At 74.3% G+C, this 56,083-nt stretch carries 50 protein-coding genes and 2 pseudogenes (2 of these 52 only partly in view); 18 read left to right on the top strand and 34 right to left on the bottom strand.

Going from position 1 to position 56,083, the window contains the following annotated elements; genetic code table 11:
• Window positions 1–584, bottom strand: the start of a protein-coding gene (locus tag ACIQD7_RS08605) for an NADH:flavin oxidoreductase/NADH oxidase family protein (protein ID WP_402440718.1). The gene continues 661 nt to the left of window position 1, outside the view; the window shows 584 of its 1,245 coding nt (coding positions 1–584); the start codon lies at window positions 582–584; its stop codon lies off the left edge, out of view.
• Between the two features lie 208 nt (window positions 585–792).
• On the opposite strand from ACIQD7_RS08605, the gene ACIQD7_RS08600 reads away from it, so the two are divergent.
• Window positions 793–1,845: a DUF3533 domain-containing protein gene (locus ACIQD7_RS08600; protein ID WP_402440716.1), complete on the top strand. Its 1,053-nt coding sequence runs from the start codon at window positions 793–795 to the stop codon at window positions 1,843–1,845.
• A 20-nt stretch (window positions 1,846–1,865) separates the two neighbouring features.
• Here ACIQD7_RS08600 and ACIQD7_RS08595 read toward each other — a convergent pair whose 3' ends face one another.
• Complete coding sequence (locus tag ACIQD7_RS08595; protein WP_402440714.1) at window positions 1,866–2,270, bottom strand: hypothetical protein; 405 nt, start codon at window positions 2,268–2,270, stop codon at window positions 1,866–1,868.
• Between the two features lie 139 nt (window positions 2,271–2,409).
• On the opposite strand from ACIQD7_RS08595, the gene ACIQD7_RS08590 reads away from it, so the two are divergent.
• The 3 genes and pseudogenes from ACIQD7_RS08590 to ACIQD7_RS08580 form a co-directional block, all read left to right on the top strand.
• A complete protein-coding gene (locus tag ACIQD7_RS08590; RefSeq protein WP_402440712.1) occupies window positions 2,410–3,126 on the top strand; it encodes a type 1 glutamine amidotransferase domain-containing protein in 717 nt (238 codons plus the stop codon).
• Between the two features lie 341 nt (window positions 3,127–3,467).
• Window positions 3,468–3,635, top strand: coding sequence for a hypothetical protein (locus ACIQD7_RS08585; protein ID WP_402440710.1), 168 nt, complete (start codon window positions 3,468–3,470; stop codon window positions 3,633–3,635).
• A pseudogene (locus ACIQD7_RS08580) lies at window positions 3,632–3,847 on the top strand (hypothetical protein); the annotation flags it as partial. The gene ACIQD7_RS08585 and the pseudogene ACIQD7_RS08580, both read left to right, overlap by 4 nt.
• A 59-nt stretch (window positions 3,848–3,906) precedes the next feature.
• On the opposite strand, the gene ACIQD7_RS08575 reads toward ACIQD7_RS08580, so the two are convergent.
• Window positions 3,907–5,289: a D-arabinono-1,4-lactone oxidase gene (locus ACIQD7_RS08575; protein WP_402440707.1), complete on the bottom strand. Its 1,383-nt coding sequence runs from the start codon at window positions 5,287–5,289 to the stop codon at window positions 3,907–3,909.
• A 156-nt stretch (window positions 5,290–5,445) separates the two neighbouring features.
• Between ACIQD7_RS08575 and ACIQD7_RS08570 the strand changes: the two genes are divergently transcribed.
• Both ACIQD7_RS08570 and ACIQD7_RS08565 read left to right on the top strand, forming a co-directional pair.
• Window positions 5,446–6,372: a LysR family transcriptional regulator gene (locus tag ACIQD7_RS08570; RefSeq protein WP_402440705.1), complete on the top strand. Its 927-nt coding sequence runs from the start codon at window positions 5,446–5,448 to the stop codon at window positions 6,370–6,372.
• A 154-nt stretch (window positions 6,373–6,526) separates the two neighbouring features.
• A complete protein-coding gene (locus ACIQD7_RS08565) occupies window positions 6,527–7,495 on the top strand; it encodes an NAD(P)H-quinone oxidoreductase (RefSeq protein ID WP_402440703.1) in 969 nt (322 codons plus the stop codon).
• Between the two features lie 133 nt (window positions 7,496–7,628).
• Here the strand turns inward: ACIQD7_RS08565 and ACIQD7_RS08560 are convergent, their stop codons facing one another.
• Window positions 7,629–8,822: a PucR family transcriptional regulator gene (locus ACIQD7_RS08560; protein WP_402440701.1), complete on the bottom strand. Its 1,194-nt coding sequence runs from the start codon at window positions 8,820–8,822 to the stop codon at window positions 7,629–7,631.
• Between the two features lie 145 nt (window positions 8,823–8,967).
• Here ACIQD7_RS08560 and ACIQD7_RS08555 point away from each other — a divergent pair, with 145 nt between their 5' ends.
• From ACIQD7_RS08555 to ACIQD7_RS08540, 4 genes are all read left to right on the top strand, one after another.
• On the top strand, window positions 8,968–10,455 hold the full coding sequence (locus ACIQD7_RS08555; protein WP_402440699.1) for a long-chain fatty acid--CoA ligase: 1,488 nt from the start codon (window positions 8,968–8,970) through the stop codon (window positions 10,453–10,455).
• A 679-nt stretch (window positions 10,456–11,134) separates the two neighbouring features.
• Window positions 11,135–12,109, top strand: coding sequence for an alpha/beta hydrolase (locus ACIQD7_RS08550; RefSeq protein ID WP_402440697.1), 975 nt, complete (start codon window positions 11,135–11,137; stop codon window positions 12,107–12,109).
• A 105-nt stretch (window positions 12,110–12,214) separates the two neighbouring features.
• On the top strand, window positions 12,215–13,516 hold the full coding sequence (locus tag ACIQD7_RS08545) for a hypothetical protein (RefSeq protein ID WP_402440695.1): 1,302 nt from the start codon (window positions 12,215–12,217) through the stop codon (window positions 13,514–13,516).
• Between the two features lie 93 nt (window positions 13,517–13,609).
• The gene (locus ACIQD7_RS08540; RefSeq protein WP_402441379.1) at window positions 13,610–14,791 is read left to right on the top strand and encodes a cation:proton antiporter; all 1,182 of its coding nucleotides are present in this window, start codon (window positions 13,610–13,612) and stop codon (window positions 14,789–14,791) included.
• Window positions 14,792–14,833: 42 nt separating this feature from the next.
• On the opposite strand, the gene ACIQD7_RS08535 is transcribed toward ACIQD7_RS08540, so the two are convergent.
• Together ACIQD7_RS08535 and ACIQD7_RS08530 are read right to left on the bottom strand one after the other, a co-directional pair.
• Window positions 14,834–16,903 carry a hypothetical protein gene (locus ACIQD7_RS08535; protein WP_402440693.1) on the bottom strand — a complete coding sequence of 690 codons (2,070 nt, stop codon included), beginning with the start codon at window positions 16,901–16,903 and terminating at the stop codon, window positions 14,834–14,836.
• A 117-nt stretch (window positions 16,904–17,020) separates the two neighbouring features.
• Entirely contained in the window at window positions 17,021–20,110 is a 3,090-nt protein-coding gene (locus tag ACIQD7_RS08530; RefSeq protein WP_402440691.1) for an ATP-binding protein, read from the bottom strand.
• A gap of 546 nt (window positions 20,111–20,656) precedes the next feature.
• On the opposite strand from ACIQD7_RS08530, the gene ACIQD7_RS08525 reads away from it, so the two are divergent.
• Both ACIQD7_RS08525 and ACIQD7_RS08520 read left to right on the top strand, forming a co-directional pair.
• On the top strand, window positions 20,657–22,264 hold the full coding sequence (locus ACIQD7_RS08525) for a S8 family peptidase (protein ID WP_402440689.1): 1,608 nt from the start codon (window positions 20,657–20,659) through the stop codon (window positions 22,262–22,264).
• Window positions 22,265–22,393: 129 nt separating this feature from the next.
• The gene (locus ACIQD7_RS08520) at window positions 22,394–22,741 is read left to right on the top strand and encodes an STAS domain-containing protein (RefSeq protein ID WP_202528171.1); all 348 of its coding nucleotides are present in this window, start codon (window positions 22,394–22,396) and stop codon (window positions 22,739–22,741) included.
• Here the strand turns inward: ACIQD7_RS08520 and ACIQD7_RS08515 are convergent.
• From ACIQD7_RS08515 to ACIQD7_RS08475, 9 genes and pseudogenes are all read right to left on the bottom strand, one after another.
• Window positions 22,713–23,108, bottom strand: coding sequence for an STAS domain-containing protein (locus ACIQD7_RS08515; protein WP_402440687.1), 396 nt, complete (start codon window positions 23,106–23,108; stop codon window positions 22,713–22,715). The two genes, ACIQD7_RS08520 and ACIQD7_RS08515, sit on opposite strands and share 29 nt — an antisense overlap.
• On the bottom strand, window positions 23,105–24,154 hold the full coding sequence (locus tag ACIQD7_RS08510; RefSeq protein ID WP_402441378.1) for a B12-binding domain-containing protein: 1,050 nt from the start codon (window positions 24,152–24,154) through the stop codon (window positions 23,105–23,107). The genes ACIQD7_RS08515 and ACIQD7_RS08510 overlap by 4 nt, the downstream gene beginning before the upstream one ends.
• Before the next feature lie 26 nt (window positions 24,155–24,180).
• Window positions 24,181–25,875 (bottom strand): annotated as a pseudogene (locus ACIQD7_RS08505) (PP2C family protein-serine/threonine phosphatase).
• A gap of 90 nt (window positions 25,876–25,965) precedes the next feature.
• Window positions 25,966–27,606, bottom strand: a complete 1,641-nt coding sequence (locus ACIQD7_RS08500; RefSeq protein ID WP_402440685.1) for a SpoIIE family protein phosphatase — start codon at window positions 27,604–27,606, stop codon at window positions 25,966–25,968.
• Window positions 27,603–29,435 (bottom strand): ATP-binding protein, encoded by a 1,833-nt coding sequence (locus tag ACIQD7_RS08495; RefSeq protein ID WP_402440683.1) that lies wholly within the window; start codon window positions 29,433–29,435, stop codon window positions 27,603–27,605. The genes ACIQD7_RS08500 and ACIQD7_RS08495 overlap by 4 nt, the downstream gene beginning before the upstream one ends.
• Window positions 29,432–30,487: an ATP-binding protein gene (locus tag ACIQD7_RS08490; protein ID WP_402441377.1), complete on the bottom strand. Its 1,056-nt coding sequence runs from the start codon at window positions 30,485–30,487 to the stop codon at window positions 29,432–29,434. Before ACIQD7_RS08490 ends, ACIQD7_RS08495 begins: the two co-directional genes overlap by 4 nt.
• On the bottom strand, window positions 30,484–30,906 hold the full coding sequence (locus ACIQD7_RS08485) for an anti-sigma regulatory factor (RefSeq protein WP_121832680.1): 423 nt from the start codon (window positions 30,904–30,906) through the stop codon (window positions 30,484–30,486). The genes ACIQD7_RS08490 and ACIQD7_RS08485 overlap by 4 nt, the downstream gene beginning before the upstream one ends.
• On the bottom strand, window positions 30,903–31,280 hold the full coding sequence (locus ACIQD7_RS08480; RefSeq protein ID WP_030213278.1) for an STAS domain-containing protein: 378 nt from the start codon (window positions 31,278–31,280) through the stop codon (window positions 30,903–30,905). Before ACIQD7_RS08480 ends, ACIQD7_RS08485 begins: the two co-directional genes overlap by 4 nt.
• A complete protein-coding gene (locus ACIQD7_RS08475; protein ID WP_402440680.1) occupies window positions 31,277–32,122 on the bottom strand; it encodes an STAS domain-containing protein in 846 nt (281 codons plus the stop codon). The genes ACIQD7_RS08480 and ACIQD7_RS08475 overlap by 4 nt, the downstream gene beginning before the upstream one ends.
• A 359-nt stretch (window positions 32,123–32,481) precedes the next feature.
• On the opposite strand from ACIQD7_RS08475, the gene ACIQD7_RS08470 reads away from it, so the two are divergent.
• From ACIQD7_RS08470 to ACIQD7_RS08460, 3 genes are all read left to right on the top strand, one after another.
• The gene (locus ACIQD7_RS08470) at window positions 32,482–33,372 is read left to right on the top strand and encodes an SDR family oxidoreductase (protein WP_121832678.1); all 891 of its coding nucleotides are present in this window, start codon (window positions 32,482–32,484) and stop codon (window positions 33,370–33,372) included.
• An 88-nt stretch (window positions 33,373–33,460) separates the two neighbouring features.
• Window positions 33,461–33,910, top strand: coding sequence for a hypothetical protein (locus ACIQD7_RS08465; protein WP_402440678.1), 450 nt, complete (start codon window positions 33,461–33,463; stop codon window positions 33,908–33,910).
• 100 nt (window positions 33,911–34,010) lie between these two features.
• Entirely contained in the window at window positions 34,011–34,217 is a 207-nt protein-coding gene (locus tag ACIQD7_RS08460) for a hypothetical protein (RefSeq protein WP_121832677.1), read from the top strand.
• A gap of 61 nt (window positions 34,218–34,278) precedes the next feature.
• On the opposite strand, the gene ACIQD7_RS08455 is transcribed toward ACIQD7_RS08460, so the two are convergent.
• The 5 genes from ACIQD7_RS08455 to ACIQD7_RS08435 form a co-directional block, all read right to left on the bottom strand.
• Window positions 34,279–34,695, bottom strand: coding sequence for an ATP-binding protein (locus ACIQD7_RS08455; protein ID WP_121832676.1), 417 nt, complete (start codon window positions 34,693–34,695; stop codon window positions 34,279–34,281).
• Window positions 34,696–34,845: 150 nt separating this feature from the next.
• Window positions 34,846–37,035 carry a catalase/peroxidase HPI gene (gene katG / locus ACIQD7_RS08450; RefSeq protein ID WP_402440675.1) on the bottom strand — a complete coding sequence of 730 codons (2,190 nt, stop codon included), beginning with the start codon at window positions 37,033–37,035 and terminating at the stop codon, window positions 34,846–34,848.
• A gap of 195 nt (window positions 37,036–37,230) precedes the next feature.
• Window positions 37,231–37,596, bottom strand: coding sequence for a DUF952 domain-containing protein (locus ACIQD7_RS08445; RefSeq protein ID WP_402440673.1), 366 nt, complete (start codon window positions 37,594–37,596; stop codon window positions 37,231–37,233).
• 57 nt (window positions 37,597–37,653) lie between these two features.
• Entirely contained in the window at window positions 37,654–38,595 is a 942-nt protein-coding gene (locus tag ACIQD7_RS08440; RefSeq protein WP_402440671.1) for a LysR family transcriptional regulator, read from the bottom strand.
• Between the two features lie 36 nt (window positions 38,596–38,631).
• Window positions 38,632–39,327: a type 1 glutamine amidotransferase domain-containing protein gene (locus tag ACIQD7_RS08435; protein ID WP_401419882.1), complete on the bottom strand. Its 696-nt coding sequence runs from the start codon at window positions 39,325–39,327 to the stop codon at window positions 38,632–38,634.
• Between the two features lie 222 nt (window positions 39,328–39,549).
• Here ACIQD7_RS08435 and ACIQD7_RS08430 point away from each other — a divergent pair, with 222 nt between their 5' ends.
• Window positions 39,550–39,849: a DUF1876 domain-containing protein gene (locus ACIQD7_RS08430; RefSeq protein WP_121832702.1), complete on the top strand. Its 300-nt coding sequence runs from the start codon at window positions 39,550–39,552 to the stop codon at window positions 39,847–39,849.
• Between the two features lie 107 nt (window positions 39,850–39,956).
• Here ACIQD7_RS08430 and ACIQD7_RS08425 read toward each other — a convergent pair whose 3' ends face one another.
• The 11 genes from ACIQD7_RS08425 to ACIQD7_RS08375 all read right to left on the bottom strand — a co-directional run bounded on the left by ACIQD7_RS08425 (window position 39,957) and on the right by ACIQD7_RS08375 (window position 50,508).
• Complete coding sequence (locus ACIQD7_RS08425) at window positions 39,957–40,556, bottom strand: CBS domain-containing protein (RefSeq protein ID WP_121832703.1); 600 nt, start codon at window positions 40,554–40,556, stop codon at window positions 39,957–39,959.
• Between the two features lie 133 nt (window positions 40,557–40,689).
• Window positions 40,690–42,753, bottom strand: a complete 2,064-nt coding sequence (locus ACIQD7_RS08420) for a discoidin domain-containing protein (RefSeq protein WP_402440668.1) — start codon at window positions 42,751–42,753, stop codon at window positions 40,690–40,692.
• Between the two features lie 120 nt (window positions 42,754–42,873).
• Complete coding sequence (locus ACIQD7_RS08415; RefSeq protein ID WP_161374135.1) at window positions 42,874–43,467, bottom strand: TetR/AcrR family transcriptional regulator; 594 nt, start codon at window positions 43,465–43,467, stop codon at window positions 42,874–42,876.
• An 81-nt stretch (window positions 43,468–43,548) separates the two neighbouring features.
• Window positions 43,549–44,355, bottom strand: a complete 807-nt coding sequence (locus ACIQD7_RS08410; protein WP_402440666.1) for an ABC transporter ATP-binding protein — start codon at window positions 44,353–44,355, stop codon at window positions 43,549–43,551.
• Window positions 44,342–45,385 (bottom strand): glycine betaine ABC transporter substrate-binding protein, encoded by a 1,044-nt coding sequence (locus ACIQD7_RS08405; RefSeq protein ID WP_402440664.1) that lies wholly within the window; start codon window positions 45,383–45,385, stop codon window positions 44,342–44,344. Before ACIQD7_RS08405 ends, ACIQD7_RS08410 begins: the two co-directional genes overlap by 14 nt.
• A gap of 67 nt (window positions 45,386–45,452) precedes the next feature.
• A complete protein-coding gene (locus ACIQD7_RS08400) occupies window positions 45,453–46,331 on the bottom strand; it encodes an ABC transporter permease (RefSeq protein WP_402440662.1) in 879 nt (292 codons plus the stop codon).
• Window positions 46,328–47,524: an LLM class flavin-dependent oxidoreductase gene (locus tag ACIQD7_RS08395; RefSeq protein WP_402440660.1), complete on the bottom strand. Its 1,197-nt coding sequence runs from the start codon at window positions 47,522–47,524 to the stop codon at window positions 46,328–46,330. The genes ACIQD7_RS08400 and ACIQD7_RS08395 overlap by 4 nt, the downstream gene beginning before the upstream one ends.
• A 175-nt stretch (window positions 47,525–47,699) precedes the next feature.
• The gene (locus ACIQD7_RS08390) at window positions 47,700–47,798 is read right to left on the bottom strand and encodes a hypothetical protein (protein ID WP_402440658.1); all 99 of its coding nucleotides are present in this window, start codon (window positions 47,796–47,798) and stop codon (window positions 47,700–47,702) included.
• Between the two features lie 65 nt (window positions 47,799–47,863).
• Window positions 47,864–48,439 (bottom strand): exonuclease domain-containing protein, encoded by a 576-nt coding sequence (locus ACIQD7_RS08385; protein ID WP_402440656.1) that lies wholly within the window; start codon window positions 48,437–48,439, stop codon window positions 47,864–47,866.
• An 83-nt stretch (window positions 48,440–48,522) separates the two neighbouring features.
• Window positions 48,523–49,194, bottom strand: a complete 672-nt coding sequence (locus ACIQD7_RS08380) for a GntR family transcriptional regulator (protein ID WP_121832711.1) — start codon at window positions 49,192–49,194, stop codon at window positions 48,523–48,525.
• A 108-nt stretch (window positions 49,195–49,302) separates the two neighbouring features.
• Entirely contained in the window at window positions 49,303–50,508 is a 1,206-nt protein-coding gene (locus tag ACIQD7_RS08375) for a CaiB/BaiF CoA transferase family protein (protein ID WP_402440654.1), read from the bottom strand.
• A 248-nt stretch (window positions 50,509–50,756) separates the two neighbouring features.
• Between ACIQD7_RS08375 and ACIQD7_RS08370 the strand changes: the two genes are divergently transcribed.
• Window positions 50,757–51,938, top strand: coding sequence for an acyl-CoA dehydrogenase family protein (locus ACIQD7_RS08370; RefSeq protein WP_402440652.1), 1,182 nt, complete (start codon window positions 50,757–50,759; stop codon window positions 51,936–51,938).
• Between the two features lie 45 nt (window positions 51,939–51,983).
• Here the strand turns inward: ACIQD7_RS08370 and ACIQD7_RS08365 are convergent, their stop codons facing one another.
• Both ACIQD7_RS08365 and ACIQD7_RS08360 read right to left on the bottom strand, forming a co-directional pair.
• Entirely contained in the window at window positions 51,984–52,487 is a 504-nt protein-coding gene (locus tag ACIQD7_RS08365) for an FBP domain-containing protein (protein WP_389667768.1), read from the bottom strand.
• A 90-nt stretch (window positions 52,488–52,577) separates the two neighbouring features.
• Window positions 52,578–53,999: a DUF6777 domain-containing protein gene (locus ACIQD7_RS08360; protein ID WP_402440650.1), complete on the bottom strand. Its 1,422-nt coding sequence runs from the start codon at window positions 53,997–53,999 to the stop codon at window positions 52,578–52,580.
• A 109-nt stretch (window positions 54,000–54,108) separates the two neighbouring features.
• On the opposite strand from ACIQD7_RS08360, the gene ACIQD7_RS08355 reads away from it, so the two are divergent.
• Complete coding sequence (locus tag ACIQD7_RS08355; RefSeq protein WP_402440648.1) at window positions 54,109–55,458, top strand: streptophobe family protein; 1,350 nt, start codon at window positions 54,109–54,111, stop codon at window positions 55,456–55,458.
• A 34-nt stretch (window positions 55,459–55,492) separates the two neighbouring features.
• On the opposite strand, the gene ACIQD7_RS08350 is transcribed toward ACIQD7_RS08355, so the two are convergent.
• Window positions 55,493–56,083, bottom strand: partial view of a protein kinase domain-containing protein gene (locus ACIQD7_RS08350; protein ID WP_391166877.1) — the 3' portion only. Its footprint extends 402 nt past the window's final position; the window shows 591 of its 993 coding nt (coding positions 403–993); its start codon lies off the right edge, out of view — the gene reads right to left on this strand; it ends in the stop codon at window positions 55,493–55,495.

The raw sequence follows: 56,083 nt of genomic DNA, 5'->3' as shown, positions 1-56,083 counted from the left end.
CCGCCCCACTGGTCGGTGCGCTTGTTGACCAGGGGGGAGAGGAACTGCGAGAGCAGGTAGCCGTGGGCGGCGTGGACCTCGACGCCGTCGAAGCCGGCCTCCTCGGCGCGGCGCGCGGTCACCGCGTACCGCGCCACGGTCTCCTCGATCTGTCGCGGGGTCATGGCGGTGGGGCGGCCGAAGCGGCCGCTGTGCCTGCCCAGACTGACGCCGATGTCGGTCGGGCCCCACGCCACGCCGGGCATGTCGGAGGCGACCTGGCGGCCGGGGTGGTTGATCTGCATCCATATCGCGCCGCCGCCGGACTTGCCGGCCTTCGCCCAGGCGGTGAACGGCTCCAGGGGAGCGTGCTCGTCGAGCACGACGCCTCCGGGGCCGGTCAGGGCCTCGGCGTGGACCATGACGTTGCCGGTGATCAGCAGCCCCGTGCCGCCGGCGGCCCAGCGCCGGTACAGCGTGAACAACCGCTCGTCGGGGACCTGGCCGCCACCGGCCATGTTCTCCTCCATGGCCGCCTTCGCGATTCGGTTCTTCAGCTCCTGACCGGAGCGCAGGGGCAGGGGCGAGAACAGCTCGCTGGTCATGTGGATTCTCTCTTCCGTCGTGATCGCCTACGATGTGTGCACCACTCACATTAGCGCGGCGATGTAATCAACGTAAACATCGAGGGGTGTGGGCTGCGTCGCAGGCGGGCGGTCCCGCGTCCGGCCGCCGGGGCGCCCCGGGCGCGCCGACAGCCATTCGGGCGTCTCCCGCCTGCGCGGGAACCCGGCGTCCCGGACCGTGGAGGCCATGAAACAGAGCACCCTGTCCGAGGTGAAGGACGCCGTCACCCCGAGGGCGACGTTGCTGGTGATCGGAGTGATCGCCCTCCAGCTGCTTTTCGTCGCCTCCTACGTGGGCGCGCTGCACGAGCCCCGGCTCAAGGACGTGGCCCTCGGCGTGGTGGCGCCGCAGGCCGTGGCCGGGCAGACGGTGGCCCGCCTGGACGGGCTGCCCGGCTCGCCGCTGGACCCGCGCGCGCTGCCCGACGAGCGGACGGCGCGCGACCAGATCATCAACCGGGACATCTACGGCGCGCTGGTGGTGAACCCGGCCGGGACCACCGACACGCTGCTGGTGGCCTCGGGCGGCGGCAGGGCCCTCTCCCTCGCCCTCGGCACCCTGATCGCCACCGTGGACAAGAGCCAGGGGCGCACCGTGCGCACGGTGGACGTGGCCCCGGCCTCCCCGCACGACTTCAACGGCCTGTCCTCGTTCTACCTGGTCATCGGCTGGTGCGTCGGCGCCTATCTGTGCGCGTCGATCCTGGCGATCAGCGCCGGAGCCCGCCCGGCCAATCCGACCCGCGCGGCGACCCGTCTGGGCACGATGACCCTGGTCGCGCTCGCCGGAGGCCTCGGCGGCGCGGTCATCGTCGGACCGATCCTGGGCGCCCTGCCGGGCAGCGTGTGGGCGCTGTGGGGGCTGGGCACGCTGCTGATCTTCGCCGTGGGCGCCGCCACGCTCGCCCTCCAGGGGCTCTTCGGCGTCATCGGGATCGGCCTGGCGATCCTGCTCGTCGTCATCGCGGGCAATCCGAGCGCGGGCGGCGCCTTCCCCGCGCCGATGCTGCCGCCGTTCTGGGAGGCGATCGGCCCCGCCCTGCCACCGGGCGCGGGCACCTGGGCGGCCCGCTCCCTCTCGTACTTCCACGGCAACGGCATGACCTCCGCCCTGCTGGTCCTCTCGGCCTGGGCAGTCGTCGGCGTCCTGGTCACCATGCTCGCGGCGGTACTGCGGCAGCGGCGCGGCACGGAGGCGGGCGGTGACGCGGAGCGGTCGGGAGCGGCGGCGGGGGCGTAGGGCCCGGGCGGCCCACCCGGTCAGGCGCGGGGGATCCGCACGAACCCGAACACGTCGTCCACGAGGGAGACGAGGGACCGGTCCGCTTCGCCGTCGGCCCGCCGCGTGACGGCGACGTCGAAGCGGCTCGGCGCGGTGTTGACCATCGTCTGCGCCTTCAGGCCGCCGTCGGGGCCGCCGGGGCCGCCAGGATCGATCCGGGTCGCGATCTCGGGTACGAGGGCGCCGGTCCAGGCCGGATGCTTCCCGAGGTAGCGCGCTCGCAGGGCGTCCCGCGCGGGGCTTCCGGCGAGGTGCGTGAGCAGTTCCTCCAGGACCTCTTCGGCGGTCGGGACGCGGTCGCCGAAGACGACGTCCTCCTTGCCGCCGAAGCGGCGGAAGAAGCTGCGCTGGGAGAGGCCCGCCGTCGCCACGATGTCGGCCACGGTGACCTGAGGGCCCGACCGTGACCGGTCGCCCGTGCCCGGTCCGGGGCGGATGATGGGGAGAGCCCTTTGCGCCCCTATCGGTTGATGCGCCCATCGGAACGTCGATGAATCCGTTGCGGCAGGAGGAGGGTCCGTGGTGACCAGGGTGTTGTTCGTCGTGTCCGCGGCCGACCGGTGGACCTTGCGGGACGGGGAGGTCCATCCGTCGGGATTCTGGGGCGAGGAACTGGCCGTGCCCCACAAGGTCTTCTCGGCGGCGGAGTGGGAGATCACCCTCGCGACGCCGGGCGGGAAGGTCCCGACGCTGGACCGGCTGAGCATGTCGAAGACGGCCGGGTGGCCGTCGAAGCTGCGCGAGGTGGCCGCGTATCTGGAGTCGATCCGGGACGAGCTGAACAGCCCCCGGCCGCTGGAGGAGATCGATCCGGACGACTTCGACGTGGTGTTCTACCCCGGCGGGCACGGTCCGATGGAGGACCTGGCGGTCGACCCGGTCTCCGGCGCGCTGCTGACCCGGTTCCTGGCCTCGGGCAAGCCGCTGGCGCTGCTGTGCCACGCGCCGGCGGCGGCGTTCGCAGCGACGGACGAGGACGGGTCCTGGCCGTTCACCGGCTACCGGATGACGGGCCTCTCCAACCTGGAGGAGAAGCTCAACAGCTTCGGCCGCAAGGCGATCTGGCTCCTTGAGGACCGGTTGCGGGAGAGCGGCGCGGAGTACTCCAAGGCCCGTCTGCCCCTGCGGCCGTACGTGGTCGTCGACCGGAACCTCTACACCGGGCAGAACCCGCCGTCCTCCGGACCCCTCGCCGAACGCCTCGTCGCCGACGTCACCGCGACGGCGAAGGCCCACTGAAGCCCGTCCGCCGGCCGGCCCCCGGCCGCGCCCCGTACGAGAAGCCCCCGTACGAGCAGCCCTCCTACGAAAAACAGCCCCCTGCCCGGAAGGCCCCGCACACCTCCCGCTCCTTCGCCCTCGTCGCCAGGGCCGTGTCCCGCACCCACCCGCTCCTGGGAAGGAAGCGATGACCGGCCGCACCTCGCCGGCCCGCCGGGCGGCCCCGACGCCGGGTTGCACCCGTACGGCGGGCGGGGACCATGGGGAGGAGAACGAAGAGCGGTACGCACGGGGACGGCCGCCCCGCGGTCCGCCGCCGGCGGACGGGCGGACGGCCCCGGCCCACCGGGAGGCCCCCCATGAACGACCCCGGCGACCCCCTCGACCCCTGGACGGACCGGCTGCTCCGGCTCGGCCCCGGCATCTCTCCCGAGGACGCCCGCGGGTTCGTGCGCGAGCTGTACGCCCGGGCCCAGGCCGAACGCGACGAAGAACGGGCGGAAGCCGACTTCGTGCGAGAGGAATGACCCCGTGGACGAGCTGTCACCGGGCTTCCACGGCAAGGTCCGCGACGGCTGCTGCCGGGGCGGTACCCGACGGATTCGTTCCCCGAACGCGAGGGTTTGGTAGCGAGGGAGCGCGCGAGGCGGGCCGGGCGGTCGGCACCATGTGCACGGGCGTCTCGCAGTGGTACCGCGCCGGGGGCGCGTACTCTCCGCAGGAGCTCGCGGAGCGGTACCGCGCCATGACGCGCATGACGGTAGGCGCACCGGCGGCCCCCGGCCCTGACGGCGACCCCTACCGCTCCTCCGGAGCCCGGCCGCCGGTGCCGGTGCCGGCGGGCGACGACGCGGTGTCCGGGTCCCCGACGGGGCCGAGCACGCGGCGCAGGTGGGCGTTGGTGAAGGTGCCCCGGGGGTCGAGCCGCGCGCGGACCGTCTGGAACCGGTCCCACGCGGGGTAGCGGGCGGCGAGCCCCTCCGCCTCCATCAGGTGCCGCTTGCCCCAGTGCGGCCGGCCCCCGAAGGCGAGGGCGATGTCCTGGACGGCGCGGAAGTACGGCTCCCAGGGCATCCCCCGGTACATGTGGACGGCGAGGTACGCGGTCTCGCGCCCGTAGGCCGGACTGAGGTGGGACAGCTCGTCGGGGGCCACGAACCGCACCTCGATCGGGAAGCCCACGGCCGGCCGGTCGCGGTCGATCGCCCGCCGGATCTCCCGGACGACCTCGGCGCAGGCGGCGCGCGGCACGGCCCACTCCATCTCGGTGAACCGGACCGAACGCCTGCTGGCGAAGACCCGGTGGCTCTGGTCGACGTACCGCGAGGGGGTCATGAGCCGGGTGACGGCCCGGTTCAGGGCCGGGATCCGGGACGGGAAGCGGCGGCCCGCCCGGCAGGCGGCTTCGAAGACGCCGTTCTCGGCGAACTCGGTGATCCTCCTGGCCGTTTCGCGCGGCGGCCGGACGGGCTCGTCGGTGCGGTTGTTCCGCTTCACCAGGGCGGCTTCGGCGTGCGGGAACAGGAAGAACTCGAAGTGGTCGTTGCCGTCGACCAGTTCGTCCAGGCGGTCGAGCGTCCGGTCGAGCGGCATCGTCCCGGTCTCGGCGCGCAGGGCGAAGGCCGGGACGACGCGCAGGGTGTAGCCGGTGATGACGCCGAGCGCCCCGAGGCTCACCCGAGCCGCCCGCAGGACCTCGGGATCGTCCTCGGTGCAGGTCAGGACGGTGCCGTCGGCCAGGACGAGGTCCAGGGCCTCGATCTGGGTGGCGAGGTTGCCCAGCTTCCGGCCCGTCCCGTGGGTGCCGGTGGACAGGGCGCCCGCGAGGCTCTGCCGGTCGATGTCCCCGAGGTTGGGCAGGGCGAGGCCGTGGCGCGCGAGCTGGAGGTTCAGATCGGCCAGGCGGGTGCCCGCGCCGACCGTCACGAGCCCCGCCCCGGCGTCCACGTGCCGCAGACCGCTGATCCGGTCCAGGTTCAGCAGCAGGCCGTCGGTGCAGACCTGGTCGTTGAAGGAGTGGCCCGCTCCGACGACCCGGACGGTCCGGCCCTCGGCGGCCGCCCGCGCGGTCACGGCGGCGACCTCGTCCACCGAGCCGGGCTGGAGAATTTGGCGGGGCGTACAGGATTCGTCGCCCGCCCAGTTGGTCCAGGTGCCCGCCGGAACGGTCTTCCTCTTCATCCCTCGTCCTCCTGAATCTCGGGCCACCGGAGAGCGGACCGCTCCCGCCGCCCGGGCCCGGCCCCGTGCCACCTGCGAATGGCTCATGGTGGCGGCGGACCGGGTGTGAGGTGAAACACTCATCTCGGCGCGATCTACAATCCGGGGACTGTGGATATGAACCTGCGCCGACTGCGTTGCTACGTCGTGTTGGCCGAGGAGCTGCACTTCACGCGTGCCGCCGCGAAGCTCTTCGTCGCCCAGCAGTCGCTGAGCAAGCAGATCGCCGAGCTGGAGGCCGAGCTCGGGACGCCGCTGCTGCGGCGCACCTCCCGCAGGGTGGAGCTCACTCCGGCGGGGGAGGTGTTCCTGGCCGCCGCCCGTGAGGTGCTCGCCCGCTTCGACCGGGGCGTGGCCGAGACGCGGCGGGTGGGGCAGGGGGAGCGGGCCGCGCTGAGGGTGGGCTTCGTCGTCGGCGCCGCGCTCGAACTGACCACGCCCATCCTGGGCGAGTTCACCGCCCGCCGGCCCGAAGCCCGGGTCGAACTGCACGAGTTCGGCTTCGCCGACCCGTCCGCCGGTCTGGCCGGCGCCACCACCGACGTCGCGTTCATCCGGCTCCCCAGCTCCACCCACGGTCTGGTGGTCGCGCCGCTGTTCACCGAGCCCTGTGTCGTCGGGGTGAGCACGGCGCACCCCCTGGGCGCCCGCGACCGGGTCCGCGTGGCGGACCTCCTCGACGAGACGATCGCCGTCGGCCGTACGGACGACGGCGTCTGGCGCGACTTCTGGACCCTGGCGGCCCATCGCGGCGGCAAACGTGCGCGGAACCTCGTCGAGACGCACTCCCAGAGCGAGGAGGTGGAGGTCGTCGCCGCCGGGATGGCCTGCAGCATCACCCCCGCGGCGGCCCGCCGCTACTCGCCCCACCCCGGGGTCCGGTTCCTCACGATCGAGGACCACCCGGGGTCGGTCCTCGCCGTGGCCCACCGCGCGGACCGGCCGAACCCGCTCGTCGCCTCCTTCGTGGACGCCGCGAAGGCGGTCCGCGACCGCGAGCCGGGGATCCTGCTGACGATCCAGGGCGCCTCCGGGGCCGGCTGACCGTACTCCTCGCGGCGGCCGTGACCGTGCGCGGCGAGACCTCGGCCGCCCCGCCGACCTCCGATGTCTGCATGTTGACGCTGCATACTTCAAGACGTAATGTGTGTAGCGTAAACATTCTGGCTTTCCCGTAGGGAAGAGGAAAGGAGTCGTCATGAAGGCCGTATCGATCAGGGAACACGGTGGTCCCGAGGTACTGGAGTGGATCGAGGTCGAGGACCCGACACCCGCTCCCGGCGAGGTCGTCGTCGACGTGGTCGCCGGCGCCCTGAACCGGGCGGACGTCATGCAGCGCTGGGGGCTCTACCCCCTGCAGCCCGGCTGGTCGCCGTACCCGGGCCTCGAAGTCTCCGGCCGCATCGGCGCGGTCGGCGAGGGCGTCACGGACTGGAAGGTGGGCGACGAGGTCTGCGCCCTGCTGACCGGCGGCGGTTACGCGCAGAAGGTCGCCGTCCCCGCCGGGCAACTGCTGCCCGTACCGAAGGGGACCGGCCTGGCCGAGGCGGCGGGCCTGCCCGAGGTCACCGCCACGGTCTGGTCCAACCTCGTCATGACCGCCGGACTGAAGGCGGGCGAGACCCTCCTCGTGCACGGCGGCGCCGGTGGCGTCGGCACGATGGCGATCCAGATCGCCGAGGCCCTGGGCGCCCGCGTCGTCACCACCGTGGGCGGCCCGGAGAAGGCCGCGCAGGCCCGGGAGCTGGGCGCCGACGTGGCGATCGACTACCGCACCGAGGACTTCGCCGAGCACGGCCCCTACGACGTGATCCTCGACGTCGTGGGCGGCGACTACCTGGAGCGCAACGTCCGGTCGCTCGCCGTGGACGGGCGCCTGGTCGTCATCGGCCTGCAGAAGGGCCTCGAAGGGCGGCTGGACCTCGCGGAGATCGTGTTCAAGCGGGCCTCGGTCCACGGGACGACGCTCCGGACGCGTACGAAGGAGTACAAGGCCGAGGTCGTGGCCGCGGTACGGGAGAACGTCTGGCCCATGATCGAGGACGGCACCGTGAAGCTGCTCGTCGAGCGGACCGTCCCCATGGCCGACGCCGCCGAGGGCCACCGCCTCCTGGAAGCGGGCGGCCACCTCGGCAAGATCCTGCTCGTGAACGACGGAAGCGCGTGACCCCGGGCGGCCGGACGCCTTCGCCGCACGCCCCGTCCCCGGGCGCGCGAGCCCGGACCGGGCAGGACCCGGCCCCGGGCCCGGACCTGAAATCGGACCCGTATCCGCACCCGCATCCGCCCCCGCCCCCGGATCAGCCCGTGTCCGTCGGCCGTTCCGCGAGGCCCGTCCCCCGGTCCCGTACCGCCAGGAGCGCCGCGCCGACGGCCGCCGCCGCGCGCGGATCGGAGAGCGGCCGGCCCGTCAGCTCCTCGACGCGCCGGAGGCGATAGCGGACGGTGTTGGGGTGGACGAAGAGGCTCCGGGCCGTGGCGTCGGCCGAGCCGCCGGAGGCGAACCAGTGCTCCAGGGTCCGCAGCAGGCGGGACCGTTCCGCGGCCGGCAGGTCGAGCACCGGCCGCAGCGTCACCTCCACCAGACGGGCCGCCTCGGCGGGCGCCGCGGCGACGACCATCGCCAGCGGGTCGTCGTCGAACCGGGCCACGCCAGGACCGGTGCCCGGCAGCCCGGACAGGGCCAGGCGCGCGAAGCGCAGGTTCTGCGGGGCGCCCCGCAGCGAGGGGAAGGACGGGCTGACCCCCACCCGGGCGCGGCTTCGCCGCAGGACCCGGAGACAGGTGCTCTCCGCCGAGGCGGTGGGCAGCGCGATCAGGGCGAGCCGCTGGTCCGGCAGCGACCTCCAGGCGGAAGGCAGCTCCGCCCGGAGCAGCGTCGCCTCCACGCCCGCGAGGGGCTCCTCGCCCGGGGCGCCGGCCTCCGCGACGGCGACGGCGTACGGCCCCTGCTCGGGCAGCCCCAGCTCCCGGGCCGCCTCCCACAGGGTGCGGTCGGTGAACACGCCCGTGAACAGCGCCTCCACCAGGGCGGAACGCCGTGCCCGTCCCCGCGAGGTCAGCTCGGCGGCCGTCTCCCGGTAGGCACCCGCCACCGCCTCCGCGTACAGGCCGAACAGCGCCCAGAAGTCGGCGGACTCCGACACCAGCAGGTCGTCCGACACCTCCGGACGCGTGCGCGCCTCCGCGACGATCTCCGTCCACAGCAGCTCCGAGCCGATGCGGTACGCGCGCAGGGTGTCGGCCAGCGGGACACCCTGCTCCGCCCTGGCCCGGCCGGTCTCACGGGCCGCCTCCGGGTCCGGGGCGCCCTTGCGGCGGAGGTGCGTCAGCACGAAGTCCGCGTTGGCGGAGCAGGAGGCCCGCAGCGAGTCCAGGGGGATCAGCGTCTCGTCCTGGTAGGCGTCGACCTCCGCGCGGATGCGCAGCGCCATCCTCCCGGCCAGTTCGGGAAGCCTCGAACGAAGCGCCGCGACCACGCCCGAAAGGTCCATGACCGCAGCTTAGCCGCCCCCTTTTGTCGCGGCGGACAATCCGGGGGGCCGACTGCTGTCGCGCACGCCATAGGACGTGCCGCCGGACGGCGACAAGATGTCGACGATGTAAACATCTGGTGATCGCGTGTAACGGAGGCGGGTCATGGCCAATCTGGCAGGGTTCCTCGTGGAGACGGCCGGGCGGCAGCCCGAGCGCCCCGCACTGCGCCTGGGGGAGCGGGTCCTCACCTACGCGGAGCTGGACGAGCACAGCGCCCGCGCCGCCGCCCTGCTCAGGGCCGAGGGCGTACGGCCGGGCGACCGGGTCGCCCTGATGCTGCCCAACGTCCCCGAGTTCGTCGTCCTGTACTACGGAGTGCTGCGCGCCGGGGCGGTCGTCGTCCCGATGAACCCGCTCCTGAAGACCAGGGAGACCGAGTTCCACCTCGCCGACTCCGGCGCCGTGCTCCTCTTCGAATGGCACCAGGCGCCGGGCGAGGGCGCGAAGGGCGCCGCCGCCGCGGGAGTGCGGCACACCGCCGTCGAACCCGCCGCGTTCGCCGCGGCCCTGGCCGGGCACGAGCCGCTGCCCGGCGTCGCCGACGCGGACGGCGAGGACATGGCCGTCCTGCTGTACACCTCCGGCACCACCGGCCGCCCCAAGGGCGCCGTCCTCACCCACGCGGGCCTGCGGCACAACACCGAGGTCAACGGCGTCGAGATCCAGCGGATGATCCCCGAGGACGTGGTCGTGGGCTGCCTGCCCCTGTTCCACATCTTCGGGCAGATCTGCACCATGAGCGCGGCCGTCCGCAGCGGCGCCTCCCTCGTCCTGATCCCCCGCTTCGAGCCGGGAGCCGTCCTGGAGGCCGTCGCCCGCGAGCGGGCCACCGTCTTCGAGGGCGTCCCGACCATGTACGCGGCGCTGCTCCAGCACCCGTCCGAGGCCGACGTCTCGACGCTGCGGATGTGCATCTCCGGCGGCGCCTCGCTGCCGGTGGAGATCCTCCACGGATTCGAGCGGCGGTTCGGATGTCCGGTCCTGGAGGGCTTCGGCATGTCCGAGACCAGCCCGGTGGTGACGTTCAACCACCCCGACCGCCCGCGCAAGGCCGGCTCCATCGGCACCCCCATCCGGGACGTCGAGGTGCGCCTCGTGGACGACGGCGGCCGGGACGTGACCCCGGGCGAGATCGGCGAACTGGCCGTCCGGGGACCGAACGTGATGAAGGGGTACTGGAACCGTCCCGAGGAGACCGAGGCCGCCGTCCCCGACGGTTGGCTGCGCACCGGCGACCTCGCCCGGGCGGACGAGGACGGTTACCTGTACGTCGTCGACCGCAAGAAGGACATGATCATCCGCGGCGGCTACAACGTCTACCCGCGCGAGATCGAAGAGGTCCTGCACGAGCACCCCGCCGTCGCCCTGGCCGCCGTGGTGGGCGTCCCGCACGCCGAACTGGGCGAGGAGGTCGCGGCCGCGGTCGTGCTCCGCCCCGGCGCGCGGGCCACCGCCGAGGAGCTGCGGGAGTACGTCAAGGAGCGCGTGGCGGCCTACAAGTACCCGCGCGGGGTGTGGCTCGTGGACAAGCTCCCGCTGGGCCCGAGCGGCAAGATCCTCAAGAGGGAGATCACCCTGCCGGAGGCGTGAGGGCCGCGCCCCCGGCCCTCCGGGCGGACGGCACCGGTACGGGGCGCGGAGGAGGAGATGCCCCTCCGGGAACGGCCCGGCGCCCGGCGCGCCCGCGCCCGTACGGCGCAAGCGCCGGGCGCGGAGCGGGCACCGTACGCCCGTCCCCGCCCGGACTCCCCGGCGCCCGGGACGGTCCTCGACCGGCTGCTCACGGCGGCGGTGGTCGTGGCGCGCGAGCGCCCGGCCCTCCTGCTCCTGCTCGCGGCGGCGGAGGAACGCGCGACGCCGGAGGAAGGGGCGCCGAACGCGCTGTTCGAGGTCTTCTCCCGGAGCCTGCCCGGCATCGGGGCGCTCCACGACGAGGACGCGGTCCGCGCCCCGGCCGCCCGCCTCTTCTGCGCGGGCGTCGGCCCGGCCGTACGGCAGCCCGGCCCCCCCGCACCGCTCCTGCGCACCCGGCAGGCGGTCCCGGGCGCGCTCCGGGCCCCCGGGAGTCTCCGAAAAGTTGTCGTGTCGACCGGTGCCGGACGCGCGCCGACGCGCACGTCCGGCAGACCGCACGGCCGGGTTGCGACGGCCAAACGGTCACCAAAGGATGGGACCAGGCACTGCCGCGCCTGGGCCAGGCGCGTGCGACGGTCGCGGCCGTCGGGGCCGCGCGAACAGGGCACCCGTGTGCCCGCGACAGGGAGCGGACATGACCGACCTTCCCCCTCCGATCACCCCCTATCTCGAACCGGCCGCGAAGGAGTTGTGCGAGGCGACGGACCCGCATCCGCGGATCTACGAGGTCCCCCCGGAGAAGGGCCGTGACATCCTGCTGGGCCTGCAGAGCGACGCGAGCGTGCCGCGTCCGGAGGTGGACGAGGAGTGGGTCGAGGTGGACGCGGGGGAGTGGGGCACGGTCCGCACCCGCATCATCCGCCCCAAGGGCGTGACCGGACCCCTGCCGGTGGTCTTCTACATCCACGGCGCGGGCTGGGTCTTCGGCGACGACAAGACCCACGACCGCCTCTTCCGCGAACTCGCCGTCGGCGCCGGCGCGGCGGGCGTCTTCCCCGTCTACGACCGGGCACCGGAGGCGAAGTACCCCACCCAGGTCGAACAGAACTACGCGGTGGGCCAGTGGGTCCTGGAACACGGCGCCGAACACGGCCTGGACACCTCGCGCATCGCGGTCACCGGCGAATCCGTCGGCGGCTGCATGTCGGCCGTCTTCGCGCTGATGAACAAGGAACGCGGCGGCATCGACCTCAAGGCCCAGTGCCTGCTCTACCCGGTCGCCGACGCCGACTTCGACACCCCCTCCTACCACCAGTTCGCCGAGGGCTACTACCTCACCCGCGACGGCATGAAGTGGTTCTGGGACGCCTACACCACCGACCCCGCCCAGCGCGCCGAACACCACGCCTCCCCCCTCCGGGCCACCCTGGACCAGCTCAAGGGCCTGCCCACCACCCTGGTCATCACCGACGAGGCCGACGTCCTGCGCGACGAGGGCGAGAAGTACGCCAACAAACTCCGCGAAGCGGGTGTGGACGTCACCTCCGTCCGCGTGGCCGGCATGGTCCACGACTTCCTCCTCCTCGACAGCCTCCGCGACACCCGCGCCGCCAACGTCGCCCGCAAACTCGCCGTCGACTTCCTCGCCACCGCACTCCACGACGACTGAGCCACCCGCACGACCCGCCCCCCGACCGGACCACTCCCGCTCGCGCCCCCGGCGAAACGGAGGTCGGCTGGGACGGGGGCGACCGTCACGAACGAGGAGGCGCCGGTGCCGGACGAAGGATCGGCCGCGGGGGCCGGCGGACCGGCGGAGCTCCAGGAACTCCGCGCCCGTGTGGCGGTGCTCGAAGCGCGGCGGACCGAGCCCCCGAAGCACCGCGCGAAGTCCTTCCTGGGCGCCGTCCTGATCGTCCTCGGCTGTGTGCTCGCGCCCCTCGGGATCGTCGCCGCCTGGGCGGCCGACGTGGTGGGCGACACCGACCGCTACGTCGCGACCGTCGCCCCGCTCGCCTCGGACCCGGCCGTCCAGGACGCCGCCGCCGACCGGGTCACCGACGCGCTCATGGAGCGCATCGACCTGGCGACCCTGCTGTCCGGCGCCGCCCCCGAGGAACGGCCGCGCCTGGAGAAGGCGCTGGGCGCGCTGGGCGACTCCCTGGAAGGGGCGGTCCGCGCCTTCGTCCACGACAGGGCGCGGGAGGTCACCGGCTCGGACGCCTTCGAGACCTTCTGGACGGAGGCCAACCGCACGGTCCACGCCTCCGTGGACAAGGCCCTCACCGGAAGCGGCGGCGGCGCGGTCCGCGTCGAGGACGACACGGTCACCCTCGACCTCGCCCCCGTCGTCGAACAGGTGAAGCAGCGCCTCGTGGACCAGGGCATGGGGTTCGCCGCGCGGATCCCGGAGATCCACACCGACTTCACGCTCGTCCGGTCCGACGACGTCGGCAAGGTCAAAACCGGCGTACGGCTCCTCCAGATCGCCGGGAACTGGCTGCCGGTCCTCGCGGTCCTCCTGGTGGCCGGCGGCGTCCTCCTCGCCCGCCGACGGCGCAGGGCCCTGGTCACGGGAGCCCTGGCGGTGGCCGTCACGACCGGACTGCTCGGCATCGGGCTGCGCGTCCTCCGCTCCTTCTCCCTCGACGCCCTGCCCGCCGGGGTCTCCCCGGAAGCCGTCGGGGCGGTCTACGACACCCTGACCGGGCTGCTCTCCACCATGGTCAGGGCGGCCGTCGCCCTGGGCCTCGTCGTGGCCCTGGCCGCCTGGCTCACCGGACCGGGCCGCCGGGCCGTGCTCGTCCGGGGCCTGTGGACCTCGGGCATCGGCGCGTCCCGCGCCACGGCCGACCGCTTCGGCCTGCGCACGGGACCGGTGGGGCCCTTCGTCCGCCATCACCGCACCTGGATCGCCCGGGCACCGGTCGTGGCGGCACTCGCCGCCTACGTCTTCTGGCCCCACCCCACCGGCTGGGTGGTGGCCGGTCTCGCCCTCGCACTCCTCCTCGCCCTCGCGGTCGTGGAGTTCCTGGGCGCGGACACGCCCGCCACGCCACCGCCGCCTTCGGCGTGAGCCCACGGGCCCCTCCGGAACGGCCTCACCGGCGATCCGTCCACCGCGTGTTAAACACCGAACGTGCCTTCCGCCGTCACCCTCCTCCTGATCATGTCCGTCGCGGTCCTCGCGCCCCTGCTCGCGGACGGCGTCTCCCGCCGGGTCCGCGTTCCCCTGGTCGTCTTCGAGATCGTCCTGGGCATCGTCATCGGCCCGGACGTCCTCGGGTGGGCGCGCTCGGACGAGGTGATCGACGTCCTGTCCCAGCTCGGCCTGTCGATGCTCATCTTCCTCGCCGGATACGAGATCGAGTTCGCGAACGTACGGGGCGGACTCCTGCGCCGCTCGCTGGGGGCGTGGCTGGTCTCCCTGGCCGCAGGCCTGGGCATCGCACTGCTGCTGAGCGGCGGGGACGTCTCCGCGGGCCTCGTCGTCGGCACGGCGCTGACCAGCACCGCGCTGGGCACCGTGCTCCCCGTCCTCAAGGACGCCGGGGAACTGAAGGGCCGCTTCGGGGACGTGACGATGGCGTTCGGCGCGGTGGGCGAGTTCGGACCCGTGATCGCCATGGCGCTGCTCCTGAGCGGCCGCAGACCGGCGGAGTCCGCGGCCGTCCTCGTCGCGTTCGGGCTGATCACCGCCGGGGCGGTGGTCCTGGCGATGCGGCCCCCGGCCCCGTGGCTGTCGCGCCTGATGGTCAAGACGCTCCACAGCAGCGGTCAGTTCGCCGTCCGCTTCGTCATGCTGCTGCTCGCGGCGATGCTGGGCCTGTCGGAGGCGTTCGGCCTCGACGTGCTCCTCGGCGCCTTCGCGGCGGGCGTGCTCACCCGGCTCGTGCTCGACGCTGCGGCACCGGAGAGCAGCGCCGAGATCCTCGGCAAGGTGGAGGCGATCGGCTTCGGCTTCCTCGTGCCCCTGTTCTTCGTGGTCACCGGCATCGAGTTCCGGCTCGACGAACTCCTGGGGAGTCCCGGGACGCTCGCGCTCGTCCCGGTCTTCCTGCTGCTGTTCCTCGTCGTGCGGGGCCTGCCCGTGTACTTCCTCGCGCCCCGCGACCTCGGCCTGTCCGACCGGTCGGCGCTGGCCTTCTACGCCGCCACGTGCCTGCCGCTCGTCGTCGCGATCACCACCATCGGGGTGGACCAGGAGTTCATCGACGGGGAGGAGGCGGCCGCGCTGGTCGGCGCGGCGATGCTCTCCGTACTCGTCCTGCCGCTCGTGGCGGCGAGGCTGCGGGCGTCCGGCGGCGCGCGACCGGCGGAGCGCACCTCGACGGACACCGAGGCGTGGTGACCGGCCGGCCCGTGAGCGGTGTGCCCCAGGCGGCGGTGTGCCTCAGGCGTCGGCGTGCCGCTCGATCCAGGCCAGGGCCGCCGCCCGTTCCCCCTCGGTCGGCGCGGGTCTCACCCGGTCCGGGTGGCGGACCAGGGAGTGCGCGCGGGCGGCCCGCAGACCGATCGCGCGGGCCCCGGGGGAGAGGCCGGGGTGCTCGGCGACCTCCAGGGCGCGCTGCCACCAGCTCCGGCTGCGGCCGTCGACGGCGTAGTGCCACAGCGGCTGCTCGGGGTCGGCCACGCCGATCAGTACCCGCTCCAGCGTGTGGGAGCGGATCCCGGGAGTGCCGAGCAGCCGGTCGGCGACGAGCAGCGGGTGCTCCCCGTCGAGCCGGGCCCGGACCAGGGCCCAGGTCATCAGCTGCCCCACGTCGTGGGCGGGCGAGGTGACGACGTCCCACAGTTCGGCGGCCTTGGCCTCGTCGAGGGCGCCGAGGTGGGTGAGGAGCCGCAGCTCGTCCTTCCAGACCGGCCGTGCCCCGTTCCACCACGAGACCAGCTTCCCCGCCGCCGGATGGCCCAGGTCGAGGGCGAGGCACGTCAGGGTGACGAGCGGATGGCGCCATTCGGTGTACGTGGTCCGGTACTTCTTGGTGAGGTCCTTCAGACGGCGCGGCAGCAGCGCCTCGACCTCGGCCTCCCCGGCCAGGCCGTGGGCGAGGAGCAGTTCGAGGCAGAAGCCGAGCCCCTGCAGATCCGTCCCCGGATCGGCCACCCGTTCCCGCAGCCAGCGGACGTCGGCGTCGGTGAGCGTCCGGTACCGGTGCCACAGGTCGCCCAGCGCCCCCTCGGAGACGGTGAGATCGGGCCCGGTGCCGGACAGGAGCCCGTCCCGGGCGGCCTCGTAGCGGTCCACGGCGGCCAGTACGTCGTCGGCGCCGATGCCGGAGAACGCGCCGCCACCGGGCCGGAGCGCCTCCTCCCGTACGAGCCCCACCCGGTCGCGGGCCGCGTCCGCGGCGAGGACGCGCAGGGCGCGCGGCAGCCGCTCGTCGGTGCTGAGGCGGACCGCCGTCAGGGCGGACCAGGACAGGCCGGCCCGGTGGTCCGCGCCCGTCTCCCGGCGCCAGTCGTTCGTGACGGCCCCGACCAGTGCCTGGTGGAGGCCGCGCGAGGAGGCCTCCGGCGCGCCGTGCGCCTCCAGTTCGGCCGCGAGGGCGGCCGCGGCCCGTACCGCGTCGGGCTCGCGGAGCGCGCGGTGCAGCGCCAGCCAGGCGTGGACCGCGGCCCGGTCACCGGCGAGCGCGGCCTCCCGCACGACGGCCAGGCCCCGCTCGGACGGCACCCGGGCCAGGACGGGGGCGGCCCGGGGCCCGAGGTCCGCGACGACCTCCCACGCCTCCTCGGAGCCGTGGCGCAGCAGCGCGTGGAGCAGTTCCCGCCAGGCGCTCCACTCCGCGGGCCGCCCCGCGTACTCCTCCCGCCAGGCCCGCAACAGCCGTTCCGTCTCGTCGGGCGTGAGCCCCTCCCGCCGCTCCAGGGAGACCGCGAAGCGGGCCGCGGCGGAGAGGACCAGGGGGCCGCGCAGCCGCTCGTGGAGCCACGCTGCCTCGGCGGGGGACAGCGGCCGGTACCGGAGGAAGGGGGCACTGCGGTCCACCGGCTCGTCGAGCGCGCCGAGGAACTGCCGTACGCCGTCGGGGTCCGCCGGATCGGGCAGGCCCGTCTCGTCCCGGGCGGTGACCCGGTCCAGACCGAAGGCGCCCCCGGCCCCGTTGCCGACGATCCGGAAACCGGTGGGCCCCTCGCCGAGCCCGGCGGCGACGGTGCCGTGGTCGCCGCCCCAGTGCAGCAGCAGTTCGCCCGTCAGGGCGCCGGAGCGGTCGAAGGCCCGCCGGTGGGACTGCCAGTGCCAGTACGCGAAGGAGAGCGGCGTCGCCAGGCCCCGCGACGCGGCGAGTTCGGCGGCGTCCTCGTGGCCGTCGGACTGGGTGTACCGGCTCCGGGTCGGCGGCGGGAGCGCGAGGAAACCGTCGCCGCCGAGCCCCCGCCACCAGGCCGTGAGCACGGCGAGGTCCGAGCGCCCGCGCTCCGCGCGGCGGCGGTCGGTGCCGGTGGCGGCGTCGTCCACGTGCTGCTCCCTGCGTTCTCCGGGGCCGGTTGAGGACGGTTCCCCCGCCCGCGAACCACCCTGCCACAGGGGTCCGACACCCCCTCCGGGCGGACTGCCGCAGAGCTCTCCGGCCGCCTACCGCCGCCGCGTCTCCGCCCCGCCGTCCCCCCACCCCGCCCGTGCGATGTCGGTCCTGGACGAGGCGTTCAGCTTCCGCATGATGCGGGCCACGTGGTGCTCCACGGTCCGGGTGGAGAGGACCAGGCTCTCGGCGATGTCCCGGTTGGCGCGGCCCTGGACGACCAGCCGGGCCACCTCCTGCTCGCGCGGGGACAGCTGGTCGCCGTAGCCGAGGCGGCCGCGGCGGTGGGTGGTGACGATGGCGTGGCGGCGCAACAGCCGCCGGCAACGGGCCACGTCCCAGCGGGCGTCCAGCCGTCCGTACACCTCGACCACCTCCTGGACCCCGTCGGCCGCCGCCTCCCCCCGCAGGCCGAGGAGGCAGCGTCCGCGGGCCTCCGCCGCCCGGGCCGCGTCGAAGGGGCGGCCGAGCAGCCGCCACCGCTCCTCCGCGTCGGCCAGCAGGCCGACGGCCTCCTCCGGCCGCCCCCCGGCCTCGGCGAGCAGCGCCCGGCACACGGTGAGGGCGGCCCGGGCGGCGGGCGCGTCGCTGTCGGCGGTCCCGGCGGCGAAGTCGGCGACGAGCCGGCGGGCCCGCGCGGTCTGCCCGCTGCCGTGCAGGGCCTCCACGGCGACGGGCAGCACCTCCCCGGCCCACACCCAGCCGCCGGTCCGCTCCAGGCGGTGCAGCACCTCCTCCACGGCGTCGCACGCCCGCCCGGGCCGTCCCGCCTCCAGATGGACGCGGGCCGTGGCGGCGGCGGAGGCGGTGAGGATGAGCCCGGTGTCGTAACGGGTCGTACGGGCGGCCTCCGCCAGGTCGTGGCGGGCCCGGGGGACGTCACCGAGCACGTGCAGCGCGGTCAGCCCCCGGACCAGCATGGCCTCGGAGGTCAGGTCCGGTATCTCCCGGTAGAGCCGGGCGGTGCGGTCGGCGGCCGCGTGCAGGCCCTGCCAGCGGCCCTCGTGCCAGGCGAGCACCAGACGGGCGGTCTGGATCAGCCCCTCCAGATAGGGACTGCTGGTGTCCGCGAGCCCGTCGGTGGCCCGGCCCAGGAACTCCCGGGCCCGCGCCCCGTATCCGAGGGCGCTGGCCGCGTGCGCCAGGTTGGTCCAGCCCCGGGCGTGGTGCGCGGCCTCCATCGCGGACCCGGCCGGGCCGCGCAGCGCCTCGGCGGCGGTCCAGGCCCGCGGGTCGCCGAGCAGCATCAGGGCGGTGGCGCGGTTGGCGGCGACGGCGGCCCGCGCGACCGGGTCGGTGACCCGGTCGGCGAGCGCATCGCCGCGCTCCAGCCACTCCCGGTGGCGGTCGACGTGCCAGCCCTTGATGGAGGGGATGGCGGCGACCGCCATGGCGCGGGCGGCGGTCTGCGGGTCGGACGCCTCCAGGTCGGGGACGGCGCGGGCGACCTCGTTGAGGCTGTCGAGCGCGCCTCCACTCTGGTTGCGCAGGACGACGCTCAGGTGCAGCCGGATCTCGCCGCGCAGCCGGGGCGGCGGGTCGTCCTCGTCCAGCACGCGCCGCACGGCGGCCACCACCGGCTCGCCCGCGCGGGCCAGTTGCGCGGTGCGGGCCAGTTTCGCGGCGGTGCGGATCCGGCCCTCCGCGCGCGGGTCCTCGGCGACGGCCCGGGTGTAGAGGCGGGTGGCGGTGGTGTAGTCGCCCGTGGCGGCCGCCCGGTCGGCGGCCGTGACGAGACAGCGCAGGGCCTCGCGCACCCGTCCGGCCGCCGCGTACAGCCGGGCGAGTTCGGCCAGCGGCGGCGGCCCCTCGCCGCCCCGGCGCAGGGCCCGGGCGGCGCGCAGGCTCAGCCGGGCGAGCCGGGGCCCGGACAGGCGGTCCAGCGCGGCCCGGCGGTCCAGCGGGTGCCGGAAGCCGGGACACGGCCCGTCGGCCCGCAGCACGGACCGGCGTACGCACGCGTCCACGGCCGCCTCGGCCCGCTCGGGCGCGAGGTCCGCCACCTCGGCGAGCACCCCGATGGACACCGGGAGGCCGAGGACGGCCGCCGCCTCGACCATCCGCCGCGCGTCCCCGTCGAGCGGCCCGCACCGCCGTGCCAGCTCCCGCCCCACCCGTACGGGCACCCCGACCTCGCACACGGCCCCGAACACGGCCCCCGCGACCCGCTCGCCCCGTCCGACCCGCAACTCCGCCGCCGTGTCGCCCCCGTCCCGGTGACTCGCCCCCCGGCCGGCTCCCCCCGCCGCCCCACCGGCCCCGCCCGTCCAGGGCCCCGCCTCCCCGCCCCTCCGGTGGAGGCCATCCTCCCAGTCATGTCCCCGCAGCAGTTCCCCCGCGTCCCGCAGCAACTCCACGGCGGTCGAGGGGAGTCCGCCGGTCAGGTCGTGGACGAGGGCGGTGAGGTCCTCCCGCTCGTCCGTCCGGTCCGGCCGGTGCGCGTCGAGCCAGTGGCGGACGAACTCGCCCGTCTCCCCGGGCGTCCAGGGCAGGACGGCGATCTCCTCGACCCGTACGCCCGCCGGGGCGCGGACGCCGAGGAGCGGCAGCCCGGCCGCCGCGTCCTCGGTGACGACGAGCCTCAGCCCGGCCGGCACCGCCCCCGTCAGGTGCTGGAGCAGGGCGAGGGTCGCGGGGTCCGCGTGGTGGACGTCCTCCACGACCAGCACGGCGTCCCCGACCGCCGCGAGGAGCGCCCCGACCGCACGCGGCAGCAGCCCGCGCCGCACCTCCGGATCGGCCGCCGACGCGGGCGGGCGCGGCAGCCGGTCGGTCAGTTCCGGTACGAGGAGGCCGACCGCCCCGGTCACCGTGGGCAGCGGCCGGTCGGCGAGGGCGGGCCGGTACGGCAGCCCGGCCAGCGCGTCGGCGACGGGCCCGAGCGGCACCGGGTCCGCCGCGTCGGGGCACGTCCCGCGCAGCTGCGTCCACTCCGCGAACTCCGCCCGGCCGAGCACCTCGTCCACCAGCCGGGACGTCCCCGCGCCCGCCTCCCCCCGGACGACGGTGAGGCCCGGCCCCGCCCGCAGCGCCTCCCGCAGCCGCCGCGCCTCCTCGGCCCGCCCGACGAACCCGCCCCCGCGGGACGCCCCTTCGCCGCGCCCCGCACCCGGGGACCCCGTACCGGAGGAACGTCTCTCCACGGCTCCGCCTCTCGCCGACCGGCCACCCGGAAGACCGCCGTCCGTCGCGGCCCCGCTGGGCAGGTGGTCTACCCTCCGGACGGCCGGGGCCGCAATAGGGGTCCACCACCTACGGAATGCGGGCCGCCCGCTCCCACTCTTTGGGTAGTGCTACGGATTGCTGGGTTCCTCCCGCCTGACCGAAGCTCTGGGCGGTCCGGCGACGCCGTTCCGTACACCGCGGTCCCCAGCCGGCGGAGGTACGGGGACGGCCGCACCCCACGCGGTCGTCCGGCGTGGCCGGGCCCGTGTCGCACGGAGCCGACTCCGTGCGACGCGCCACCCACACCCCACCGCCGTGGGCGCCGGCATCCGAAGGCGCCCGCACGGCCGCCGCACCCGGGCGATTGTCATGATCCCAACAGGATCGCGTTCCGGTGGACCGGCGGCCGACCTCCGGGCACGCGCCTCCCCACCACCGAAGGACGTGTCCGGAGCCCACCGGGGCGACGGGTGCAGCCCTCCGGGCCCGAGCCGGGCCCGGACACCTCTCAAGGGAGAAACACCATGGAGTTCGACGCTCGCGCCCTCCGGCGCCTGCTCGCCGTCGGCGCCAGTGCCGCCCTGCTCGCCGGAGCCGCCTCGACCGCCGGGGCCACCGCCGCCCCCGTACCGCCGGGCGGCGGAGAGGGCCGCATCGTCGGCGCGGACCGCCCCGGCGCGGTCGACGGCTCCTACATCGTCACCTTCAAGGACTCGGTCGCCCGCGCCGACATACCCGCCTCCGCGAAGGCCCTGGCCAAGCGGCACGCCGGCAGCCTGCGCTACACCTACACCGCCGCCCTGCGCGGCTTCGCGGTGAAGCTGAGCGAGAGCGAGGCCGAGGAGCTGGCCGCCGACCCGTCGGTGGCCCGCGTCGAGGCCGACGCGGTGGCGTACGCCGTCGACACCCAGCCCAACCCGCCCTCCTGGGGCCTGGACCGCGTCGACCAGCGCGACCTGCCGGTCGACAAGAGCTACACCTACGCCACCACCGCCTCCAACGTGAACGCGTACGTCCTGGACACCGGCATCCGCATGAGCCACCGCGACTTCGGCGGACGCGCGGTCAGCGGCTACGACTTCATCGACAACGACTCCAACGCCTCCGACTGCCAGGGCCACGGCACCCACGTCGCCGGCACCGTCGGCGGCGGCTCGTACGGCGTCGCCAAGGGCGTCAAGCTGATCGGCGTCCGGGTCCTCAACTGCCAGGGCACCTCGGGCGACACCTGGGCCCCGGTCCTCGCCGGCATCGACTGGGTCACCAAGAACGCGGCGAAGCCGGCCGTGGCCAACATGAGTATCGGCGGCGGCAAGACCCAGTCCGTGAACGACGCCGTGGCGGCCTCCATCGCCTCCGGCGTCACCTGGGTCGTGGCGGCCGGCAACAACAACGCCGACTCGTGTTCCTACTCCCCGTCCTCCACCCCGGCCGCCATCACCGTCGGCGCCACCAACAGCCGGGACGCCCGCGCCACCGGCTGGTCCAACGGCCAGGGCTCCAACTACGGCTCCTGCCTCGACATCTTCGCCCCGGGTGACAGCATCGTCTCCACGTCCAACTCCGGCGACACCGCCTCCCAGTCCATGAGCGGCACCTCCATGGCCGCCCCGCACGTCGCCGGCGCGGCCGCCCTGGTGCTCGCCGCCAACCCGACCTGGACCCCGGCCCAGGTCCGCGACAAGCTGGTCGCCGACGCCACCTCCGGCAAGGTCACCGACCCGCGCACCGGCTCCCCGAACAAGCTCCTGTACACCGGCACCGGCAGCACCACCCCGCCGCCCACCGGCAACAAGTTCGAGAACACCGACGACGTCCAGATCCGCGACAACGCCACCGTGGAGTCGCCGATCACCGTCACCGGCGTCACCGGCAACGCCCCCGCGAACCTGGCCGTCACCGTCGACGTCCGCCACACCTTCCGCGGCGACCTCAAGGTCGAACTGGTCGCCCCCGACGGCGGCGCGTTCGTCCTGAAGAACTACAACTCCTCCGACAGCGCCGACCACGTCCAGGGCACGTTCACGGTCGACGCCTCCGCCAAGGCCGCCAACGGCACCTGGAAGCTCCGCGTCACCGACAACTGGGTCAACGACACCGGCTACGTCAACGCCTGGTCGCTCCAGTTCTGATCCGCGCCGCCCGCACCACCCGCACCGCCCCCGCACCCCCGGAGCAGAGCCGCTCCGGGGGTGCGGCCCGTGCGCCGCCGGGCCCGGGGCGGCTGGCGCGGCGGTGTCCGCCGATGTGAGGATGACGCCATGTATGCGGCGCCCCAGGGAAAAGTGCACCTCACCCGGCACGAGCAGGTCTTCGTCATCGCCATGCGCGGGGAGATGGACCACGACGACGTGGAGGACGTCGAGGCCGCTTGGGCGGCGGCCGACGAGGCGGCCTCCCCGATGACGGCGGTCGACCTCTCCCGGGTCACGTTCGCCGACAGCATGCTCCTCAACGCGCTGCTCGACATCCGGCGCCGCCACGCGGCGGACGGGCGCGAGCTGGTGCTGATCGGCCCCCTGCACTCCGCGGTGCGACGGGTCCTGGACATCAGCGGCACCCTCGAACACTTCCGGATCGTCAGTACGGGCCCCTCCCCGGCCAGCTGAGGTCCGCGCCCCCGTCGGGCCCCCTCCCGGTCGCGGGACCGGTGAGGTGGTCCAGGACGTTGGTGATGTGGAGCAGGCGCTCCAGGAAGTCCGGGCGGTTCTCCAGGTACAGGGTGGCGCCCAGGGCACTGGCCCGGCGGTGGACGAGCAGCAGGGCCGACAGGCCCGAGGAGTCGATGTGCGTCAGACCGGCGAAGTCGAGGCGCACCCCCCGCGGCGGCGCCCCGCCGCCCGTCAGGTTCTCGGTGACCGCGTCGACCAGCTCGTCGCAGCTGTCGTAGTCGAGGTCCCCGCTCACGCGCACGTACAGCGCGCCGGGCTCGCGGACGACGTCGAGGGTGAACTCCGTGGAGGGGAAGCCGTTCACGGGCGGGGACCGGGGACCGTGCGGACGGCGTGCGCGCCCAGGGCCGCCGCGCCCCGTTGGAGCGCGTGCGTCGCGCGGGGGAAGTCGCGCAACCGCTCGGCCAGGACGTCCAGACCGGCCACCAGGGAACGGGTAGGGACGCGGCGGGCCCGCAGGACGTCGGCCGTCCAGGTGAGGAACGTGGTGAACAGGTCGGGGTCGTCCACGTAGAGCGCGGTGGCCAGGAAGTCGACGATGTGCGCGATGTCCTCCGCCGTGCGCTCGCGCTGGAGGGAGTCGTAGGCGCGCATCGGCGGGAACCGGTCCTCCAGACCGGCCAGGGTCTGCCTGACCAGCCGGTGCCGGGACCGGACGACCATCGTGTACTCCTGGTCGGCCAGGTGCGGCAGGTCGTCCACCGTCTGCCGCCCGGCCGACGCCTCCGGCCGGGCCACGCCCTCCTCGAGGATCGCGAGCGCGCCGCGCGCGTCGGGCGCCCACCGGTCGGCGCGCAGCGTGCGCGCGTACCGCCCGCCGACGCCGAAGGCGCGGCCGCCCGCCAGGACCGGGACGCCCACGGCCTGACAGGCCGTGATGGCGGCGTGGGCGGCCGGGAGATGGGTCGGGATCGACCCGGACAGCAGGACGGCGTCGGGATAGCTCCGGTGCAGATGGGCGACCAGGTGCGGGGTCGGGGTCTGCGCCCCGAGGTAGTCGACCCGCCAGCCGTGCAGGGAGAGGAACTCCGCGACGAGACGGGCCGGGAAGGCGTGCCACTCGCCGTCGACGCAGCCGACCGTGACGCGGCCCCGGGGCGGCACGGCGCGGCCGGTGGCGCGGCGGTGCGCCATGGAGGCGACGATCCGCTCGTTGATGGCGGTGACGGCGTGCTCCTGGGCCACGGTGAGGCGGTCGGCCGCCCATTCGGCGCCGACCCTCGCCTGGACCGGCGCGAGCACGTCCAGGAGCAGCGTCTCCTCCGGCACGCCCGTGGCCAGGGCCTCGTGGACGGCCGAGGCGGCAGCGGGTTCGTCACCCCCCACCGCCGCCCGCCACAGCCGTTCCATCACCGTGTCCGTCGCGGTGGGACCGCTCACGTGTTCCTCCCGCCGTACCGGCCGTGTCCGTCGCCCGTGGCGAGCGAGGAGGCCCTGGGCGCGGTGACCGCCACGACGGCCATGTCGTCGTGCCGGCCGTCGTGCAGCCACTGGGCGGCCAGCATCTGTATCCGCTCCACGACCGCCTCCGCCTGCATCCCCGCGCACTCGGCCAGGGCCCTCTTCAGACGTTCCGTGCCCAGGAACTCGTCCCCGAGGGGGCCGCCCCGCGCCTCGACGATGCCGTCCGTGTAGAGCAGACAGGTCTCCCCGGGCGCGAGGACGGTCTCCACCGTGCGGGCCTCGACGGCCGGCAGCGCGCCGACCAGAGTGCCGCGGGTCGCGACCTCCTCCACCGTGCCGTCGGCGCGGACGAGGAGCGGCGGCAGGTGCCCGGCGCTGGTCAGCCGCAGCCGCGTCCGGCCGTCCCGGCGGCGCACGGAGCCGAGCACGAGGGTGGCGAAGCGGGTGTGGTGCGAGGAGAGCAGCGCGCCGTTGAGCAGGTTCAGGACCCGCTGGTGGTCCTCGGCCAGCGGCAGCAGGGCGTGCAGCGTGTTGCGGATCTTGCCGGTCAGGACCGCCGCGTCCAGGCCCTTGCCCGCGACGTCGCCCAGGACGACGAGGGTCTCCCCGGAGGGGTCGGCGCTCGGGTGGACGTCGTAGAAGTCCCCGCCGACCCGCTCGTGGTCCTTCGACGCCCGGTACCCGCCGGCGTACTCGACGCCGTGCACGTGGCGCAGCACCGGCGGCAGCAGCTCGCTCATCAGCGTGGCGGTGATCGCGGCCTGCTCGGTGTAGAGGCGGGCGGCGGACAGCGCGGCCCCGGCGCGCGCCGCGAACAGCCGGGCGAAGACCTCCTCGCTCTCCGTGAAGGCCCGTTCGGTGCCGGAGCGCAGCAGGATGAGCGCCCCGGCGGGCACCCCGTGGCCGGGCAGCGGCGTGACGATGACGGAACCGACCGGCGAGGTGAAGCCCTCGGGGACCACCCAGTCGGGGATGTCGGCGGGATCGATCCAGCGGGCCGGTACGGGCGGGAAGCCCTGGAGGGCCTCGGCAAGGCCGGGACGCCGGAGACGTCGACCTGCCGGACGGCCCGCGTGACGGGGCCGTTCCGGCGGGCGAAGGTCAGCGGATGGCGCCGGCCCTGGGGCGGGGCCACCAGGACGGCGCCCTCGGCCAGGTGCTCGGCGGCCATCGCGGCGCCCATCTCCATGCAGCGCTGCACGTTCAGCGTGGACAGCAGCGCGCCGGAGACCTCGGCGAGGATCTCGGAGCGCGCCCGGACGTCGACCAGGGCCGTCTCGGCGAAGCGGCGGTCGGTCTCGTCGACCAGCCACCACACCACGTCGCCGTCGTCGCCCGTCGTGGGGTGCGCCTCCAGGAGACGGTCGCGGATCGGCCCGGCCGGTGGCCCGGATCCTGCGTCCGGAGATCCGTCGCAGAGGCGCCGGTGGGCGTCCGACAGCCAGGACGGCACCCGCTCGTCCAGCCGGTCGCCGCGCGGCGTCGGGCAGCAGGCGCCGGGCGGCCTCGTTGATCCGCACGAGACCGCCGCGCCGGTCCACGACCAGTACGGGGTAGGGGGCCTCGATCCACGCCGTGCCGGTCAGGAGGCCGGTACGGGACGGACGGGCGGGAAAACCGCGGGAAACAGCCACGAACGGAGGCACGCGCGACGCGCGCCCCACCATCTTCCTACCAGGGACGACAGTTGTCCTGGGGCAACCGTCTCGTACCCACCCCCGCGCTCGCAACCCGTACCCCACATGCACATACAAGCCTCACAAGGCGAGGGACCCCCCATTGCCGGTCATACGCACCGCCATCAGCGCGATGTCGTCCTCCCCGTTGGGAGGGAACGCCTCCAGGAGGGCGTCGCAGATCCCCTCCACGTCCGGCGGAAGGCCTTCGAGGGCGGATTCGAGGCGCTCCAGGGAGAGCCCCAGGTGCTCGTGGCGGCGTTCGATCAGACCGTCGGTGGTCATGACGAGGACGGAGCCGGGCGGCGCCTCCACCACGGTGCTCACCGGATGCGGAATGCCTATGCCCAGGAGCGGCCCGTGCTCCTCGACGGAGCGGACGCGCCCGTCGGGGGTGCGCAGCAGCGGCGGCAGGTGACCGGCGTTCGCGATGTGCAGGAGACCGGTGGCCTCGTCGATGAAGACGATGCACAGGGTGAGGGTCAGCCGCGATCCGACGGCCGTCAGCAGGTGGTCGAGGCGCCCCAGGATGTCGTGCGGCGGATGCCCCTCGATGGCGTAGGCGCGCAGGGCGTGGCGGATCTGCCCCATGAGCATGGCCGCGTCCAGGGAGTGGCCCGCGACGTCGCCGACGGCGAGCAGGAGGCCTCCCCGGGTGGGAAGCGCCTCGTAGAAGTCGCCGCCGATCTCCGCGTGGTCGCTGGCGGGCAGATAGCGCACCGCGAGGTCGGCGAGGTGCGAGTCGGGCAGCGTCTCGGGCAGGAAGCTCCGCTGGAGCGTCAGCGCCAGGTCGTGCTCCTCGGTGTAGCTCCGCAGGGCCTCCAGGGCGAGGGCGCACGCCTGGGCCAGCTGGGCGAGGAGCTGCTCGTCGTCGGGCGTCGCGACCGACTCCGCGGGGACCGCCAGGCACACCGGCTGCCGGCCGGGCTTGGCGCGCGCCACGGCCACCATGAGCCTGCCGTGCGGCGCGAGGCCCTGCGGGAGACCGGGCCACTCGCGCGCGTGGACCGTGAGCAGCCGCGTCCCGGTGCGGTCGCCGAGCTCGTGGTACGGCGGCAGGTCGCGGGCGTCCAGCCGCACGTCCACGACCGTGTCGGAGGAGGCCTTCCCGCCCGTGGCGGTGCCGGCCGCCGAGGCGGGCTCCCCGTGCGGGGAGATGATCGCCGCCACGGCGGGCGCCCCCAGGACGATGGCCGCGCCCCGGGCCGCCGCCCGGGCGACCCCGGCGGCGCTGTCCGCGCTGTAGAGGAGCAGGGTCGCCTCGTTCAGGTGCAGCAGCCGGTCCGCGAGGCGCTCGGCCCGGCGGCGCGCCCGCGCGTAGCGCAGGGTGGCGGTGACGGTGGCGAGGAGTTCGTCCGGGGCGATGGGCTCCGTCAGGTAGGCGTCCGCGCCCCGGTTGAGCCCCTGGGTGCGGTCGTCGACGGTGATGGCGGACGCCGAGACGTGCAGGACGGGGAGGGCCGCCGTCGCGGGATCGGCCTTGATGCGCTCGCAGACCTCGAAACCGGTCATGTCGGGCAGCCGCACGTCGACGACGGCCACCTCCGGCAGGGCGTCGGCGTCCTTGAGCAGCGCGAGCGCCCCGGTGCCGTCCTCCGCCTCCACGACGGTGTGGCCCGCCCGGGACAGCGTGGTCCGCAGGACGTAGCGGTTGGTCGGGTTGTCGTCCACGATCAGGATGCGCGCGGGCGAGTGGTCGGACGGGGTCTGGCCTGGGATCACGACGTGGCCTCTCCGGGCGTGTGCTGCTCACCGGCCTCCGCCGGAGGGGTGCGGTCGGGCCAGGCCGGAGCGAGGGCCAGGGCCAGGGCGATGCGTTCGGGCGTCAGGTGCGTCTTGCCCAGGACGGCCCGCGCGTGGGTGAGCCGGGAACGGTCCACGTCCCCGGGGTCGGTCGAGGTCAGGACCACGACCGGGATGTGCGCGGTCTCCGGGTCGCGGGACAGGACCTGGAGGAGCACGTACCCGTCGGGGGCCGGCATCGCCAGGTCGATCAGGACCGCGTCGGGCCGCTCCGCGCGGATGACGTCGACGGCCCGCGAGCTGACCGACACCTCCGTCACCTTCCGCGCCACCCGGCCCAGCACCGGCCGGAGCAGCTCCACGAACGTCGGGTCGTCGTCCACGACGACCAGCGACCCCGTCCGGACGCCGTCGGCGCTCCCGGACGGCGGCGCGTCCGGGGAGGCGGGGTCGGGGCGGGCCGGGATCTCGACCCGCACCGTGGTCCCGGCGTCCGGTTCGCTGGTCAGCGTGAGGACGCCGCCGAGCAGGCCGGCCAGCCTGCGGGCGTAGGGCAGGCCCAGGCCGGTGCCCGGCTGCCCCCGCTGGTGGGTGCCCAGGACCTGGTAGAACTCCTCGAAGACGCGGTCCTGCTGGTCCGCGGCGATCCCGATGCCCGTGTCGGTGGTGGTGAAGACGAACCAGGGGCGTCCGGCCCGGTCCTCGGTCCCGACCGTGAGGCGGACCTCGCCGTCCGTGGTGAACTTCAGACCGTTCGACAGCACGTTGCGCAGGACGCGCGTGAGCATGACCTCGTCGGTGACGAGCTCCGGCACGTCCCGTACGTCGGGGATGTCGAGCCGCACCCCCTCGCGGGCCATGCCGCGCAGCGTCCCGCGCAGCTGGTGCAGCAGGGTCCGCAGGTCGGTGGGGACCAGATGGGGTTCGAGACGGCCCGATTCGGCCTTGGCGACGTCCAGGAGCTCCTCGACCAGGGCGAGGAGCGTGCTCCCGGAGCCGGCGATGAGGGACATCTGCTGGCGCTGTTCCTCGGTCAGCGGATCGGCGTCGGAGGCGAGCAGGAGCCGGGCGAGGGCGATGACCGAGTTGACCGGGGCCCGCAGCTCGTGGCTCACGTTGGCCCAGAACCGGGTCTTGGCCTCGCTCGCCAGCCGCAGCTGCCGGGTCTTGTCCTCCAGCTCGGCGTAGAGGGCCACCACGCCCGTGTTCGTCTCCTCCAGCTCCGCCGACAGCTCGCTGTAGAGGGCGACCACCCCCTTGTTGGTCTCCTCCAGCTCGGCGTTCAGCCGCTGCAGCTCCTCCTGCTGCGCCCGCGACTCCTCCAAGGCCTGGAGGAGCTGCCGGTTCTGGATCCGCAACTCCTCGCCCATGCTGAGGTCCCCCGAGTCGCGGAGCGCCGCGCGGGCGCGCTCCGCCCGCTGCCCGGTACGCCCCTGGGAGGCGGGCAGTCGCTGCCCCACCGTCAACGCGTTCTCTCCGGACGACGCGTCGTACTGGCAGTGGTCCAAGAGCCGCCCGGCGGCGTCGAGGGCGTCACGGCCGGGGACGCGGGGCCCGTTCCAGGTGAAGCGGGCGCGGAAGAGTTCGGGTTCCTGGAGAGGGCTCGCCACGTCCAGCTCCACGCGAAGTCCCGGAGCTCCCAGGAGGTCACGTCCCACCTCACTCAGTACCGTCACCACTCGCACCAGTTCATGTCCTTCGAGGCCCAGGGCCCGGCACACCAACTGTCCGCGCCTGCGCAGTTCAAACCCGTCCCGTTCGACGGCCAGCGGAAGGGCGCAGAGACCGTCGACGTGCGGCTGCCTCACCGCCGGTCCGCCCGGGCGACGACGATCCCGGCGTCGTCACGGCGCACTCCGGCCTGCCCGAGGAGCTGGGCCGCGACGACCGCGGGCCGCCGGGTGAACAGACCGGGGAGGTCGGCCGGCGACCAGCGGTCGCTCAGCCCGTCCGAGTGCAGGACGAGGACCGCGCCGGGGTCCAAGGCGGTCCGGAAGGGCCGGAGCGCGGGCAGCTGGTGGCCCACGATCCCGGGGAGGGAGAGGAGGGTGCCGCGCTTGTCGCCGCTGACGACGAACGCGCTGATGTTGCCCACCCCGCAGTGCTCGACGACCCCCCGGGAGAAGTCGGCCCGGGCGACCGTGATCGCCGCGCCCCGGCTGCCCCTCAGCTCCGTGTGGAGGGTCCGGACGACGTCCTGGGGGTTCCGGTGGGAGCCGGCCCGGAAGGCGGCCCGGGCGCGTTCGCCGGCGAGCGCCGCCATCGGGCCGTGCCCCAGCCCGTCGCACATCATCACCGTGACCGTCGGCGCGCCGTCCGGGCCGTGCTCGGTGCGCGCGGCCCAGGTGTCCCCGCAGACCTCCTCACCGCTGATCGGACGGGTCAGACCGGCGACCTCGGGCTCGTCGGCCCCGGGGAACGGGCCGGGGTCGTCCCCCGACCAGAACCGCGCGAGCAGGGCCGTACCGCGTCCGGGCAGGGAGTGGACGTCGAAGACGTCGGCGAACCGCGCGATCGCCCCCATGCCCACGCCCAGGGTGCCGCTGCCGGACACCCCGTCCGTGAGCGCGCTGCCCACGTCGGCCATGCCCGGACCGCTGTCCACGGAGAGCAGTTCGAGGGCGGCCCGGTCCCGCAGGGTGATCACCCGCAGGGCCAGGGCGCCGTCCCGGGCGTGCTTCTGCAGATTGGTGGCCGCCTCGGTCGCGGCGAGCTCGATCTCCGCCACCCGGGCCGGGGCCATGCCGACGCGCCGGGCCAGCCGGGCCGCCTCCCGCCGGGCGGCCGCGGCGACGGCGACGTCCAGCCGCAGCCACACGACGTCCTCGGCCTCGGTCTCGTCGCCCGCCACCGGGTTCACCGCGCCCACTTCAGCACCGTCACCCTGGTTCCGGCGCCCGGCGCCGAGTCCAGCTCGAACTCGTCGACCAGGCGCCGCGCGCCGCTGAGGCCCAGGCCCATGCCGCTGCCCGACGTCCAGCCGTCGGTCAGGGCCTGCTCGATGTCCGGGATGCCCGGACCGGTGTCCGAGAAGCTCACCCACACGCCGACGCGCGCCACGTCGCGGACGATGACCGCGTGCGCCGTGCCGCCCCCGCCGTAGATGAGGGTGTTGCGGCCCAGCTCGCTGGCGGCCGTGACCAGCTTGGTCTGGTTGACCAGGGACAGGCCGGCCCGCTGGGCGAGGACGCGCACCGCCTGGCGGGCCTTGACGACGTCGCCGCTGGACCGGATCTCCACTTCCTCGCGGGAGGCCTCGTCGGCCGGATACTCCTTCACCGGCGTGCCGGAGGAGTGTCCTGCGCCCGGCGCAGATAGCCCAGACCGAGTTCGAGGTTGAGCGCCGTGCGGACCCCGCCCAGCGAGAGGCCGAGCTCCACCAGCGTCATCGCGACGGCCGGGCGCATCCCGACCACGACCGTCTCCGCGCCGAGGACGCGGGAGATGGCGGCCGTGGTGGCCAGCATGCGTCCGACGAACGAGTCGACGATCTCGAGCGCCGAGATGTCGATGACCACCCCGCGGGCGCCGGTCGCGACGATCTGCTGGGAGAGGTCGTCCTGGAGGTCGAGGACCATCTGGTCCTCCAGGTCCACCTGGATCGAGACCAGGAGGATGTCGCCGATCTTCAGGACCGGCACGCGGTCGCTCACAGCAGGCCCGCCGGACGGGCCGCGGCGGCCTTGTCGATCTCCACGAGGGCGTGGCGCAGGGCGTCGGCCAGGGTCGCCTTCGTGGGGATGTCCCCGAACTCGATGCCCAGGGCGACGATGGTCTGCGCGATCTGCGGCCGGATGCCGGAGATGGTGCACTCCGCGCCCATCATCCGCGCGGCGACCACGGTCTTGAGGAGGTGCTGCGCGACCTGGGTGTCGACGGCCGGCACGCCGGTGATGTCGATGATCGCGTGCGTCGAGTTGGAGTCCACCAGCGCCTGGAGCAGCTTCTCCATGACCACCTGGGTGCGCGCGGAGTCGAGCGTCCCGACGAGCGGCACGCCCACCACCCCGTCCCACAGCTTCACCACCGGGGTGGACAGTTCGAGCAGCTGCTGGGACTGCGTGGAGATGATCTCCTCGCGGGTCCGGGCGTACTCCTCCACCGTGAACAGGCCGAGGTCGTCGAGGAGCCGGGAGAACTGCAGGTAGGCCCGCACGTCCTCGACGGACCCGCCGAGGAAGGGCTCCAGGACCTCCTTGAGCGCGAAGACGCTCACGGCGGTCTCGGTCGGGGTGAACCCCTGCCGGGCCCGGGTGCGCGACAGCTCGACGAGGAGGCTGCGCACGACGGCGAACCGGTCGCCCCGGCCCGCCAGGCCGCCCTTCGCGACGGCGTCGGTGATCGCGTCGTAGAGCTCGCGCAGTTCCCGGCCGAGTTCCGCGCTGCTCACGCGTCCGCGCAGCGAAGCCCCGACGGTCTGCTCCCACTGCGCCACCAGTTCGGACTGCCGCGTGGTCAGTAGTTCCAGCAACCGCTTCGAGTCTTCGCTGTCCATGCCTTTTCCCCTCACCTTTGTCCTGCTCGTCCTGCCGTCCGAAATCCGTCCCGACGATACGTCACCGCCGACCGGCGCCGATCACGCCCCCGCTGCCCCTCCCCACCGCCCCGGGTGTGCCCCCGGTTTTCTCGCCGTCCGCCGCCGGGGGGCGTCCGCCCACAGCTCAGAACGCATCTGTCCCCGATCCCGGGTTTCACACCTGTCCGGAGGTTTTTCGTCGCCCCGGGCCCGTAAGGGCCGATGCGGCAATCGGCGCAGCCGGGACGGCGGACCGCCGGACCCGGTGGTGCCATGGGAGGAGCCCCGCGGCCGGTGGGGAAGGAACCGGGACGCCCGGTGCGACCCTTTGGAGAGGCATGTCCCACGGCAACCCCCTGCGGGGGCGGACGGCGGTCGTGACGGGCGCGGCGCGCGGTCTGGGAGCCGGGCTCGCCAGGGAACTGGCCGGCCGCGGCATGCGGGTCGCCCTGCTCGGGCGGGAGGCCGAGACGCTGGAGCGGGTCGCGCGGGACCTGCCCGTGGAGAGCCGGTGCTACGAGGTCGACGTGACGGACGACGACCTGATGGAGCGGACGGCCCGCCGGGTGACCCGCGACCTGGGGGAGCCCTCCGTGGTGATTGCCAACGCGGGCGTCGCCGAAGGCGGCCCGTTCGCCGCCTCCGACCCGGAGACGTGGCGCCGCGTGATCGAGGTCAACCTGGTGGGCAGCGCGATCACGGCCAGGGCGTTCCTGCCCGGCCTGCTGGCCTCGCGCGGCTACTTCCTCCAGGTCGCCTCCACCGCCGCCTTCGGCTCGGCCCCCATGATGAGCGCCTATTGCGCGTCGAAGGCCGGAGCCGAGTCGTTCGCCCAGTCGCTGCGCGCCGAATGCGCCCACCGGGGCGTCGGCGTCGGCATCGCGTACCTGCACTGGACGGACACCGACATGGTGCGGGACGTGGACGCCCACGACGTCCTGAGGGAGCTCCGCGCCCACATGCCGCGCCCCGCGCGCAAGGTGTACCCCGTGGAGAAGGTCGCGTCGTGGCTGGCCGAGGCGGTCCGCCGCCGCTCCGCCACCGTCTACGCGCCCCCGTGGCTCCGCCTCGTCCAGCCCGTCCGCCCCCTCCTGCCCGCGCTCGTCGCGTGGTCCTCGGCGCGGACCCTGCCCCGCATCGAGGAGAGGACGCCCCTGCGACCCACTGGCCTGCTCGGACCCGGCGGCCTCGCCGCCCGGGAGGGCGGGAAACGCGCCGGACGCCGCTGATCCGCGTCCGCCCGGCCCGTTGCCCCGGTCGGACCACGCGCGCTCCGGCCGGGTGTACTCCTCCGGGTCCGGGGGCAGGCAGTCCGGCATGAACCACGAGGAAGACCGGCAAGACCGGCGCCGGGTGCGGCCCGACAACGTCAGCGACCTCACGGTGGAGGCGCTGGGCTCGCTCTCCAAGGCCCTGGAGACCACCGAACGGGCCCGCGGCCACCTGTACTCCTTCCACCAGCTGACCGGCACCGCCGACCTGGAGCTGGACCGGGCGGTGGCGCTCCTGCGGAGGGCCGGCCACGAGGAGTGGGCCGGTCTCGTCGAGCGGGAGATCCTCGGCCGCAACGTCATCCCGGGCCACTGGACGTACCAGGTCGTCGAGTCCTACGACCGCACGTACTACGAGCCGTTCAAGGAACTCGAACGCGACGCCGTCGCCGCCCTCGCCGAAGGCCGCGACCACCTCTACGAGGCCGAGATGAAGGAGCGGCGCCGCACCCACGGCCACCGCGACCACACCGCCGCCCCCGGGGAGCAGCGCTAGCAGGCCGATTCCTCCGGACGGACCGCCGCCTGTCCGTACGGGCCGTTTCGGGGCACACGTACGGGAACGGCCGATGGGCGGCCGGACAGGAGGAGCAGCCATGGCACAGGCATCCCGACCCGTTCCGCCGGCCGACGAGGCCCGGGCGGCCCTGGAGGACGTGTCCGACCCCGCCGCGAAGGCCGTGGTCCTGGCCCTGCTGGCGGTCCGCGACGAGCTGAGGGCCGTGTCCGAGCGGACGAACGGCGTGGAAGCGCGGCTTGAGCAGACGAACCAGTACCTCGGGGCCCTCGCCAACAAGCCCTGACGCACAGGGGATCGGGTGGCCCGCGCCTCGCACGCGGGCCACCCGATCCCCTGCCGCTCGTCTAGCGCTCGTCGTCGTCCGGGGCCAGGGCCGGGCGGAAGCACGCCGTGACCGTCTTGCCGTGCCGCTGGCAGCGCATGGTCCACTCGTCGGCCAGGGCCCGCACGATGTTCACGCCCCGCCCCGAGACCGCGCCCTCGGCCGCCTCGCGCGGGCGGGGCAGCGACGGGTCCTCGTCGTGGACGCTGATGTGGAGGCAGTCGCCGTCCCAGGTGAGCACGAGCTGCGCGTCGCTGTGCGCGTGGATGTGCGCGTTGGTGAGCAGCTCGGAGACGGCCAGGACCACGGAGTCCACCGTCTCGGGCTCCCGCTCGGTCCACGGCAGGGAGGCGAGGTGCCGCCGGGTCCACTGCCGGCCGGCCCGCACGCCCCCGGACACGGGAAACGAGTGCGCCCACCCCATCGCCTTGACCGTCACGCTCTTCACTCCTTCGAGGGCCGCCCACGTCGTCCGTACGGGATCCGGATACCCGGCAATCGCCGCGGCAGACACGGAGGATCCCGACGGCCTCGACCCGGCCGTCCCGTCCCCGGCCGGCCGCCGGAGGGCCGGCCGGGGACGGCGGGATCAGGCGAGGTCGAACCGGTCGAGGTTCATCACCTTGTCCCACGCCGCCACGAAGTCCCGCACGAACTTCTCGCCCGCGTCCTCGGAGGCGTACACCTCCGCGAGGGCGCGGAGCTGCGAGTGTGCGCCGAAGACCAGGTCGACGGGGGTGGCGGTCCACTTGAGCTCGCCCGTGACGCGGTCACGGCCCTCGAAGACGTTCTCCTCGGTGGCCGAGGTCTTCCACTCCGTGCCCATGTCGAGCAGGTTGACGAAGAAGTCGGTGGTCAGCGCCTCGGGACGGTGGGTGAAGCGGCCGTGGGGGGACCCCGCGAAGCCGGTGTCCAGGACCCGCATCCCGCCGACGAGGACCGTCGCCTCGGGGGCGGTCAGCGTCAGCAGGTTGGCGCGGTCGAGGAGGTGGGTCTCCGGCGACAGCTTCTCGCCGCCCCGGAGGTAGTTGCGGAAGCCGTCCGCCGCCGGTTCGAGCACGGCGAACGTCTCCACGTCCGTCTGCTCCTGCGAGGCGTCCGTGCGCCCCGGCGCGAACGGGACCGTGACGTCGTGCCCGGCGTTCCGCGCGGCCTGCTCGACGGCCGCGCACCCGCCCAGGACGATCAGGTCGGCGAGCGAGATCCGCTTCCCGCCGTCCTGCTCGCCGTCGAAGTCCTGCCGGATCCGGTCCAGGGCCTCCACGGTCCCGGTCACCTCGGGCAGCGCGTTGACCTCCCAGTCCTTCTGCGGCGCGAGCCGGATCCGCGCCCCGTTGGCCCCGCCGCGCTTGTCGGTGCCCCGGAAGCTCGCCGCCGACGCCCACGCGGTGGTGACCAGCTGGGGGAGGGACAGGCCCGAGTCGAGGATCCGGCGCTTGAGGGAGGCGACGTCCTCCTCCGAGACCAGCTCGTGGTCGACCGCGGGGACGGGGTCCTGCCACAGCTGCGGCTCGGGGACCCAGGGCCCCAGGTAGCGCGAGAGGGGGCCCATGTCGCGGTGCAGCAGCTTGTACCAGGCCTTGGCGAACGCCTCCGCGAGCTCGTCCGGGTGCTCGTGGAAGCGCTTGGTGATCGGCCCGTAGACCGGGTCCAGCCTCAGCGCGAGGTCCGTCGTCAGCATGATCGGGGCGTGCTTCTTCGACGCGTCGTGGGCGTCGGGCACGGTGTCCTTCGCCGACGGGTCCGTGGGCGTCCACTGCTTCGCGCCGGCCGGGCTCGTCGTCAGCTCCCACTCGTACCCGTACAGGTTGTCCAGGAAGCCGTTGTCCCACTTCGTCGGCCGGGAGGTCCAGGCGCCCTCCAGACCGCTGGTCAGCGCGTCGGCGCCCTTGCCCGTGCCGTACGTGTTCCGCCAGCCGAGGGCCTGCTGCTCGAAGGGGGCGGCCTCGGGCTCCGGACCGATGTACGAGGGGTCGACCGCGCCGTGGCACTTGCCGAACGTGTGGCCGCCGACGATGAGCGCCGCCGTCTCCTCGTCGTTCATCGCCATGCGGCCGAACGTCTCCCGGATGTCACGGGCGGCGGCCAGCGGGTCCGGATTTCCGTTGGGGCCCTCGGGGTTGACGTAGATCAGGCCCATCTGCACGGCCCCGAAGGGACCGGTCAACTCCCTGTCGCCGCTGTAGCGCTCGTCCCCGAGCCAGGTGTCCTCGGGGCCCCAGAAGATCTCCTCCGGCTCCCAGATGTCCTCCCGGCCGAAGCCGAAGCCGAACGTCTCGAACCCCATGGACTCCATGGCGCAGTTGCCGGTGAAGACGAGGAGGTCGGCCCAGGAGATCTTCCGGCCGTACTTCCGCTTGACCGGCCACAGCAGACGGCGCGCCTTGTCGAGGCTCGCGTTGTCCGGCCAGCTGTTGAGGGGCGCGAAGCGCTGCGCGCCGGAGCCGCCGCCGCCCCGGCCGTCGGCGATCCGGTAGGTCCCGGCGGCGTGCCAGCTCATCCGGATGAAGAGCGGCCCGTAGTGGCCGTAGTCGGCGGGCCACCAGTCCTGCGAGGCCGTCATCACCTCGAGGACGTCCCGCTTCAGCGCGTCGAGGTCCAGGGTCGCGAACTCCGCCGCGTAGTCGAAGTCCTCGCCCAGCGGGTTGGAGAGGGACGAGTGCTGGTGCAGGACCTGGAGGTCCAGCTGGTTGGGCCACCAGTCCCGGTTGGTCCGGGGCCGGGTCGGCGCCGGGGTGGGGGCGGGGATCGCCGGGTTCTCGCTTTCGCTGCCGGACACGTCCGTCCTTCTTCCTGTGTCGGTGTTCTTGCGTCGAGCACTGCGACCCGCGCCCGTCACGCGCCGTGGCGCCCGCAGGCCGGAATCGCCCGGCCGGACCCACGGGGTGAGGGAGCCCGCGTCGGCGTCCGTATGCTCGCGCACCGCGACCGCGCGGCCGGGGGAACACGCGGAGGGCTCGCGCTTTACACGTCATCACACCGGAATCGGCGCCGTCCCCGTGGCCCGGCCGTCCTCGTTCCAGGTGATCTCCAGGACCCGTACGACGGCGTCGCGGTCGAGCGGCCCGTACACGTGCGGGAAGAGGGTCCCGTCCGGGACGCCCGGCGGCGGGGTGGGAACGGCCGCCTCCCACTCCGTCCCGGAGGACAGCCGGTCCTCGTCGAGGACGAGCGCCAGGAGGGGCCTGGGGGAGTCGCGGTAGAAGGCGTTGACGACGGCGAGCGCGGTCGGCTCGTCGGGCGCGCAGTGGACGAAACCCTCCTCGGCCAGGGACGCGGGCGCGTACGGCCGCTCCGGGCGGGCGGACCATGCGGCGAGCGGGACGACGTGGTAGATCATGCTCCGGTTATACCGCCCGGGGCGGGCAGGGCCGCTCCGGAGCCGGTCGCGCCGGGCTCACCACGAACGCCCCGCCCCGGCCAGCAGGTCGTGCACGCGCCCGACGTCGGGGTTGTCGGCCCGGCCGGGGCGCCGCACGAGGTAGCCGGTGTTGAGGGGCGGGTCCTCCGGCTCGTGGAGGAGCACGAGCGCCCCGGAGGCCAGTTCGGCCGCGCAGAGGTAGCGCGGCAGCACGCCGAAACCGGCCCCGGCGGCCACCGCCGCGACGACGCCCCGCAGATCGGGGACGGTGACGGCGGCCGGGCGGGACAGCCGGGCGCCGAAGACGTGACGCCAGTAGCGGCGGGCGATGGGCAGGTCCTCGGCGTAGGCGACGAGGGGCACCGCGTGCAGGGCCGCCGGGCCCTCCGCGGCCAGCCGCGCCCTCACCCGCCTGGCCCAAACGGGCGCGGCGACCAGGACGAACTCCTCGTCCATCAGGGGGGTGGCGACCAGGGACCGCCCGCGCGGCCGGAAGGTGGCGATCACCAGGTCGTGCCGGCCCGCCCGCAGCTCGTCGAGGAGCCGCTCGGTCAGGCCCGGCGTGATCCGCAGCCGTACGCCCTCGTCCACCAGCGGGGCCAGGGCGGGCAGGGCGCGGACGCAGAGCAGCTCGGCGGGGCCCGCCAGATGGACGGGCGCGGCCCGCTCGTGGGGCGCCGCCTCGTGCCCGGTCGCGGCGGCGAGCGCGTCGAGCGGGGCCGCGACCCGGGCCGCGAGGTCGTCGGCGACGGCGGTCGGGGCGACGCCGCGCGGCAGCCGTTCGAAGAGCTCGCGGCCCGTGTGCCGCTCCAGGGCGCGGATCCGGTCGGTCACCGTGGGCTGCGAGAGGCCCAGGAGCCCGGCGGCTGCGGTGAACGAGCCGGAGCGGTACACCGCCAGGAACGTGCGCAGCAGGTTCAGGTCCGGCGCGCCCGGCCGTGCCGCACCGGCGCCGCCGTCGGGGTCCCCGTGCCTCATGCGAAAAGGCTATCCGCGTTCCCGTGGAGGGTGCCGTCAGGCGAGGCGCGCGACGACCTCGGCCGCGAGCGGGGCCGACGAGGCGGGGTTCTGGCCGGTGAGCAGGTTCCGGTCCACGACGACCTTCGGCGCCCACGGCTCGCCCGTCAGGACGTTCACGCCGGCCTCGGTCAGCCGGGTCTCCAGGAGCCACTTCGCCTTGTCGGCGAGCCCGCCCTGGGTCTCCTCGGCGTTGGTGAAGGCGGCGGCCTCGTACCCGGCGAAGGCGTTCGTGCCGTCGGGGCGGGTGGCGGCGAGGAGCGCGGCGGGCCCGTGGCAGACGACGGCGACGGGCTTGCCGGAATCGAGGGCGTCCACGAGCAGCCGGCCGGAGACGGGATCGACGGCGAGGTCCTCCATGGGGCCGTGGCCGCCGGGGTAGAAGACGGCGTCGTACGCGTCGAGGTCCACGTCGTCCAGGCCGATCGGGTGCTTGATCGCGTCGATCGAGGCGAGCGCGGCGGCGGTCCTCTCGGCGCCCTCCCGTCCGCCGTTGTACTCGGGCGCCAGGCTGCCCTCGTCGACGGTGGGGACGACGCCGCCGGGGGTGGCGACGACGACCTCGTGACCGGCCTCCTTGAACGCCTCGTAGGGGGCGACGACCTCCTCCGCCCAGAAGCCGGTGGGGTGCTCGGTGCCGTCGGCGAGGGTCCAGTGGTCGGCGCCGGTCATCACGAAGAGGATCTTGGACACGGGGGTCTCCGGGGGAGTGCGGGGAAGTGGGGGACGTCTCCGACCGTAGTCCGGAGCCCGAAGGGCCACCAATGGGGAAACCCATGGGTGCCATCGGAACTCCGATGGCTCGCCGGGCCCGGGCCGTCCCCGCGCGCCGGGGCCTCCACCGGTGGGATCCTGGAGGCATCGGAAGGGGCCGTGCGCCGTCCCCGCGCGGCCGACGGTGCGAGGAGGCACACCATGACCCGCACTCTGGAGTGGAAGGTCGGTCTGGAGCTGGTCGAGGACGGCGGTACGACCCGGGCCGAGGCCCGGCTGAGCACCGGCACCTCGACGCTCACGGGCCACGGCTCCGCCCGCTGCAACCCGACGGACACGGACGTGCCGGCGATCGGCGACGAGCTGGCCGCGAGCCGGGCGATGAAGGACCTGGCGGGCAAGCTGATGCGGGAGGCCAACCGCGAGATGGAGGCGGCGGGCGCTGGGACCGTACCCCGGCACACGGGGCCCGGATACGGCTGGCCGGAGGCGGTCACCTGACGGAGGGCGGAGCCGGCCACCCGGGGCCGGGGTCGCGGAGATCCCGGGGCCGGAGCCGTGAAGGCCCCCGGGAACCGGAGCCGCGAAGACCCGCCTCCGGAGCCGGTTCAGGCCCCGTCGTCCTCCCCGTACGTCAACCGGTCCACGACCTCCACGACCCCGTCCACCGTCTCGCACAGCCGGACCAGGATCGGGCCGATGCCCGGCCGCTCCAGCGCGCCGCTCAGCGTCACCCGGCCCTCGTCGACGTCGATGTGCACGGCGGACGGGGAGAGGCGCAGGATCCGGACGACCACGTCCTCGCGGATCTCCTCCTGGATGGAACGGTCCCTGCGCAGGAACAGCTGGAGCAGGTCGCTCCGGCTGAGCACCCCGATCAGCCGCCCCTCCGCGTCCACGACCGGCAGCCGCTTCACCCGGTGCCGCTCCATCCGCCGGGCCGCCTCGACCGCCGTCCACGACGGCCGGGCCGTGACGACCGGACTGGTCATCATCGCCTCCGCCGTGCTCGGCCCGTCCTTCGCCGTGTGCCGCCGCAGCAGGTCCGCCTCGGAGACGACGCCCACCGGCCGGTTCTCGTCGTCGACCACCGGGACCGCGGTGATGCCGTACTCGTCGAGGAGCCGCGCGATCTCCTTGAACGGCGTCCCGCGCTGCACCGCGACCGCGGTGGGCGTCATCAGGTCCGCGACACTGCGGTGCCTCATCGTCCGTTCCGTCCCTTCTGCGTTCCGGATTCCATGATCCCGCACCGGGGACCTCCTCGGAACGAGGGGGTGGGAAGGCGGAGGGCCGGGCGGACCGTCCTCCGGTCCGCCCGGCCCCCCGTCGTACGGTCGCTCAGGCCCGGTGGACCGCCACCTCGTGGAGCGAGTACCCCCACTTCGTCGCCCGCCGTTCGCCGTGGACCCGTACGTAACGGGCCGACTGCGAGGGGAACTCGGCCGTGTCGTAGCCGCCGTCCCCGGCGGTCGTGGACCACACTGTCCGCCAGTCCGTGCCGTTGTCGGACAGCTCGATCCGGTACCGGCTCGCGTACGCCCGCTCCCAGTCGAGGGTGACCTTTCCGACCGGGCGGACCGACCCGAGGTCCACCCGCAGCCACTGGTCGTCCGACCAGTCACTGGCCCAGCGGGTGCCCGTGTCGCCGTCGAAGGCCCGGCCCGGCGCGTAGCTCGTGAACGGGTTCCACTCCGAGGAACTGGCCGACGCGGGCGCGCCCGCCGCCAGGTTCACCCCCGGCTCGTGGTCCTCGGTCGCCTTCCACGTCGTCAGGTACGACTCCGCGCCGGAGGCCAGCTCGTCCACGACGCCCGGACCGCCGGGGGTGAGCCGGATCTGCTCGATCCAGTCGGGGACCATGCCGTGGTGCGCGGCGCCGTCGGTGTTGAGGTCCCAGACGCGCTGCCCGGTGACCTGACGGTCGAGCACCGATCCGCCGTCGACACTGCGGAAGGGGTACGTCACGGCGTTCGGCGCGCCGGCGCCGACCGGGCCCGGCCAGCCGCCGACGCCGTTCATGTCGGTGCCGTAGCCGAGGCCGACCCCGTACTTCGCGCGGAGCGCGGCCTTCTGCCCCGCCTCCCCGATGAAGCCCTCCGCGCCGTGCATGTACTGGGCGACGAAACCGCCCAGGCGGTAGAGCCGTTCGGTCCAGTCCAGGTCCATCCAGCTGTGGCTGGACAGGATGCCCGGGTACTCCTCGGACTCCAGGATGTCCAGCGCCCGGCCCGCCGCCTTGACGCTCATGTGGTCGAGCTCCAGCATCATCCCCCGGTCGATCATGCCCCGCAGGGCGTGCTCGCCGAGCCGGGTCAGGCCCCGGGTGTTGCACTTGGCGTCGGAGGCGTATGAGGGGACGCTCACCCCCGGCGGCAGCTTCGACGCCATCACCGGGGCCGCCGCGAGGCCGATCGGGTTGTCGTGCTGCGGGCCCGCGCACTTCTCCGTGGTCCAGAAGGTGCCGGTCGACAGGAACTGGCCGATGTTGACCGCCGTGCCGATGGCGCCCTCGTCGAAGCGGACGCCGCACAGCGCGTTGTCGAACTTGTGGCACAGGAACATGCTGCGTACCCCGAGCCCGTACAGCTCGTCCAGGCCCCGGTCGATGTCGGCCTTGTCGCACTGGGCGACGTCGAGGATCTGCTTGCAGCCGAACGGCTCCGAGGTCTCCACGCCCAGGACGACCGCGAGCTTGCCCTGCTCGACCACCGAGCGGGCCTGCGCCGCGTCGGTGACGATCCGGAACCAGCCCTTGCCCGGACCGCCGTACATCCGGTCGACGTGGTCCTGGAGCTCGTACGTCTTGCGGGCCTGGAGCCGGATCGAGTCCATCTCGTCGCAGCTCCGGTCGCGGGGCAGGATCGAGCAGATCAGGCCGTTGGTCACCAGGTCGTTGACCAGGACGCGCTGGCCGCCGCGCCAGGCGCGCTCGACCCAGGCGTAGTAGTTCTGCTGGTGGGTCAGCGAGTCGTGCGCGGGCCAGTCCTTGAACGTGGGCCAGCCGACCGGGTCGTGGTGGCCGTCGGCGCCGCCCGTGATGTTCTCGAACAGCGCGCCGGAGCCGTCGGGGTAGTGCTCGGGACAGTCCTTGAGCGCGTCGGCCGCGCCCGCCTCGGAGAAGGTCCGGCCGCAGATGAGCCGGCCGCCGAAGCCCTCGTTGGACATCAGGTGGTTGTGCGCGTCGACGAACCCGCGCACCTTGCCCCGGGCGTCCGTTCCGGTGAACGGCGCGCCCGTGACGTTGATCTGCGAGTCGGCTGCGGGACGGGACACGGGCTCCCACCACGAACCGCCGGGGGCGGCGGGGACCGGGGCGGAGCCGAAGAGGACGGCGGCCAGGGCGAGGACGAGCGCCAGGAGGGCGGATCCGCCGCGCCTCCCGCGCGAGAGGGGTCGAGTCATGGGCAGCGAGCCTCCGGTCGGTGGGGGAGTACCGGGCGTGCCGAGGATCGCGGTGCCGGAGGACCGAGTCAAGGGTCCGGGACAAATGACCTACTCACGGGTGAGGGAGGCTCCGTGCCCTCAACCCTCCATCAGGGCCACGAGTTGATCGGCCATCAGGTCCAGGTGGCCGTCCGCCGTGTGCTTGTCGCCGAGGACCAGGAACTGGAGCGTGAGGCCGTCGATCGCCGCCGCCAGGTACCGCGCGACCACCTCCACCGGCACCTTCGACTCGATCCCCCGCACCGCGCCCACCCGCTCGACCAGATCGGCCGCCGACGCCACGTACTGCTCGTACTGGGCCCGCGCCAGGTGTTCGAACCCCGGCTCGCGCAGCGCGTACTGGGTCAGGTCGTACGTCAGCATGTGCTCGCCGGGGTGGGCGGTGACGTGGTCCCAGTACGTCCGGAGCGCGCCCCGGACGGTCTCGCGCAGGGTGGCGCCCGGCTCCACCGCCGACATCACGCGCGCCACGTAGTTGTCGGTGATCGTCTCGATCGCCGCTTCCAGGAGCGCCTGCTTGGACTCGAAGCAGTAGTGGAAGACGCTCAGCGACACCCCCGCCTCGGCGCAGATCGACCGGGTGGTGGTCCGGGCGACCCCGTCCCTGGTCATCGCCCTGATCGCCGCCTCGACCAGCTGCCGGCGTCGTTCGGCCGAAGACATCCGCGCCATGGTTCCTCCTCGCGTCCGGCGCCAGGGTAACCGCAGCCCCCGGCGCCGTGATCGACCCGGACCGTCCCTTCCACCGGTCCCTCAGGCCGCCGCCGGACTCCGCGTCGCCGCCGCGAGCTCCGACCGCAGGGCGGCGAACCCGGGGTCGCCGCGCAGGGCGGCCACGTCCGTGCCCGGATCGCGGGGCAGGGGGACGGCGACCTCGGCGACCACCCGGCCGGGACCCGCCGCCATCACCAGGACCCGGGAGCCGAGCAGGACCGCCTCCTCCGCCGAGTGCGTGACGAAGAGGACGGTCGCGCCGGTGGCCGACGCCAGGGCCCGCACCTCCTCCTGGAGGCGCTCGCGGGTGAGCGCGTCAAGCGCCGCGAACGGCTCGTCCATCAGCAGGACCTGCGGCTCCGCCGCGAGCGCCCGCGCGATCGCGACGCGCTGCTGCTGCCCGCCCGACAGCTCCCAGGTGCGCCGCCCGGCCATGCCGGACAGGCCCACCAGGGAGAGCAGCTCCTCGATCCGACCGGCCCGCGCGGACCGCTCCACCCCGTGCCGGGCCAGGGCGAAGGCGAGGTTGCCGCCGACCGTGCGCCAGGGGAAGAGCCGGGGCTGCTGGAAGACCACGCCGACCTTCCGGCGCACCTCCACGTTCCCGGTGGCGGGCCGCTCGAAGCCCGCCACGAGCCGCAGCAGCGTCGTCTTGCCGCAGCCCGACGGACCGACCAGGACCACGAACTCGCCGGGCGCCACGGTCAGGGACACGTCGGAGACCGCGACGACGGGGGCCTTGGCCGTGCCGTAGCGGACCCCGACGCCCGACAGCTCGACATCGGCGCTGCCCGGCGCCGCTCCCGTACCGGCCCCGGACGGTGACACGCGCTCAGCCGCCGACACGGGCCAGCTCCTTCAGCGCGAGGCCCTTCTCGAACACCGACCGGTCCGGGACGGCGTCGATGGCCTTCTGGCCCTTCAGGAAGACGGCGGCGTCGTGCAGGTTCGCCGCGAGCGCGCCCGGGGCGCCGGGCTTGCCCAGGTACGGGGCTTCCTGCTGCTCCTTCGCGGTGAGCAGGACCAGCTCGGCGAGCTGCTTCCGGGCCTCCTCGGGGCTCAGGTTGAGCTCGGCGCCGATCGCGGTGGCCGCCTTCGCGGGGTCGCTCTTGGCCAGCTTCACCGCCTGGTCCTCGGCCTTCAGCCAGGCGTCCACGATCTCGGGGTGCTTCGCCGCGAACGCGTCGGTGACCACGCCCAGGTCGGCGGTCGGCTTGCCCTTCGCCGCGATCTCCCGGCTGGAGACGAGCACCTTCCCGTCCTTCTTCAGCTCGGTCAGGCTCGGCGTCCACACGTAGGCGGCGTCGATGTCGCCCCGCTGCCAGGCCGCGAGCGCGTCCTGTGGCTGGAGGTCGACGAGCGTCACGTCGGACGCCTTGAGCCCCGCCGACTCCAGCGCCACGAGCAGCGAGTAGTGCGCGGTCGAACCGAACGGGGTCGCGATCTTCCGTCCCTTGAGGGCGGCGACGGACGCGATGTCCTTCTTGGCGACGAGCGCCTCGTTGTCCCCGATCAGATCGTGGATCCACAGCACCTTGTACGGGATGTTCAGCGGCGCCGAGAGCCCCTTGGTGACCGGGCTCGAACCGAGGAGCCCGAGGTCCACGGACCCGGCGATCACGGCGGTGTTGACGTCGCCGCCCGAGTCGAACTTCACCCACGACACCTCGGCGTCCGGCAGCGCCTTCTCCAGGAGCTTCTGGTTCTTCACCACCAGGTCGGCGTTGGGGATGGCCTGGTACGCGATGCGCACCCGGACCTTTCCGCCCTTGCCCCCGTCCCCGGAGTCGGCACCGCCGCAGGCGGTCGTGGTGAGGGCGAGCAGCAGGGCGGTGGCGGAGGCGACGAGCACGGCGCCGCGACGGGAAGAGGGCATGACGGTTCCTTCGGGAAAGCGGGAAAGGGAGAGGAAAGGTGAGGGAGAGGAAGTGGGAGAGGGGGCGTCAGGCGCGGCCGCGCCAGGGGACCGCCGCCCGCTCCAGGCCCCGGAACAGCGCGTCGAGGAGGATTCCGGAGAGGCCGATGGCGATGATGCCGGCGATGACGACGTCGGTCTGGTTGTAGCGCTGGGCGTCGCGGATCATGCCGCCGATGCCGGGGACGCCGTTGATGGTCTCGGCCGCGACGACCGAGGTGTACGCGATGCCGACGGCGATCCGCACCCCCGTGAGGATCTCCGGCAGCGCCGACGGCAGCCGGATGGAGAACAGCAGCGCCACCGGCCCCGCGCCCAGGGCCCGCCCCGCCTCCACCAGATCGGTGGGGACGCCCCGGACGGCCGCGGCGGTGGCCGCCGCGATCGGCGGGAGGGCGGCCACGAGCAGCAGCCAGATCTTCGGGGACTCGTCGATGCCGAACCAGATGACGAGCAGCGAGAGGTACGCCAGCGGGGGCAGCGTGCGCAGGAAGGTGACGGCCGGCTCCAGGACCACGGCGAGCGGCTTCACCACCCCGATGAGGAGCCCCAGCGGGATCCCGACGAGCGCCGCGTAACCGGTGCCGATCGCGATCCGGCGCAGCGAGACCGCCAGGTGCTCGACGAGCAGGTGGCCGCTGATGCCGCGCACCCCGTCGTGGACGGTGGACGCCTTCACGAAGGCCTGCCACACGTCGCCCGGGGACGGGACGAGCACGCGCGGCCAGACGCCCGCCGTGACCACGGCCTGCCAGGAGGCGAGGAGGACCGCGAGCGCGAGCAGCCGCAGCGCGGTCCAGCGCAGGGCCGCGACCCCGGCCGGTATCCGGCGGGCGGGCCGCCCGGGAGCGGGGGCGGCCCCCGAGGAGCCGGTTCCGGACTCCTTGACGGTGTCGAGGAGGGTCACGCCGCCACCTCCCCGGCCGCCCCGGCGTCGGCCGCCCCGGCGTCGACTGCCTCGGCGTCGACCGCCTGCGTGCCGGTCGTCTGTGTGCCGGCCGCCTCCGTGAGCGCCCGCAGGCGCGGTGCGACCTCCTCGCCGACCCGGTAGGCCTCTTCGAGGTGCGGGTAGCCGGACAGGACGAACTCGTCGATGCCGGCCCGCCCGTACTCGAAGAGCCGCCGCGCGACCTCGTCGTGCGAACCGACCAGGGCCGTGCCCGCGCCCTCGCGGACGAGCCCGATGCCCGCCCACAGGTTGGGGGAGACGGTCAGCCGCTCGGCGGAGCCGCCGTGCAGCGCGGTCATCCGGGCCTGCCCGGTCGAGTCCATCCGGGCGAACCGCTCCTGCGAGGCGCAGACCGCCTCCGGGTCGAACCCGGCCAGGATCCGGTCAGCCTCCCGCCAGGCCTCGGCGGAGGTGTCGCGGGTGATGACGTGGAGGCGGATCCCGAAGCGCAGGACGCGTCCGGCCCGCGCGGCCCTCTCCCGCACCCGGGCGACGCGCTCGGCGACGGCTGCCGGGGGCTCGCCCCACAGCAGCTGCACCTCGGCGTGGCGGGCGGCGACCTCCTCGGCCTCCGGCGACGCCCCGCCGAAGTAGAGGGGGACCGGATGCCGCACGGAAGGATCGTGCAACCGGGCGTTCTCCACCCGGACGTGACGGCCCTTCAGGTCGGCGGCGCCGCCGTCGAGCAGCGTCCGTACCACCTCCATCAGCTCGCCGGTCCTGACGTACCGCTCGTCCTTCGGCAGGTGGTCGCCGTACGCCCGCTGCTCGGCCGGGTCGCCGCCGGTGACCACGTTCAGCGCGATCCGGTCGCCGAACAGGCGCCGGAACGTGTCGGCCTGCTGGGCGATCAGCGTCGGCTGGGCGAGCCCGGCCCGGAACGCCACCAGGAAGCCGATCCGCTCGGTCACCGCCGCCACGGCCGACGTCAGCACCCACGGGTCCACACAGCCGAGTCCCACGGGCGTCAACAGCTTGGTGAAACCGGCCTGTTCGGCGGCGCGAGCCACCTGGGCCAGATAGCCGAGGTCGGCGCCGCGCCGGGTGGCGGCGGCGGTGCGGCCCTGGACGGCGGTGACCCCGCCGGGGTCGCGGCCGTCACCACCGGTGGGCAGGAACCAGTGCAGTACGGGGGCGGCGGAAGAGGACATGCGGGCGTACCTCGGGGGAAGTGCGGGGCGCGGACGGGCGTACGGAACGCCGTCCCGCGCGGGAAACGTGACCGGGGCCCGGGAGTTCAGGGCCCGGAGCGCCGGACGCGGCGGAGACGGCCGGCGGAGGGGAACCGCCGGCGGCGCGAAGGAAGGAGGAGAGCCGGGAAGGGGCTCAGCAACAGGCCGCGCGACAACAGGACTCGGCCCGACACAGCATCCCCGCGACACGCAGAAGATCCACGTGGCGGCGGGAGACGAGGGCGGGAGTCATGGGCGCATCCTTGCCGCGCGGACGCTCCGCCGACAAGTCTCGTCCGCCATCTGGACCACATGGTCTCAGCTGTTGGGATCCGGGTCCTCCGGCCAGGCACCCCGGCCGACGATCCGCAGCACCAGGGCGGCGATGTTCCACGCGTCGTCCTCGCCCCGGTGGTGACGCCCCTCCAGGGGCAGCCCCGCCACCTCCAGCGCCTGCGCCATGCCGGGGCGCCGGGCGAGCCCGTACGCCTCGGTGAAGACCATCTTCGCGTTGGTGTGGCGCCGCCCGAAGGGGTACGGGGCGCCGGTGGCCCGGCACTGGTGGATGAACTGCTTGCGGTCGTACTCGCCCCAGCTCGCCCAGGGGCGCCTCCCCGCCTCGTATGTGGTGGCGAGCAGCCGGCAGGCGGCGGCGAAGTCCAGGCCGGTGTCGACCTCCGCCTGGGTGAGGCCGGTCAGTTCGGTGCAGAACGCGCTGACCCGCGACCGGACCGGGCGGACCAGGATCCGGTGCCGGGAGAGCCGCTCCCGCGCGTCCAGGTCGACCACGGTCAGCCCGATCTCGATGATCTCGCTCACCTGCCCGGGCGGGCGCTGCCCCTCCCAGCAGGTCGCCTCGACGTCGACGACGTTGACCAAGCCCCCGTGTTCCATGCGGACGAGCGTAGGGGGTGCCTTCGCGGGCGGCACCCGGTTTTCCAGGGGGGAGGGGCCGGCCGGTTCTCGCGGGGGAGGGGTCAGTCGGCGTCCCGTTCCAGGACCGCGCGCAGGGCCGCCACCGCGTGTGCCCGGTGCTCGTCCAGCCAGCGGACGGCGGCCGCCTCGTCGCCGTGCCGGAGCGCGGAGATCACGGCCCGGTGCTCCCGCACGGCCAGCTTCCGGTGCGGGGCGTCCGCGTAGTACAGCGAGCGGTACGCGTCGGTGGAGTCCCACAGGGTCGCGATGAGGCGGACGAGGCGCGGCATTCCGGACGCCTCGATCAGGGTGAAGTGGAAGAGCCGGTTCGCCGCCGCCATCGCGGGCACGTCCCCGGCGTCGGCGGCCCGCTCCACCTCGCGCTGGATCCGTTCGAGCGCGCCGACCGTGCCCTCCGGCATCCGCCCCACGGCCAGCCGGACCGCCTCCGTCTCCAGGAGCTCCCGGATCCGGTAGATCTCCTCCAGGTCGTCGAGCGAGAGCTCCGCGACGAAGTAGCCCCGGTGTATGTGATGGACCACCAGACCCTCGGCCTCCAGGGCCTTGAGGGCCTCGCGCAGCGGCACCCGGCTCACCTCGAACCGCGCCGCGAGGGCGTCCTGGCGGATCTGGTCGCCCGGCCTGAGCTCCCCGGTGGTGATGGCGCGCCGCAGTTCCTCCAGAACGAACTGCTGGGCGGTCTGCGGCCGCCGCTTCTGCACCGCGCTGCTCATCGCCTGTGACCTTCCGTTCCTCGTGCCGCCGCCGGCGCGTCGATCCTCCGGCGGACCGCTCCTCCGGCGTGACCATCTTCCTACGGATCCTCCGGACCTTCCCCCGGGTCAGGACCCGCCCGGGGGCCGTCTCTCCTCGGCGAGCACGGCGTCCGTGTGCTCGCCCAGGCGCGGGGGAGCGGCCCGGTAGGAGGCCGGAGTGGCGCCCAGCCGGATCGGATGGGCCACCTGGCCGGGTCCGGCCGCCGACTCGGGGACGCGCGGGGCGAGCCCCAGCCGGTCGGCCAGACCGAAGGCGTCCGCCAGGTCGTTGATCGGCCCGCAGGGCACCCCGGCCGCCGTCAGCTCCTCGAACCAGCCGTCGGCGGTACGGCCGCCGAGCGGCCCGGCGAGCGCCGCCGCCAGCTCCTCCCGGTGGGCCACCCGGGCCGAGTTGGTCGCGAAGCGGGCGTCCCCGGCCAGCTCCGGCAGGCCGAGCCGCTCGCACAGCGCCCGGAACTGCCGGTCGTTGCCCACCGCCAGGACCAGCGGCCGGTCCTTCGCCTGGAGGACCTCGTACGGGGCGATGCTCGGGTGCCGGTTGCCCATCGCGCGCGGCACGACCCCCGCCCCCAGGTGCGCGGCGGCCTGGTTGGTGAGCGCGGAGAGCAGGGAGCCGAGCAGCGAGACCTCGACGCGCTGGCCCTCGCCGGTGCGCTCCCGGTGCCGGAGCGCGGCGAGCACGCCCATGCCCGCGTGCAGACCGGTGACGACGTCGACCAGGGCGACCCCCGTCTTCGTCCCCGGCCCGTCCGGCTCGCCCGTCACGCTCATCAGACCGCCCATCGCCTGGACGAGCAGGTCGTACCCGGGGAGCCGGGCGCCCTCCGCCGTGCCGAAACCGGTCACCGAGCAGTAGACGAGCCCCGGGTTCGTCGCCCGCACGTCCTCGTAGCCGAGCCCCAGCCGCTCCATCGTGCCCGGCCGGAAGTTCTCCACCAGGACGTCCGCCCGGTCCACGATCGCGCGCGCCGCCGCCAGGCCGCCGGGATCCGTCAGATCGAGCGACACGGAGCGCTTGTTCCGGTTCACCCCGAGGAAGTACGTCGCCTCCCCGCCCGCGAACGGCGGCCCCCACGCGCGCGTGTCGTCCCCCGACCCCGGCCGCTCGATCTTGATCACGTCCGCGCCCAGATCGGCCAGGAGCATCGTCATGTACGGCCCGGCGAGCACCCGGCCGAAGTCCGCGACGACGATTCCGGACAGGGCGCCGGGCGCGGTGCCGGGCGCGGCACGGGGTGCGTCGCGGGACGGGTCCGGCTGGTCTGCGCGCATTCCGCTCTCCTCGGGATCGGCGACCGGGTGTCGGATCCGATGCGTCGGATCCGATGCGTCGCACGTTGGATCCAATGCATCGGATCCGGATATTGGATCCAGTCCACCGGACCGTAGGGCCGACCCGGCGGATTTTCAATACTGGATCCAATATCCGATGTACGGCTACGCTTCGGCACGCCGAGTCGTCGCAGGCGCCCGTCACCACCCGTCACAGGCGCCCGTCGCCCACCGCCAGGAGGCCGTCCGTGAAGTCGCCGTCCACCCCCGTCCACCCCTTCGACCTGCTCGCCGTCGACGGGCTGCTGACCGACGAGGAGCGCGAGATCCGGCGCACCGTCCGGGCCGTCGCCGACCGCGAGCTGCGGCCGCACGTCGCCGGCTGGTTCGAGAAGGGCGAGATCCCCGCCCGCGAACTCGCCCGCACCCTCGGCGGCACCGGCGTGCTCGGTATGCACCTGGAGGGGTACGGCTGCACGGGCACCAACTCCGTCGCGTACGGCCTGGCCTGTCTGGAGCTGGAGGCCGTCGACTCCGGACTGCGCTCCCTGGTCTCCGTACAGGGCTCCCTCGCCATGTACGCGATCTGGAAGTACGGCTCCGAGGAGCAGAAGCAGAGGTGGCTGCCGAAGATGGCGGCGGGCGAGTACATCGGCTGCTTCGGCCTCACCGAGCCGGACGCGGGTTCTGACCCCGGCGCCATGCGGACCAACGCCAAGCGTGACGGCTCCGACTGGGTGCTCAACGGCACCAAGATGTGGATCACCAACGGCTCCGTCGCCGACGTGGCCGTCGTCTGGGCCCGCACCGAGGAGGGCGTCCGGGGCTTTCTCGTCCCGGCCGGCACCCCCGGCTTCAGCGCCCCCGAGATCAGGATGAAGCTGTCGCTGCGGGCGAGCGTCACCAGCGAACTGGTCCTGGAGGACGTACGGCTGCCGGCCGACGCGATGCTGCCGGAGGCCCGCGGCCTCTCGGGCCCGCTCGGCTGCCTCAACGAGGCCCGCTTCGGCATCGTCTTCGGCGCGCTCGGCGCCGCCCGCGACTGCCTGGAGACGGCGATCTCCTACGCCCGGGACCGCACCGTCTTCGCCCGCTCCCTCGCCTCGTACCAGCTCACCCAGCAGAAGCTCGCGGACATGTCCGTCGAACTCGGCAAGGGCATCCTCCTCGCCCTGCACCTGGGCCGCCTGAAGGACGCGGGCGCGCTCACCCCCGAGCAGGTCAGCGTCGGCAAGCTGAACAACGTGCGCGAGGCGATCGCGATCGCCCGCGAGTGCCGCACGATCCTGGGCGCCAACGGCATCACCCTGGAGTACCCGGTGCTGCGCCACGCCAACAACCTGGAGTCGGTGCTCACCTACGAGGGCACGAGCGAGGTCCACTCCCTGGTCATCGGCAAGGCGCTCACCGGCGAGCAGGCCTTCCGCTGAGCCGTCCGCCGAGCCGTCCGGCCACGGGGGGGGCACGGTGGGCCGTCAGCCCGCCGTGACCCGCCGGACGAAGGCGTCGAGGTTGGCCGTCGTACGGGCGATCTGCTCCTCGACGGTGAGGGACTCCTCCTGGCGCCGGCCGCGCAGCTTCGGCTGCCGTTTGCCCCGGACGTAGAGGGAGCAGGCGAGGTCGGCGCAGAGGTAGATGCCGACCGTGTTCCCCTCGCGGCCGCGGCTCCCGGCGAGCGGCGCCACGAGGAGCGTCACGCCCGAGGAGGCGTGCCCGGTCAGGCAGACCTGGCACATGCTCGACTTCATGGCGCTGGTCCGGCCGGCGGCCGGGACCCGCAGGGACACGCCGAGCGGCCCGTCCTCGCGGGGCACGACCAGGTGTGCGCGCAGCGGAGCGCCCGGATCGACCCAGCCGAGGAAGTCCAGGTCGTCCCAGGGGAGCTCGGCGAAGTCGAGCGGCAGTTTGAGCCGCGCCGCCTCGCCCTTGGTGCAGTTCACGAAGGACGAGCGGATCTGTTTGTCGGTCAATGGTTCCACTCGGTGGACCGTACACGCGTCCTCCCGGACGGGCACCCGAATAAGGCGCCGCCCGTGGACGGCGCCTCGTTCGGCGCGGGCCGGCCCGGATCAGGCCCGGGCGGCCGCCGGCCCGCCCGTGTTCGGGTCCGCCGGGGCCTCCCCCGAGGTCTCCGGGGCCGGCCCCGAGTTCGGGGTGGAGGAGTCCGGCTGCGGCTCGGGCGGCGGCGGGGAATCGGGCTGCGGTTCGGGCGGCGGGGGCGAGGAGTCGGGTTGCGGCTCGGGCGGCGGCGGTGACGAGTCCGGTTGTGGCGCGGGCGGGGAGGAGTCCGGCTGCGGCTCGGGCGGCGGCGAGGAGTCGGGCCGCGGCCCGGGCGAGGACGTCGACGGCCCGGGAGAGGTGCTGTCGCCGGGGCACGGCGACGAGCCCGGCGGGCACGGCGCGGGGGAGGTCGACGTCGGCGGCGAGGTCGGCTCGTCATTGCCGCCGGTGTCGCCGTGCTTCCGCGCGAACCAGTCGCCGTCCTCGGGGTCGTACACCACGAAGACGTTCACGACCGTCGTGGAGGGCGCGACGGCGACCACCTGGTCGGCCTGATAGCCGGGCCAGGGGGTGCCGGTCGTCCGGGGGTTCTTCTGCGCCACCGGTTCGGTCAGCGGGTTGCCGCAGGCGCAGCGCACCCGGGGCACTCCCCGGTCGTCGACCAGGACCGCGGTGCCGGCCTGGAGGACCGCCTGGTACGAGGTGGCGGAGCCGTCCTTGAAGCCGTGGTTCGTCACCCGGGTGTCGGCCCGGAGCTGGAGCGGTGTGAGGGAGCGCAGATAGCCGGGCACCTCGTTCGCGGAGACGCGCGCGACCGAGGCGAAGGCCGCGTTCTTCGCGGGCTCGCCGGAGAGGTAGCGCACCTGCTGCTCCACGTCGCAGCTCGCCACCGACTTCGTCCCGCCGTAGAGGCCCGGCGTGCCGCCCGACACCCGGGGGGTGCCGGTCTCCGCGGAGCCGCTGCGGGGCGGCAGCGAGGGCGGCGGGGCGGAACCGGTGGAGCTGACCGTCGTCTGTGTGAACGGGTCGGGGCCGGACGAGGAGGCGCTCTGGAGGAAGACCTCCCCGCCGCCGGCGTTCGTCGTGCCGCCGTCGTCGCCGGATCGGCTGGTGAGCACGACGATCAGGGCGACGGCCGCCACGAGCACGGCGGTGATCGAGGCGACCTTCGGGACGGAACGCCACCACGGGCCGCCGCCCTTGCCGCCGTCACCCGGATAGCGGGACGAACCCCCGGCGTCCGGGCCGTCGCCGGAACCACCGGAACCACCGGAACCACCGGAGCCCCCGCCCCCGGAACCGCCCGCGCCGCCGGAACCGCCGGTGGGCGGTCCGGACGGCGGCGGGGGGCCGGAGGAGCCCGGGCGCGTGCTCGGACCCGAGAGGGGGCCCGAAGGGGGACCTGTGGGGGGAACCGACGGCGGACCGGACGGAGGCCCGGACGGCGGGTGGGAAGTCACGTTTTTCCCTTTCTTCCGTTCCGGGCCCATTGTGTGCGCCGACGGGTGCCCGCCCGCAAGCGGAGGTGCTCCGCGCCCCGACTCCGTCCGGAGCCGGGGGCGCTCCGTCCGCAAGCGCGCGGCCGTACCCGGTACTAGCGTGGTCACCGTGAGCAGCAGGCCCCCCACCTCCACGCGGCCCGCCGCGACCCCGGCCGGGCTCTTCGCCCGGATCGCCCTCCAGGCCCTGGCGGCCGTGGTCGCCGGGTATCTCGCGATGGGCGTCGTCGCCGGGCTCGGCCTCCGGGCCGCGGGCGCCGCCGACCTGCCCGGCGGCTTCATCGCCGTCCTCGCCGCCGTCGTCGTCATGGCGACGGGCGGCAAGGTCGAACTCTCCGGGGACGCCGGAGCCCTCGCCGGAACCCAGGCCCAGCTGACCGCCATGCCCCTCACCGTCACCCTGGTGGGCGCACTGGTCACCGGCTACTGCTTCCTGCGGCCCCTGCGCCACCACGCGGTGACCGGCGCCCGCGAACTCCTGCTCCGCGCCGGGTCCGTCGTCGTCCTCTGGCTGCTCGGCCTCGCGGGCCTCTCCGCCCTCGCCCGCCACGACTTCCGGATCACCGTCGGCGGAGGGGAGGCCGAGGACCCGCTCATGGACCTCTTCGGCGAACTCCTCGACTCGGTGAACCCGACGGTCGGCTTCCGCACCGACCTCGGACCCACGCTCTTCTACGGCCTCCTGTGGATCCTCGGCGTGCTCCTCGTCGCCCTCCTCGTCTCGCGCGCGACCCCCCTGCCGTCCCGGCTCGTCCGCTACCAGGAACCCGTCCGGCCCGTCGCCCGCGCGATGCTCCTGCTGCTCCTCGCGTACGTGCTCGTGGGCCTGGTCGTCGGGCTCGTCGTCGCCGCGACCAAGGGGCGCCCCGCCGACACCTTCGCGGTCCTCCTCCTCGGCCTGCCCAACATCACCTGGCTCGCGCTCGGCGTGGGCATCGGCGGCTCCTGGGAGGGCCGGGCGGAAGGACCCTTCGGTCTGCCCGTGCCGCAGGTCCTCGACGCCGTCCTGCGCGGCGGGAGCGGCGGCGCCCCGGACCTCTCGACCATCGACCTGTCCTCACTGGCCGCGCAGGACGGACGGGCCTGGTGGCTGCTCCCCGTCGCCGCCGTCCTGGTGCTCGCCGCCGCCTTCGCCGCCGCCGTCCGCTCCCCGGCCCGCACCAGGCTCTGGCAGCACTCCCTGCGCACGGGCGTCGCCTTCGCGCTCACCATGCTGGTCGTCGCCCCGGTCACCCACGTCGAGGCCCGCTTCGGCCTCTCGGTCCTCGGCATCGGCGAACTCGACTCGCTCGGCGGACAGGTGCTGCTGCGCCCGCACGTCTGGGTCATCGCCGGCTTCGCGCTCCTGTGGGGCCTGGTCCTCGGCCTCCTCGCCGGCCTCCTCGCCTCCCGGGTCCGCCGGAAGGGCGAGGTCGAGCGGCCGGCACCGCCACCGCCCGACGCGCGCTGACCCCCAGGCCCTACAGATCCCGGGCCCCCCGGCCCTACAGCTCCCGGAACACCGGGCGCGCCCACGCGGGCGGGGCGGGCGGCGGGCCGAGCGGCCGGGGCGCCCCGGCCACCGCCGGGCCCGCCGCCCCCGGGGCGCCCGACGCCAGGGCGGCGCGCAGCTGGGTGACGAACTCCAGGCACGTCCCGTACCGCTCCTCCGGCGTCTTCGCCAGCGCCTTCGCGAAGACCGCGTCCGCCGCCCCCGGGAGCTCAGGCCGCGCCTCGGAGAGCGGGGGCGGGGGATCGTACTGCTGCGCCCACAGCACGGCCCAGTCGGTGTCCCGGCGGAACGGCGGCGCGCCCACCAGGGTCTCGAACACCACGCACGCCAGGCCGTACACGTCGCACCGGCCGTCGACCGGCTTCCCCGAGATCTGCTCGGGCGCCACGTAGTCGAGGGTCCCCACGAACTCGCCCACCGTCGTGAAGCCCGTCAGCGACAGCGACTTCTTCGTCAGGCCGAAGTCGGTCAGGTACACGTGCTCCGGATGGTCCCGGTCGGTGCCCTCGGCCACCAGGATGTTGCCGGGCTTCACGTCCCGGTGCACCAGGTCGTGCGCGTGCGCCGCGTCCAGGGCCGAGGC

The organism is Streptomyces sp. NPDC093071 (assembly GCF_044754545.1).
GTDB lineage: Bacteria > Actinomycetota > Actinomycetes > Streptomycetales > Streptomycetaceae > Streptomyces.
This window is presented reverse-complemented; position numbering and strand designations above follow the sequence as displayed.

Excerpts from the sequence above, each read along its gene's own strand:
- ACIQD7_RS08570 (WP_402440705.1), top strand. The coding sequence starts at position 5,446 with ATGAACCTGCGCCGACTGCGTTGCTACGTCGTGTTGGCCGAGGAGCTG.
- ACIQD7_RS08385 (WP_402440656.1), bottom strand. The coding sequence starts at position 48,439 with ATGGAACACGGGGGCTTGGTCAACGTCGTCGACGTCGAGGCGACCTGC.
- ACIQD7_RS08540 (WP_402441379.1), top strand. The coding sequence starts at position 13,610 with ATGTCCGTCGCGGTCCTCGCGCCCCTGCTCGCGGACGGCGTCTCCCGC.
- ACIQD7_RS08525 (WP_402440689.1), top strand. The coding sequence starts at position 20,657 with ATGGAGTTCGACGCTCGCGCCCTCCGGCGCCTGCTCGCCGTCGGCGCC.
- ACIQD7_RS08520 (WP_202528171.1), top strand. The coding sequence starts at position 22,394 with ATGTATGCGGCGCCCCAGGGAAAAGTGCACCTCACCCGGCACGAGCAG.
- ACIQD7_RS08560 (WP_402440701.1), bottom strand. The coding sequence starts at position 8,822 with ATGGACCTTTCGGGCGTGGTCGCGGCGCTTCGTTCGAGGCTTCCCGAA.
- ACIQD7_RS08465 (WP_402440678.1), top strand. The coding sequence starts at position 33,461 with ATGAACCACGAGGAAGACCGGCAAGACCGGCGCCGGGTGCGGCCCGAC.
- ACIQD7_RS08575 (WP_402440707.1), bottom strand. The coding sequence starts at position 5,289 with ATGAAGAGGAAGACCGTTCCGGCGGGCACCTGGACCAACTGGGCGGGC.
- ACIQD7_RS08425 (WP_121832703.1), bottom strand. The coding sequence starts at position 40,556 with ATGAGGCACCGCAGTGTCGCGGACCTGATGACGCCCACCGCGGTCGCG.
- ACIQD7_RS08510 (WP_402441378.1), bottom strand. The coding sequence starts at position 24,154 with ATGGAACGGCTGTGGCGGGCGGCGGTGGGGGGTGACGAACCCGCTGCC.
- ACIQD7_RS08475 (WP_402440680.1), bottom strand. The coding sequence starts at position 32,122 with ATGGACAGCGAAGACTCGAAGCGGTTGCTGGAACTACTGACCACGCGG.
- ACIQD7_RS08430 (WP_121832702.1), top strand. The coding sequence starts at position 39,550 with ATGACCCGCACTCTGGAGTGGAAGGTCGGTCTGGAGCTGGTCGAGGAC.
- ACIQD7_RS08405 (WP_402440664.1), bottom strand. The coding sequence starts at position 45,385 with ATGCCCTCTTCCCGTCGCGGCGCCGTGCTCGTCGCCTCCGCCACCGCC.
- ACIQD7_RS08360 (WP_402440650.1), bottom strand. The coding sequence starts at position 53,999 with ATGGGCCCGGAACGGAAGAAAGGGAAAAACGTGACTTCCCACCCGCCG.
- ACIQD7_RS08470 (WP_121832678.1), top strand. The coding sequence starts at position 32,482 with ATGTCCCACGGCAACCCCCTGCGGGGGCGGACGGCGGTCGTGACGGGC.
- ACIQD7_RS08600 (WP_402440716.1), top strand. The coding sequence starts at position 793 with ATGAAACAGAGCACCCTGTCCGAGGTGAAGGACGCCGTCACCCCGAGG.
- ACIQD7_RS08565 (WP_402440703.1), top strand. The coding sequence starts at position 6,527 with ATGAAGGCCGTATCGATCAGGGAACACGGTGGTCCCGAGGTACTGGAG.
- ACIQD7_RS08555 (WP_402440699.1), top strand. The coding sequence starts at position 8,968 with ATGGCCAATCTGGCAGGGTTCCTCGTGGAGACGGCCGGGCGGCAGCCC.
- ACIQD7_RS08440 (WP_402440671.1), bottom strand. The coding sequence starts at position 38,595 with ATGAGGCACGGGGACCCCGACGGCGGCGCCGGTGCGGCACGGCCGGGC.
- ACIQD7_RS08420 (WP_402440668.1), bottom strand. The coding sequence starts at position 42,753 with ATGACTCGACCCCTCTCGCGCGGGAGGCGCGGCGGATCCGCCCTCCTG.
- ACIQD7_RS08375 (WP_402440654.1), bottom strand. The coding sequence starts at position 50,508 with ATGCGCGCAGACCAGCCGGACCCGTCCCGCGACGCACCCCGTGCCGCG.
- ACIQD7_RS08415 (WP_161374135.1), bottom strand. The coding sequence starts at position 43,467 with ATGGCGCGGATGTCTTCGGCCGAACGACGCCGGCAGCTGGTCGAGGCG.
- ACIQD7_RS08460 (WP_121832677.1), top strand. The coding sequence starts at position 34,011 with ATGGCACAGGCATCCCGACCCGTTCCGCCGGCCGACGAGGCCCGGGCG.
- ACIQD7_RS08380 (WP_121832711.1), bottom strand. The coding sequence starts at position 49,194 with ATGAGCAGCGCGGTGCAGAAGCGGCGGCCGCAGACCGCCCAGCAGTTC.
- ACIQD7_RS08585 (WP_402440710.1), top strand. The coding sequence starts at position 3,468 with ATGAACGACCCCGGCGACCCCCTCGACCCCTGGACGGACCGGCTGCTC.
- ACIQD7_RS08445 (WP_402440673.1), bottom strand. The coding sequence starts at position 37,596 with ATGATCTACCACGTCGTCCCGCTCGCCGCATGGTCCGCCCGCCCGGAG.
- ACIQD7_RS08395 (WP_402440660.1), bottom strand. The coding sequence starts at position 47,524 with ATGTCCTCTTCCGCCGCCCCCGTACTGCACTGGTTCCTGCCCACCGGT.
- ACIQD7_RS08550 (WP_402440697.1), top strand. The coding sequence starts at position 11,135 with ATGACCGACCTTCCCCCTCCGATCACCCCCTATCTCGAACCGGCCGCG.
- ACIQD7_RS08390 (WP_402440658.1), bottom strand. The coding sequence starts at position 47,798 with ATGACTCCCGCCCTCGTCTCCCGCCGCCACGTGGATCTTCTGCGTGTC.